Source organism: Nocardioides sp. AE5 (genome assembly GCF_031844485.1).
Classification (GTDB): Bacteria; Actinomycetota; Actinomycetes; order Propionibacteriales; family Nocardioidaceae; genus Nocardioides.
Window position 1 is genome coordinate 1 of sequence record NZ_JAUZVI010000016.1, and the last position, 53,779, is coordinate 53,779.

Below are 53,779 nucleotides of genomic sequence, written 5' to 3' on the forward strand. Positions count from 1 at the left end.
ACGACACCGCAACTCGTCTTCACGCTCCGCGGCGCCGCCGACCAAGGACGAGGAATAGCAGGCCGAGCCCGATCCCGACCAGGGCGACGATCGGTTGGGAGTGGTCGACCTCGGACCCGACGGAGGGCAACTGCGCTCCCGCGCCTCCGGTTGCGGAGCGCGGGGCCAGTGGGTTCGGGTCTACCGCATTGGGCTGCCTGGTGGGCTCCGGATCACGGTCGGGGTCGATCGGATCGGGATCTGCGGGTGCAGGAAGATCGGGAGCCCGATAGGTGAACCCATCGGCGACCCTCGCCGTGCCTCCCGTCGTGCTGAGCACGACATCCACCGCACCCGCTGCACCGGCCGGTGTGGTCACGGCACACGTGTCCACACCGCCGGCGCTGGTGCAGTCGATGCTCGTACCCGCATGGGAACCGAAACTGATCGACACACCGGGCACGGCCAGCTGCGCTAAACCATGTGGACCACCCGGTCCAGATGGTTTAGCCATCACGGATGCGCCGTCGGTCTCCGCCGTCACGAACCCGGTGCCGGTGATCACCACCCGGGTGCCTCCCGCCGTGGGTCCGTGACCGGGGTCGACACCGGTGATCATCGGTGCGGGCGGCGGCTCTGGGGCCGGGTCGACGTTGACGGCGAACTCAACGATGGAGCAGGCATCGGCGTCGTCGCAGACCGTGACCACCACGGCGCCCGAGGCGGGCTCGGGATGAGTGACGGTGAACGACTTCCCATCGAGCATCAAAGGCTCGGCTCCGTCACCGAAGTCCACGGTCGCGGACCAGGTGTTGACGCCCGGATCGGTGAACGAGCCCGAAACCGAGAGCGGTGCGCCGGCAGCAAGGACCTGGTCCGGGATCAGCGCCAGCACCGGCGCCACATTCACCACGGTGACCACGTGCGTCACGGTGTGCGTGAGCCCGTTGGCATCGGTGACCCGCAGACCCACAGGCAATATGCCATGAGCTGCCGCCGGTACGTCGACACTCGGCCCAGTGCCCTCATCGAAGACACCGTCACCATCGACATCCCACCCGAACACCAACGGACCAATCCCTGTGGACTCCGACGCCGACAGGGTCACCACCGTGCCCTCATCGGTCTCACCCGGCCCGGTGATCACTGCGGCCGGCGGATCCGGGTCGGGCTCAGCCTCGACCGTGACCGTGAACGACACCTCGCCGCACGCATCAGCATCATCACAGACCCGGACCACGACGAGCATCCCGTCAGCCGGCTCGTCGTAGGTGACGGTGAACGCCCTCGCATCGAGCGTCAATGGCTCAGGCCCCTCCCCGAAATCCACCGTCGCCGTCCACGTGTTCGCCCCCGGATCGGTGAAGGAACCCGACACCGACAACCCCACAACCGAGCCAGCGGGGACCAACTGATCCGCAATCGGCGCCACCACCGGCGCCACGTTCGCCACCGCCACCGCATGCGTGGCAATCGCCGTCGCGCCTCCGGCATCGGTCACCTGCAGGCCGACGGTCAGGTTGCCGTGCGCCGTCGCGATGAACTCAGCATCAGCGCCGGTGGCGTCGTCGTACTCGCCGTCGCCATCAAGATCCCACCCGTACGACAACGGAGCCACACCCGTCGACCCAGACGCCGACAACGTCACCGTCCCGCCCTCATCCACCTCGGCCGGACCAGTGATCACCGCCAGCGGCAGGTCGGGGTCCACCGTCGGCGCCGGTTGCACCACTCCATTTCCGGGTCGGGCAAGGACGATCCGGCCAGCTGAGGAGACGGCGCCGGAGACATCGATGCGGAAGCGTTGCGGGCCTGGCCGGTCTCCGGCGGCCACCTCGACCTCGACCGTCGCACTCGGGTCCTGTCCGGTGAGCGTCACGATTCCGGAGCCGGTGAGGCCCACCAACGCGGTGCCGTCGGTGGCCCACGGCGCGGTCACCTGCCACGGCACCTGCACGGATTCGCCGGGCAACAGGGAGGGCGCGTCGAGGACAACCGGGACCGACACCGAGCCGACGGTCGGCGCGGTGATCTCCAGGTCCGCCGCAGTCAGCAGCACCGGCTCGTCATCGACGATCCTCACCTCCACCACTCCGGTTCCGATACCCGCGCCGACCGGGTCGAGGAGTTCCACGATGAATGCCTCGTCCGGCTCCGCGACGGTGTCACCGTGGATCGAGACGGTGAAGGTCGCCTGGGTAGTGCCAGGCGCGAAGTACGCCGTCCCGGCACCGGCCACATAGTCGTCCGGCGCCGCCGCCGTGTCGTCCACGGTGCGCCACCCCACCGACGCCTCCGCAGCCGAGGGGCGGTCCAGACTGATGGTGAGCGTGACCTCCTGTGAACCCAGATCTCCTTCGACAAGCATGGGATCGGCGACCGAGACGGAGGCGAGTGGCAGTGGGTCGTCATCGGTGATCGTCACCGTCACCGCTTCGTCGGCCAGACCCAGCCAGGCCGAAGGCTCGCTGACCTGCACCGTGAAGGCCCGCTCCACACCGACCTGGGTGACCTCATTGTCGATGGTCGGCACCGCGATCACGGCGCTGGTCTGTCCTGCGGGGATGATGACCGTCCCGGTCCGGTCCTCGTGATCCACGCCGGACACCGCGGTGCCGTCCACCGTGGTGAACGCAATCTCGGCGTCGACACGAGCGGGGTGATTCAGCGTCACCTCGATGCTGGCCACACCGCCCTCGATCACGTCAGCATCACTGATGCTGGCTTCGATGCCGGTGCCACGGTGTTCGGCAATGCGCTCGAGCGGGTCACCGGCCAGGGCCAGGAGAAGGTTCTTCTCACCGTCGCTGCTGATCGTGCCGGTGACGCTGCTGACCGGCTGCCCGCCGGGCATCGGCACCACCGTCGGCACCTCGATCGAGGGTTCTGCGGGGAGGCCGGTCTGGCCGTGCTGATTGCGACCCCAGCCAAGCAGGCTGCCGTCGGCGCGGATGGCGAAGGAGACGCTGTGGGTGTGCGCGATCGCCACCACGGGCGGTCCGTCGGGAAGCGGGATCTGCTCCGGGACGGTCCGCAGGGAGCCGCTCGTCGACTGGTCGGGGCCGCACCCCAAGGAGCACTCGCTGTCGCGGCCGAAGCCCCACACCGTGCCATCAGCCTTCAACACCAGGGTGCTCTGCTGGTGGGCCGCGACCTGAAGGACCTGCCCTGGCCCCATCTGCTCGACCTGGCCGATCTGCCAGCCGGGGGTGTTCAGCGGCACGGTGCGGCCGACGTACCCGCTGACCCCGCAGGACAGGAGCTCGCCGTCCCGGGTGAGGAAGAACCCGGCGTTGTGGGTGGCCGCAACCTGGCGGATGTCTGTGCCCACCTCGGGGATCGGCACCGGGAGGTACGTCGCGGGGCCACTGCTGCCCGGGGCGCACGGGTTCGGCTGGATCCCGCCGAAGGCGAGCACGGAGCCACTGTCGAGCAGCGCCAGTGAGAGGTTGGTGCCAAGCACCACCTGCGTGGCACCGGTCAGCGGGGCCGCGCCCTCGGGACTCAGCAACAGCGTGGGATGAGGCCGATAGCCGTTGGCCGCACCGTCGCCGGAAGGGCCGGAGTTGCTGCCCCAGATGGCCACTTGGCCGCCGTCCAGGATCGCGCCGAACTTCCCGCCGCTGGTGCTCAAGGTGGCCAGGGTGCGCGCCCGCAGTTCGCTGCCCTCGCCGCCGCCGATCCCGAGCACGGGACCGGGCACAGCACGGTGGGTCCCGCCGGGACCGCTCTGCCCGTTGCCCAGATGGGCGGCCTGCCCCCAGGAGAGAACACGCCCGTCGCTGGTCAGGCCCGTTCCGGTGACGCCGTTGGTGGCGACCTGGGCGAAGGCTGGCAGCTGGGTGGTGGTCGGGACGATCTCGCCGGAGAGACCAGGCCCAGCGGAGTTGAACGGTGCGGTGCCCCAGGCGATCACCGGGCGGGAGCGGCTGAGCACCAGATAGGTGACCTCGCCGGTATCCCCCAGGCCCGCCTGGGCGGCGGCGCTCCCGTCGGGCAGGGACATCCGCGTCGGGAGAGCGGTCCCAGAGCCCCAGGTAAGGAACTGGCCCTCGGCCGTGGTGACCGCTCCCCGGTCGTGGCCGGCAACGAGCCCGGTCACGGCGAGGTCCTCGTCCAGCACCACCCGGTTCGGCGTACCCCGATCCGGGCTGGGTGTGCCGGCGCCAAGCTGACCGCCGTCGTTGCGGCCCCAGGCCCAGACGGCTCCGTCGGCGTCGAGGAGGAGGGAGAAGCCATCGCCGGCCGCGATCCGCACCGGCCGCGCTGGATCTGTGGCAGGGTTCGTCGCAGAATCCGCCCCCGGGGCTATCGTCACCGGGGCGCCGACATGGTCCGGCCCGTCCCCGAGCTGGCCGTGATCGTTGGCTCCGCAGCCGTGGAGGCTGCCGTCGGCCAGGGTGATCAGCAGGTGGCCGTGACCGGCGGCGATCGTGGTGGCCTCGTCGGACAGGCCCGGCACGAGCTCAGCGAACCCGGTGGCCGGCGTACCGCAGACGCCGGCGGTGACGTACACCTGCCCATCGGCGAGGAAGGCGGCGAAGGTGCCGCCAGCTGCGATCGCGGTGACCCCGGTCAAGGTGTCGTCAGGGCCACGGACCAGCGCCGGGATCCTGTTGGAGGCAGCCGGATCCCCGGTGCCGAGGGCGCCGGCCAGGTTGCGGCCCCAGGCCGCTGCGCTGCCATCTTCGAGCAGGGCCAGGCTGACCCGGTTGCTCGCCACGTCGACCACGGCCGGTCCGTCCACGCCGAGCTGGCCGGAGCCGGAGAGCCCGACGACCGCGGCCGGTATCTGCACGTGCTGGGCGGACGCAACGCCGAGCTGGTCCTGGTCAGCGCGTCCCCAGGCCCAAGCCGCCCCGGAGTCGGTGACGGCCAGACCCATCCTGTGCCCGGCGGCGATCCGACGTACGTCCCCGAGGCCCGTGATGTCCGCGGGCGTCTGGGCAAGGGTGGCGTTGCCGGCCGCGCGTCCGAGCGCATAGCTGTCGGCCTCGGGCAAGGTGCCCCATGAGCTGACCACACCGCTGAGAGCGTCCAGCGGGGTGTCGGCGGTGGCCGGGTTGCAGTCGTCGTCGATGCCATTGCCCAGCACTTCGGTCATCCCCGGGTGCACCAGCACATCGGAGTCGTTGCAGTCGACCGTGGCCGACCAGCCGTCCGCGTCGTCGTCGACCTCGGTAACGGTGAGCACCCAGTTGGTGGTCGCCTGCGCGCCGTTCGGCGCGGTGACGACCAGATCGAGGTAGTGCGAGCCCAGATCCGCCGCCGCCGGCTCGAACGTCCAGGAGTTGCCAGTGCCCGCGGGCTCTCCGTCGCGGAACCAGGCAGCGGTGCCGCCGGAGGTCGTGGCCGACAGGGTGATCGGCTGGCCTACCGACGTCGCGACGAACCGGTGCTCGGGTGTCTCCGCGGTGATCGTGGGTCGAGTGCCGCGGTCCGGTGTCACAGGCGCATAGGCGACCGCCACGCCCCCGTCGGCGGCGGTCACCCGGAGACCGACAACACCCGGCGTGGTGGGACCGGGCGTGAACGTCGGTGTCGCGCCGCTGGCGTCATCGAAGGTCCCATCGCCGTCGAGGTCCCAGTCGTACGTCGTGATCTCCCCGCCGGAGCCCGGCCGGGACGCGCCCGCGTCGAGCGTCAGCGGCTGCCCGACCGTCGCGGTATACGGACCGCCCGCGTCGGCAACCGGCAACACCTGCGGCACCGACGACTGCGCCTCCAACCCCGCGATCACCCCGTCCAGCCGCGCCGCATGCGCCCGCAACTCGTCCGCCATCTCCTGTTGCGCGACGGCCAGATCGGCCAGGACACCGCCGAGGAGTGCGTTCCGGCCGCGGCCGAGGGTCCCGTCGAGCAGGTCGTCGATCATGAGCTGACGCAACTCGTTCATCTCGGTGACGGTGAGGCCGAGGTTGAGCAGGGTACGCCGTTGCTCGGGCGTCCAGGTCCCGTTGCGCAACCGCTCACCCTCCTGGATGAGGGCGAGAAGGTTGTCGGTGTAGGCCGGCAGCGCAGCGAAGGTCGTCTCCACCTCTTGCACGGCGAGCTTCGTGGCCTCGTTGGCGGCGGCCAACGCGAGGGCGAGTTGACGCAGTTCGCGAGCGTGCACCAGTGCCCATTCCCCATCCGCAGCATGGGTGGCGCCCTGATAGCGCTCGAGCGCACGCAGGTACGCCGCCGCGAGCGCACCCTCGGTGGCCAAGGGTGCCGCGACGCCTTCCAGAGCGACGACCGGCTGATGGGTCGCAGTGGGCGCGACGGTCTCGATCGGTTCGAGCACGGTGGGTTGTCGGAAATCGTGGTCCGGTGGGTCCTCTGCGATCGCGGTGTAGTGCTTGGCCTGATTGACCATCAGGTTCCGGGCACCGCTGATCGGGGTCGGCGGCATGAACGACTTGATCATCTTGGAGAACCCGACGATCTCGTCGAGCAACGCCAGCCATGACATCGGCGCACCGATCACCGCCAGCGCTAACTGCTTGGGGTCCTTGTAGTTCTTGGCCTTGTCCCAAGCGCTCCAGGTGTCCACGGCCAGCAGCCATTTCGCCGACGAGAGTGCGGCCTGCACCTTGATGTTGCCGATGGACTCGTCGTACGGCGGAAGCACGGCCGGGAACTCGACGGTGATGGCACGTTCGTGGAGGCTGTCCAGGCCCGGGTGATAGGTGCCGTCCTGACAGTTGTCGAAGACCACGTCATAGACGCCTTCGTCGAGTTGTCCCTGCGGCCCGGTGATGGCGAGGAGCTCCTCGATGAAGGCGCCGGTGGAGCCGGAGCCGATGACGGTCGCCGGAGCAGTGCCGTCGGCCTGAACCAACTTGGCTCCCGACTGTGCGGACCCGGTGGCGATGACGTAGATGTCCGCAACCGGCCAGCCGAAGTCCGGGGTTCCGTCGGTGCCCAGGCAGTTGTTGGTGAACGTGATCGCTCCATGCGCCCGGACCGCGCCGTTGGCTCCCGTGGTGACCGTAGCTTCACCGTCGCCGAAGTAGAGCCAGTCGCCGGCTGCAGCGCGGGCCTGCGGCGCCAGGACGGTGAGCAGCGCCGCGGCGAGCGCGAGAGCGGCGGCTGTGGTCACTGCGGTCCGCACGGGACGCCGATGCGTGCGGGCAGCACGGGTTCGCATGGTGGGTCAGTTCCTTTCGTGGCGGCCCGCGTGGCGGCCTCGGTTGGTGCGGCCGGTGGTGAGCAGGGCGATGCCGATGCCGAGTACGACGAGCCCGAGGGCGAGGTGCCAGGGCTGGATGGTGGCGCCGACGACGGGCAACGTGGTGCCCGTCGCTCCGGCCTGCGGCGATTGACTCGGCAGAGCCGGGGTCGTCGGCTCCGCATCACGGTCGGGGTCGACCGGATCGGGATCGGTGGGCGCAGGCAGATCAGGCGCCCGATAGGTGAACCCATCGATGACCCTCGCCGCACCTCGCGTCGTGCTGAGCACGACATCCACCACACCTGCCGCACCGGCTGGTGTCGTCACCGCGCACGTATCCACCCCATCTGCCGTCGTGCAATCGATACTCGTGCCGGCGTTGGAACCGAAACTGATCGACAGCCCAGGGACCGCTAAACCATGTGGACCACCTGGTCCAGATGGTTTAGCCATCACGACCAGCGACCGGAGCAGGTCAGCCGTGGTCGGCTCCGGGACGAACCCGGTGCCGGTGATCAGCACCCGGGTACCACCTCTGGTGGGTCCCTGATCGGGGACGATACCGGTGATCGTCGGAGCCACCACCGGCGCCGGGACCGTGGCCAAGACCGTGACCTCGCCGCAGGCATCCGCGTCGTCGCACACCTGCACTCTCACCGGATAGATGCCCGGCTCGGTCCAGGTGTGCGCCAGCTCGAATGTCTTGCCGTCCAGGTCGAGTGGCTGGGCGCCGTTGCCGTAATCGACCGTGCCAGTCCAGGTGTTGGCCCCCGGATCGGTGAACGACCCAGCGCCAGTCCACTCCTCACCCGGCTCGACCGTCATCGGGTCAGGCACGGTCACCCGGGGTGCAACCGGGTTGACCGTCACCATCCGGGTCTCCGTGGCGGTAAGACCATTGGCGTCGGTGACCTCCAACCCGATGGTCTTGGTGCCATGCGCCGCGAACTCGACGTCGATCTGTTCGCCCGTGGCGTCATCGAAGACACCGTCACCATCCAGATCCCAGGCAAAGACGAGCGTCCCGGTTCCGGTGGACGGCGCGGCCGAATAGGCGCCGCTCGCTCCTTCATCGATCTCGCTCGGACCGGTCACCTGTGCCACCGGTGGCGGGGTCAACTCGATCGCCACGTGGAACGTGACCTCATCACACGCCTGAGCGTCGTCACACACCGTAACGGTCACCGGGCCAGCACCCGGGTCCGGATCCGTGATCGTGAACGACCTGCCATCCAAGTCCAGCGGCTCTGGCCCATCACCGAAGTCCACGCTCGCCGTCCAGACATTCGCGCCCGGGTCGGTGAACGATCCCGCCACCGACAACGGCACACCCGCAGTCAGCAGCTGATCCGGAATCGGCGCCAGCACTGGCACCACATTGCTCACGGTCACCGTGTGCGTGCTGGTCTGGGTCAGATCATTCGCATCGGTGACCTGCAAACCCACCGTGATGCTGCCATGTGCCAGCGCATCCACCTCGATGCTCGGACCGGTCCCGTCGTCGTACGCACCATCACCGTCGGTGTCCCAGGCGAAGGTCAACGGCCCGACACCGGTCGACTCCGACGCCGACAGCGTCACCGCCGTGCCCTCCTCCACCTCACTCGGACCCGTGATCACCGCGGTCGGTGGGTCCGGCGCCAGCTCGATCGACACGTGGAAAGTCACCGCGTCGCACGCGCCCGCGTCATCACAGACCCGCACGGTCACCGGACCAGCCCTCGGGTCGGGGTCGGCGACGGTGAAGGTCTTCCCGTCCAGAGCCAACGGTTCCGGGCCGTCCCCGAGGTCCACCGTCGCCGACCACGTGTTCACCCCCGGATCGGTGAAGGAACCCGCCACCGACAACCCGGCACTCGACCCAGTGGGGATCACCTGATCCGCGATCGGCGCCACCACCGGCGCCACATTTGCCACCGTCACCGTGTGGTTGGTGGTCGCAGTGCGGTCATTGCCGTCGGTCACCCGCAAACCCACGCTCAGCGAACCGTGGGCCAGAGCAACCACATCGACGCTGACACCACTTGCGTCGTAGTACGCACCATCGCCGTCGATGTCCCACGCGAACGACAACGGAGCGACACCCGTCGCCCCGGACGCCGACAACGTCACCGTCCCACCTTCGTCGATCGTGGCAGGTCCGTCCACCACCGCGACCGGGTCGGGGTCTTGGACCACCATCGGGTTCACCATCCCGATGCCCGGATCCGCGATCACCGGTCGTTGACCCGAGACACTCAGGTTGGCCGCCGCCACCCGGAAATGCTGCGGCGTCGCCTGACCCGTCACCGTCACCTGGACCGTGGCCGACGGCTCATCAGCGGTCAATGTCACCGACCCCGAACCAGTCACACCGACCGGGCTCGGATCACCGTCCTGCCACGGAGCCGACACCGACCACGGCACCACCACCGACTCACCCGCCACCAACTGCGGCGTCGAAACCGTGAACGGCACCGCCACCGTCTCCCCCACCGGCACCGCCAGCACCTGGTCACTCACCTCGACCAGCACCGGCTCATCATCGGCAATGGTCACCGTCACAGCGCCCTCGGCATCAAGGGTGATGCCTTCGGGGTCGAGCAGCTCAAACCGAAACTCCTCATCCGGCTCCAGCACCGTGTCACCGTGCACCTGCAGTTTCACCACCGCTTCGCGCTGACCCGGCTCGAACGTGACAACCCCCGTGCCACCCACGTAGTCACCCGGGGCCTGCGCACTCATATCCACCGTCTGCCAGAGCACCGACGTCTCCGCGGTCGTCGGACGGTCCAGGGACAGCACGAACTCGATCTCCGTCGACCCGACGTCACCCTCGACCACCGGAGCGCCCGGACCGGTCACCGAAACCACCGGGGCCGGGTCGTCGTCGGTGATCGACACCACGGCTGCGTGATCGCCGGGCATCATCCAGGCCGATACCTCCGTGATCTCCACGGAGAAATCACGGACCAGACCGGGCTGTGCGACCTCGTCATCAATCGTCGGCACCTCGATCACCGCCGACGTCTCCCCCGCCGGGATCGTCACTGTCCCGGTGGTGGCGACGTAGTCCGTGCCCGCCACGGCCGTGTCATCAACGGTCGCAAACGAGACCTCCGCATCCACTCCCGCCGGGTAGTTCAGCGAGACTTCCACCTGGGCCACCGAGCCCTCGGCGACCGTGACGTCCGCGACCGTCGCCTCGATCCCGACGCCGACGGTCTCGGCGAGGTGTTCAAGTGGGTCACCGGTCAGGGTCATGAAGTAGTCGTAGGAGAGTCCGCTGTAACCTCCGTCGACCCGATAGACCGGCGCATTGCCCGGCATCGAGATCAGGGTGGGTTCCGCGATGTGGGTGTTTCCACCACCCGCCTGCCCGAGGTTGCGCTCGGAGCCTCCCCAACCAAGGAGGGACCCGTCCTCGCGAATCACGAACCCCAGCCCGTCGGACCGCGACATGTGGAGGCTCACCACGCGAGGCCCGGCAGGCATCTCGATCTGGCTCGGGGACTGGTTCTCACGCCAGGTCCAGACGGAACCGTCTGTCTTCAACACCAACACCTGGTGCATGTTCGTCGAGATGTCGGCCACCTCTCCGGGCCCCATGCCAGGCACTTCCCGCAGCGGACGGCGATCATTGTTGGCATGGCCGGTCTCGCCCGCGCCACAGGCGAGGAGCGTTCCATCCCGCTTGAGCAACAGCGATGCAGAGGCGGTTACGGCGACCTTGCGATTGTCCGACCCGAACTCGGTGAACTCCGTGGCATACGCGTCAAAGTGACCGCCCCCTCGCAAGCACGGATTCCGCCCCCAGTTCATCACCCGGCCGTCCTCGAGCAGGGCCAGGTTGTGTCCCTGCCCGAGGGAGGCCTGCCGGGCGCCCGTCAACGGCTCGTCCACACCGGTGAGCACGGTGACCGGGTAGTAGCTCGACCGGTACGAGGGACTGCCGTCTCCGAAGTACATCGGACTGCCGATGCCCCAGACTGCTACTCGGCCATCCTGGGTGACCAAGCCGTTGAAGCCGTAGGTGATGTGATCGGCAAGGCGCTTCGCGCTCGCCTGGGTGCCGGGCTGGCCCCCCGGAGCCAGGACCGGGCCAGGAACACCCCGATAGACCGCGACGTCCTCCCCCTCACCTCGCTGCTCGCGGCGTCCCCAGGACCAGACCCTCCCATCCGGGGCGATCGCGATCGTCGCGTGATAGGCGTGGCGGACGTCCACGAACGGTTGGACCGGCAGGGGCGCTGGCGTGGGCAATTGTCCCTGGCCGTTCAACGCACCACCGCCGGCCTGGTAGCCCCAAGCAAACGTGGCACCACTGCGGGTGGTCACGACGTACCAGAAGTCGTCACCGGCCCCGAGCGCGAACTGGTTGACCAACATGCCCTCGGGCAGATCCACCTCGGTGACCGTGACGGCGTCGGCGTCCCAGCGGAGCAGTACGCCGTCGGCGCGGAGCACGGCGGCCTGGTCCGCGCCAGCCTCCACCTGGGTGATGATCGGCCCGTCGGGCAACTCGACCTCGATCGGGCCGGCGGTGTCGGCGCCGACCTGCCAGACCCGGTCCGCTTCGTCGAGGAGCACGGTGAACCCGTCACCGGCGGCGAGGGCCTGCGGCGTACCGGCATCCGGGCCGAACTCCACCGGCACCGGCTGGTCGATGTATGCCCCAGAACTGTTGAGCTGGCCGCGGTCGTTGGCGCCGCAGCCGTAGAGGTCGCCGTTGGCCAGACGTACGACGAGGTGCCCCTCGCCGGCGGCCAGCTCCACCACGGGCGCCGGCAGGCCGTCGACCCGCTGGGCGGTCAGCGTCGTCTCGGTGCCACAGGCACCGCCGGTCACCCAGAGGTCGCCGCCGGAGTTGAACGCGAGGAAGGCATCCGCCGAGGCCGCAGCAGTGACACCGGTCAGGTCACCTTCCGGTCCACGGACCAGGGTCGGGGTGCTCACTGCCCAATAGGTGCTTCCCGTGCCCAGCACACCGTCGTCGTTCGGTCCCCACGCGGCTGCGGAGCCGTCCTCCAACGCAGCCACGCTGATCCGATTGGAGTCGAAGTCGACCACCGCCGGGCCGTCGACGCCGAGCTGCCCCGTCCCGGAGGGATCACGGACGGCTGTTGCGGTCGAGCGCTGCGCATTGCTCCCGGTGCCGAGCTGCCCGCCGGTGCCCCAGCCCCAGGACCACAGGCCGCCGTTCTCAGTCAGCGCCAGGCCCATTCGGTCCCCGCCCTCGATCCGCAGCGTGGTCTCGTTGAGCCCGGACATGGCGAAGGGTTCCTCGGCCGGGAAGGTGGTGTTGACCTGGCGGCCCAGTCCGTAGCCGTCGAGACGATCCCCACTGCCCCACGAAACCGGCACGCCGGGCATGGATCCAAGCGGCAGGTCCGGCGTACCGGGATCGCAATCGTCGTCGATCCGGTTGCCGATGATCTCCAGCTGGCCGGGGTTGATCCTCGGGTTGTCGTCGTTGCAGTCCGCCGACACGGTCCAGCCGTCGCCATCCGCATCCGGCTCCAGGACGGCCAGATACCACGTCCGGCGCGCGGTCCGCCCGGTGTCGTCGGTGACCCGGAGTTCCAGGCTGTGTACGCCGACCTGGTCGATGTCGGGGGTGATCCGGAGCGTCGGGTCGGTCGAATAGGAGTCTTCGCCCAGGAACCAGGTCACCGAAGCACCCGCCGGTACGTCGGGGGTCAGGGTGAACTCCTCACCCACGGTGGCCACCGCCGTCAGGCTCTCCGGTACGCCGCCGACCGTCGGCACCTGGCCGCGGTCCACCGCCAGCGGGGCGTAGGAGACCGCGGTGTGGCCCTCGTCGTCGGTGACCCGCAGTCCCACCAGGCTCGGCGCGTCCGCGGCGACGGGGACCGAAGCGTTGGCCCCGGTGGCGTCGTCGAAGACGCCGTCGCCGTCGGTGTCCCAAGCGTAGGAGGCCAGGGTGCGATCGGTGCCCGGGGCCGAGCCGGAACCGTCCAGGCTCAGGGTGCCCCCTGCGGTCGCGGCGTACGGACCGCCGGCATCGGCACGGGGCAGATCGTCCGGGACAGCGGTCTGTGCCTCGAGCTCCGCCTGGACCGCGCGCAGCCTGGCCGCGAGCGCGGTCAGTTCGTCGGCCATCTCCCGCTGCTGGGCAGCGTGGTTGCCCAGGTGGCCCTGCGCCCGGTCCATCGACCAATAGTTGGTGGAGTGCTCCCAACCGACTGCGCGCATTTCACTGGCCAGGGCCACCATGTCGTCGCTGGTCATCCCGAGGTTGGCCATGGTCTGGCGTTCCTCCGGGGTCCATCCCACCCAGGCTTGATGGCCGAGGAAGGTCTGCAGGTCCGCCGCGATCCGGTCCCACTCCGGCAACTGGTCCAGGCTGCCCAGCAGCGCCTCCAACTGCGCGGCGGTCTGCAGGTTCACCGCGGCCAGCGTGGTCGCCAGATCCTCCAGTTCGCGCGCATGCACCAGCGTCCAGCCGGCATCGTTCGCGATCGTGGCACCCTGGTAGCGCTCCAGCGACCGCAGGAACGCCGCCGACAATGCGCCCTCGGATGCGGCCGTCGTCGCGATCGCCTGCACGTTGGCGAACGGTTCGAACTCCAGGTCCGCCAACGGGACTTCGAAACCAGGCACCACCGTGGAGTGCTGGTAGTCGTGATCCGGCGGGTCCTCGGCGATCGCGTTGTAGTGCTTGCCCTGGTTGACCGCCAGGTGCATCGCCAATTCGAAGAGGCTCAACGGGCCCTTAGCTGGCGTCAACGAACTCTTCATGCCCTCCCACCGCGCGATGATGTCGTCCACCAGCGGCACTCGCACCCCCGGCAGTTCGGCCTCCACATCGCCCCAGTTGACCGGCGGCTCCCCTTCTCTCATCCGGCTCAGCGCCGTCATGAACCGGTTCGTCAATCCCCAGATCGCAGCCGACTTGTAGGCCTTCGCCTTCAGGTTGCCGATCCAGGTGTTGTACGGCGGCAGAACTGCGGGGAATTCCACCGTGATCACCCCGGTGTGGATCGAGTCTTCGGTGGGCGTGAACTTCCCGTCCTGGCAGTTGTCGAAGACCACGTCGTACGTGCCCTCGCCCAGTTGCCCCTGCGGACCGGTGACAGCGATCAACTCGGCGATGAAGGCACCGCTCGACCCCGAGCCGATGATGGTGGCCGGGGATGTCCCGTCCGCCTGGACCAGGTCACCGAACGGCGTGGCAGAGCCGGACTCGACGATGTAGATGTCGGTCACCGAGAAGATGAAGTCGTTCGTGCCACCCGGCAGGCAGGTGATGATGTGGGAGAAGGCGCCGTCGGCGAAGATGCCGACATTGGCGCCCGCCTTGATCGACGGCTCCAGGTTCGACCCAAAACCAAGGAAGTCACCCAGGTATGCCTTCGCCGGCTGGCTGGTGATCGAGAGCAGGGCACCGGTCAGGGCCAGGACAGCGCAGGCCACCACGGCCATCCGGAGTCGCTTGAACGGGGTCGCTCGGTGGGCACGGGTGACGTGCACGGGTCGTTCCTTTCGCGGCGCCCGGACGACGGCACCGTGGGGGGCGGTGTTCTCCCGGGAAGTGTCGCGACGGCGGCTTGCAGGTCACTGACAGGCGACGGCCGGGCCGTTCAGTCTTGCCAGTCACCGCTGCCGAGCGCATCGCCCGCAGGTTGATCGCCGTGTCATCCGAAAGTTGACACTTGGGCCGACGAAATCGTCGGGGAGGCGTCAAGTGACGCCGACTCGGCGTCAGCCGTCGACCAGGCCCGACTCGTAGGCCAGGATCACCAATTGCACCCGGTCCCGCAGCCGGAGCTTGGCCAGGATCCGGGTCACGTAGGTCTTCACGGTCGCCTCACTGAGGTGCAGGTGCGCGGCGATCTCCGCATTCGACATCCCCCGAGCGATGGCCTTGAGCACGTCCATCTCCCGTTCGGTGATCTGGCTCAACGCAGCAGGGACGGCGTGCCTCCCCGCGGGACGGCGTACGAAGTGGTCGACCAGCCTCCCGACCACCGACGGGGCGAGCACCTGCCGGCCGGCGTACGCCGACCTGATCGCCTCCACCAGGTCCGTCGGCGGCGTGGTCTTGAGCAGGAACCCGCTGGCCCCGGCCTTCAGTGACTCGAAGACGTAGCCCTCGACGTCGAACATGGTCAGCATCAGCACCTTGACCGCAGGCAGCGCAGGGATCAGGGCGCGTACGCCGGCCAACCCGTCCGTGCCGGGCATCTCCACGTCCATCAACACCACATCGGCGCGCTCGGTCACCGCGACCTGCACCGCTTCGGCGCCGTCACTGGCCTCACCGACCACCTCCATGTCCGGCTCGGCGCCGATGATCGCGGCCAGGCCGGCGCGGATCAGGGCCTGGTCATCGGCCAGTACGACACGGATCACGGAGCCACTCCTGAGGTCGGGTTGTCGACGCCGGGCCGGCCTGGGCGGGGCACCTCGGTCACCATCGTGCCAGTGCGCTCGGCGACCGATGCCGCCCGGCTCGGCAGCCGCGCCGCCACCACGAAGCCCGCGTCGGTCGGACCGACCTCGCACGTGCCGCCGATCAGCCGCACCCGTTCAGCCAGGCCGGTCAGGCCGAGCCCGCCACCGGCCGGGCTGGTCGGCGCCTTCGCCGGAGTGCCGCCGTCGGTCACGCGCACGCAATGGTCACCCCCATCCAGATCGACGTTGATGACGATCACGCCACCGGTCGAGTGGCGCAACGCGTTGGTCAGCGCCTCCTGGACGATCCGGTACGTCGTACCCGCCAGTGCTGGCGTGGCCGGCAAGGCACCGAGCCGCACGGTGACGTCGCGGCCGCTGCCCCGGACCCCGCTGGCGAGGTCCTCGATCGCTTGGGCGAGTCCGTCCGGGTCCCCGAGTCCACGCGGGATGCCGAACTCGCTCGCATCGAGCACGCCGAAGAGTTCGCCGATCTCGACCAGCGCATCCTCGCCGGCCAGGATGATGGTGCTGATCGCCTCGCGCGCCTGCTCCGGATCCCGGTCATGCAACGCCATCGCGGCACCAGCCTGGAGCACCATCACCCCGACCGCATGCCCGGTGACGTCGTGGAGTTCCCGGGCGAGGCGAAGCCGTTCGTTGCGCACCGCAGTCGCCGCCACCGTGTCGAGCCGGTCGCGCAACACTTCGCCACGTCGCTCGGCCCTGCGCAGGATCCGTTCCCGCTCGTTCCAGACCTGCCCGGCATGGAAGGGAAGCACGAAGATGATACCGATGAAGGCGATCGCCGCCTGGCCGTGGGGCGCGGCAACCACCAGCGCGGCCACGGCAGGGATCGCCACCAGCGCGACGTCGACGTTGCCTGAGCCTCGGGTCCCCAGCGACCAGGCGAACACGATGTAGGCAACTGCGGCAGGGAACAAGGACTCGGGATCCGCGGGCGGATCGTAGAGGACCAGCAAGGTGGCGGCCGCCAGGAGCAGGCTCGCCACGCCCGGCCGGTGCAGGACCAGGAGGAGCGAGAGGATCCCAGCACCGAAGAGGGCACCCAGGACGGGAGAGCGTTCCCAGCCCGGATGGGTGAGCACCAGCACCGCCATCGTTGCGGCGGCCAGGGCAGCACGCGCCGCGGTCGCCCCCCGCCACGTCGGCCTCGCGATTTCGACCACCGGATCCGTGCCCTCCGTTTCGGCCCGGAGCAGTCCCAGAAGCTTGCGCAACTGGTCCACGGCCGCTGCCCCGCGGTCGTGGATCCGTTGCAGGTGCACTTGTGCCGCTGCGCCACTCCCGGAGAGGTCGCGGGCGTGGTGTGCGCTGGCGGCCATGTCGGTGACCGCGGTGTGCAGGGCATGCAGGGCCTGGTCCGCCAACCGCGCGCGTTCCTCAAGGACCTTGCGGAACGCCACTGCAGCCGGGTCCTCGGCCGCCAGGCGTCGTGCCTCCTGCACGGCCAGGTGCGCGTTCAGGGCGCTGCGGTGGGCGGCCCGCCCGAAGACCCACATCGAACCGAAGAGGGCGGTCGCCACGGCGAGGGTGCCGATGCCCGGCTCCCGCAGGGCACTGGTGATGATGCACACCAGGGCCAGGGCGGCACCGATCCAGACACCGGTGACCAGGCGCCCGGCCGCGAAGAGGGCGAAGGCGAACGGGAGGACGAGGTCGACGTTCCCCCAGGACACTCCGGCGGCCAGGGTGATTGCGCTGGCCGCGGCGACCAGCCCGATGGAGCGGAGCGGCCACCGTGGGATCCCGGCGATCCCCAATGCCACCAAAGGCACTGCCAGCAGGGCGGCAGGGGGTTCGGGGGCCAGGAAGTACGCCGTCCATGCGCCGCAGAGCACACCAACGACCGGCCATGTGCCGACCCGAGCCAGGTGCATGGCCCAAGAGTAGTGTGCATTTCGGCTTGCCGATCCCTGATCGTAGAGAGGCCCCGGCCAGCACCGGCGTTCCGCAAGTCCTCCAAGGTCGACAACCGCGCTCAACTTTCGTCGACACTTCGTCGCCCGCACGGATGATCTCGCCGCGGAGCCGATGACGTGGCCGAGGACCCCGTCCTAGCGTGCGGATGAATCGACTGCCTGCTGCCTGGAGACGACGTGCCCACCCTGACCCTTCCTCCCATCGCGCCGAACTGGTTGCCCCGCTTCCTGTTCGCCCTGGTCCTGGCCCTGACCGGAGTCGTCGTCATGCCCGTGGTGACTGCGACTGCCCCGTCCGCGAGTGCCGCCACCATTCCGGCGTACGTCGTGTTCAGCTCGAACCGGCACGACGACGCGAGCCTGGACCTGTACCGGATGAACATCGACGGGTCCGGGCTACGGGCGTTGACCCCACTGGGCGACAGCACGGCCGACACCGATCCGGCGATCTCCCCGGACGGCAACATCCTGTTCGCCCAACAGCAAGCCCTGGCCCTGCTCACTGCGGACGGGGAGCACGTGCGCACGTTGCGCTCCGGCGTCCAGGACTTCGCCGTCCCCATGGACGGTTCCGGCATCCTCCTCGCCTCGCGCATCTGGACCGGTTCCGAGGCCCGCGGCCGCATGGTCTTCTTTGAGGACCTGACCAAGCTCGGCGACGACAACTACGTCCCACACGAAGTCCACTCAGGGTCGGGAGGGGTCCACTCACCGACGTACGGGGCGGACGGGCGCATCCTGCACACCCACGACCCGGAGTTCTGGTTGTTCGAGACCACGGACAACGACATCACCGTCCTCAACGCTGACGCATCCGGCCGGACGAAGCTGACCAGCGGGGGCTCCAACGACACCAAGCCCGACTGGTACACGGGGACTCCCCCGCCTCCTGCGCGGCCCACCGCAACGTTGACCCAAGCCCCCTCAGGGGTGGTGACCGATACCCGCCCGGAGATCAAGTTCGCCGCCGACCAGGTCGGCACCTTCGAATGCCGTCTCTATTCGCGCTCGTCCGGGGCCACGATCCCTCCCTTCGAGCGTTGCAGCGATCCCTGGGCGAAGCAAGGTTCCTTCCGGCCGACGCCGGCACTCACCCACGGCGCCTGGGCCTTCCAGGTGCGGGTGGTCGCCGTCTCCGGGCAGGTGTCTCCCACCCTGAGCCGCAACTTCTCCGTCGACACCGGTGACGGGCCGGACCTGGTCGTGCCTGCTCGCCTCGACTTCGGGGAGACCGTCGCGACGAACACCACCCAGTCACGGGTGGTCGTCAAGAACGAGGGCCGCGGTTCGTACAGCGGGTTCCTCACCCTTGAGGGAACCCATGCCGCGGACTTCGCAGTGGTCAACAACTCCTGCGGAGGTGCCCTGATTCGGATCGAGGTCGCGGCATCGAGCAGCTGCACCGTCCACCTGGAGTTCACACCCTCGGCGCTCGGGGAACGGACCGCGACCCTGGTCCTGGAACCCAACTCGTCCACCATGGCCTACCACCGGATCCAACTGGTCGGTGTGGGCGTCGGCCCGCGACCGGCGGCGCCGAGCCTGACGAACCCGACCGCGCTGACCAACGACGCCACGCCGGAGTTCCCGTTCGTGCCTGGCGACGCCGAGACGACCGACTTCGAGTGCCGGGTCTCGTTGGAGGGGGAGACCCCACCTGCCTTCGGTGCGTGCAGTGGCCCGCGGGCACACACACCGGCGGTCGAGTTGCCGGACGGGACCCACCTCCTCGAGGTCCGCGGCGTATGGCCGGGCAGCCCTGCGGTGCATGGTCCCGCGGTCGAGCACACGTTCATCGTCGACACCGTCGCGCCGGTGGTGGAGATCGTCTCCGCGCCGACCGTCACCGATGACACCACCCCCCGGTTCGTGTTCACCGCGAACGAGAGGGTGACCTGGCAGTGCCGGGTCTTCGCGAGCGGTGCCACCCCGCCCGAGTTCACCCCGTGTGTCGGGATCGGCTCGAACCACAATGTCGTGGATCCCCTCCCCGAGGGCGACCACTCGTTCGAGGTCCGTGCCTACGACTACGCGGGCAACCTCAGCGAGGTCCAGCGGGCTGACTTCACGGTGGGCACGGTCTCGCTGCCCGACCTGCCGGTTGCGGTGATCACCGGACCCGACTCCCTGGACGAGGGAAGCACCCTGACCCTTTCCGCCACCACGTCCACCGGGACCGGCCCGCTCAGCTACACCTGGGACACCGACAACGACGGAACCCCCGACGCCACCGGACCCAGCATCACCATCCCCGCACCCCGACACGGCACCCTCGACATCACCCTGACCGTCACCGACACCGACAACAACACCGCCACCACCACCCACCACGTGACGGTCAACAACGTGGCCCCGACCCTGGCACCCATCGCCGACCAGGACCTCGCCCACGACACCGCCCTCACCCTCATCGGATCCTTCACTGACCCAGGCACCAACACCTGGACCGCCACCGTCGACTACGGCAACGGCCCCACCCCCCTCACCCTCAACGGCAAGGAATTCACCCTCACCCACGACCAACCCACCAACGGCACCACCGCCACCATCCGCATCTGCGACGACGCAGACGCCTGCGACCAGACCACCTTCACCATCACCGTCCAACCCGCACCACAACCAGAACCACCGGCATCCCCGTCGGTCAGCTCGCTGACGCCCGACTCCGGAGCGGCTGAGGGTGGCACCGAGGTGACGATCGTGGGCACCGGCCTGCTGCTCGCCAACGCGCTCGCCAACGCCCGGTCCATCAGCCCGATGGCCCTCGCACCGGGGCTCTCGGTCACCTTCGGTGGCCAACCGGCGACGAACGTGGACTGCACGACCAGTGGCGGGGTCGACACCTGCACCATGCTCACTCCCCCGGGCACGGCCGGCATCGTCGACGTGGTGGTCACCACGGCAGGAGGCACGGCCATGCTCACGGGCGCATTCACCTATGTGGCGCCCGTGGACCCGACCGATCCAACCGATCCCGTGGATCCGAGCGACCCAGCCGAGCCGGTCGACCCCGTGGACCCGGTTGACATCGCCACCCCGGGGGACACGACCGCTCCGGAGCGGGGCGCCCAGGTCCGGACTGCCGGCAACGCGACGTACCTGCCTCCCACCGGGGCGTCAGCCCAGGATTGGCACATCACCGGTGGCGCAGCACTGCTCCTCCTCGGCGCACTCCTGCTGGTGCGAACGCGTCGGCGGGCCTGAGCCCGGGGCAGAAACACCCGTTGGCACCGGAAAACTTGCACCTGATGCAAATTTTCCGGTGCCAACCGCAGGTATCAGGGAGTCGGCTTCACCATCCGGGGTGCTGACCCACCAGTTCCACCGAGCCGTCGCCGGCGGTGACCGTGCCGGCCACCCAGGCGCGGATCCCGAAGCCGGCGAGCACCTCGATCGCCTTGTCAGCGTCTGCGGGGTCGGTCAGCGACACCATGCCGACGCCACAGTTCAGGGTCTGTTCCAGGTCGGCCTGGGCGACGTCGCCGACCCGGCGTACGACGTCGAAGATCGGCTGCGGCGTCCACGTGCTGCGGTCGATGCTCGCGGAGAGCTCCTCGGGCATCACCCGGGCCAGGTTCGCAGCCAGGCCACCGCCGGTGATGTGCGACATCGCGTGGGTGGCGGTCTCGTCGGCCAGGGCCAGGCAGGCCTTGGCATAGATCCGGGTCGGTTCCAGGAGTTCCTCGCCCAGGGTGCGGCCGAGCTCATCGACGTGTCGGTCCAGCTCCCACTGAGCGCCACCTTGTCCGGCATCAGCGAGCAGCACGTGGCGGACCAGGGAATAGCCGTTGGAGTGCAGGCCGGAGGCTTCCATCGCGATCACGGCGTCGCCCGGTCGGACCAGACCCGGCCCGAGCAACTTCGACGCCTCGACCACACCGGTGGTGGAGCCGGCCACGTCGTACTCATCGGGACCGAGCAGGCCCGGGTGCTCGGCGGTCTCGCCACCGATCAGCGCGCAGCCGGCGGCCACGCAGGCCTCGGCGATGCCCTTGACGATCGCCGCGATCCGCTCCGGCACCACCCGGCCGGTGGCGATGTAGTCGGTCAGGAAGAGCGGCTCCGCCCCGCAGACGACGAGGTCGTCGACGAGCATGCCGACCAGGTCGAAGCCGATGGTGTCGTGCTTGTCCAGCGCCTGGGCGATGGCGACCTTGGTGCCCACGCCGTCCGCGGAGGAGGCGAGCAGGGGCCGCTCATAGGCCTTCAGCGCGCTGGCGTCGAAGAGACCGGCGAAGCCACCGATGCCGCCGATCATCTCGGGGCGACGGGCCTTCTCCACCCACCCCTTCATCAGCTCGACGGCCTTGTCACCGGCCTCGATCGAGACTCCGGCGGCGGCGTACGCGTTCTCGTGCGACTGGGTCAACGGGCTTCCTTGGCTCTGGAATGGTGTGGGAACTGCTCGGACGGTCAGGGTCGGTCCAGCGCATCGCTCGCGCCGGCACCGGTCAGCGAGGTGGCCAAGCCATCGGCCTCGATCTGCATCTGGGCGGGGTCGACCTCGAGCAGGTTCTTGCCGAGCAGCTCGGGCTCGGGCAACTCCACCGGATAGACCCCGTCGAAGCACGCCCGGCACAGGTTCTGCTTCGGCACCGAGGTCGCCTCGATGAGCTCCTCGAGGTCGATGTAGCCCAGCGAGTCCGCGTCGATCGAACGGCAGATCTCCTCGGTGCTCAGTCCGTTGGCGATCAGCTCCGCCCGGGTGGCGAAGTCGATGCCGTAGAAGCACGGCCACTTCACCGGCGGCGAGGAGATCCGCACGTGCACCTCACGGGCACCGGCCTCACGGAGCATCCGGATCAGGGCCCGCTGGGTGTTGCCGCGCACGATCGAGTCGTCCACCACCACCAGGCGCTTGCCCTCGATGATGTCGCGCAGCGGGTTCAGTTTCAGCCGGATGCCGAGTTGGCGGATCGTCTGGCTGGGCTGGATGAACGTGCGCCCGACATAGGAGTTCTTGACCAGGCCCACGCCGTACGGGATGCCCGACTCCTCGGCATACCCGATGGCTGACGGGGTGCCCGACTCCGGCACCGGGATGACCAGGTCGGCATCCGCCGGGAACGCCCTGGCCAGGCGACGACCGATCTCGACGCGCACACTGTGCACCCGCTCGCCGGTCATGATCGTGTCCGGGCGGGCCAGGTAGACGAACTCGAAGAGGCAATGCTTGGGCGCCGGCTCGGCGAAGGTCCGGGTGCGCAGGCCGTCCTCGTCGACGATCACCATCTCGCCCGGCTCGACCTCGCGGATGTACGACGCCCCCACGATGTCCAGCGCCGCGGTCTCGGAGGCCACCACCCAGCCACGCTCCAGCCGACCGATCACCAGCGGCCGGATGCCCTGGGGGTCGCGGGCGGCGTACAGCGTGTTCTCGTCCATCCAGACGAAGGAGAAGGCGCCCTTGACCTGCGGCAACAACTCCATCGCCCGCTCCTCGACAGTGCTGTCGGGGTGATTCGCGAGCAGCGCGGTGACGACACTGGTGTCGTTGGTGGACGACTCCGGCTTGCGCACCCGCAGGTCCAGTTCACCGTCCAGGGCGGCCAGGTCACCGACCATCCGCGCCAGGTCCGCGGTGTTGGTCAGGTTGCCGTTGTGAGCCAGCGCGATCGATCCCGCGGCGGTGGGGTGGAACGTCGGCTGGGCGTTGTGCCAGGTGCTGGCCCCGGTGGTCGAATAGCGGCAGTGCCCGATCGCCAAATGCCCCTTGAGCGACTCCAGCGTCGGCTCGTCGAAGACCTGCGAGACCAAGCCCATGTCCTTGTAGACGAGGATCTGGCGGCCGTTGCTCACCGCGATCCCGGCCGACTCCTGACCCCGGTGCTGGAGCGCGAAGATGCCGTAATAGGTGAGCTTCGCGACTTCCTCACCGGGTGCCCAGACACCGAAGACGCCGCAGGCGTCCTGCGGTCCCTGGTCCTGGGGGTCGAGGGCCATGGTCAGACGGCCGTCGCCGCCCTTGCGCGCGTTGCTGGGCTGGGGCACGCCACGATTCTAGGTGCCCTCCAGACGTCCTGCACATCGGCGCAGGATCAGGAGCCGGCCAGGCCGTCCAGCAGCAGCGCCTCGGCCACGCAGACCCGTTCGAACTCGGCCAGGTGCAGGCCCTCGTTGGCGCCGTGCGCGCGGGTGTCGGGGTCCTCCACACCGGTGACCAGCACGCTGGCGGCCGGGAACGCCTCGAGGAAGGCAGCGATGAACGGGATCGAGCCACCGACGCCCATGTCCACGGGCTCGGTGCCGTCCCAGGCCCGGGTGAACGCGTCGCGGGCCACGTCGTACGCCGGTCCGGTGGCGTCGATCTGGGTGGCCTCGCCGGTGTCGACCACGGTGAAGCCCAGTTGCGCACCCCACGGGATGTGCTTCTCGCAGTGCTCCCGGAGCCGCTGCACCGCATTGGCGGTGGTGTCGCCGGGGGCGATCCGCAGGCTCACCTTGGCCCGGGCCGCCGGGACCAGCGTGTTCGAGGCGCCCTCGACCTTGGGCGCGTCCAGTCCGGTGATGCTCAGCGCCGGCTTGGTCCACAGCCGCTCCACGGCCGAGCCGGTGCCGATCCACTCGATCCCCTCGACCGCGCCGGACTCGGCACGGAGCCGCTCTTCCGGATAGTCCACGTCGGCAGCCGGCCCGGAGTGCAGCCCGTCGATGACCACGTCGCCGGTCTCGTCGTGGAACGAGGAGATCAGCCGGCTGAGCGCGATCAGCGCATCGGGGACCAGTCCGCCCCACATGCCGGAGTGGACGGCGTGGGTCAGGGTGCGCACCTCGATGTCGGCGCGGACCAGTCCGCGCAGGCTGGTGGTCAGCGCCGGCACCCCGATGTCCCAGTTCCCGGAGTCGGCGATCACGATGACATCGGCCTCCAGCCGGTCCTTGAACTCGTTCAGGAAGGCGGGCAGCGAGTCGGATCCGACCTCCTCCTCCCCCTCGACGAAGACGACGACGTTGACACCCAGTTCGTCGCCGAGGATCCGGACTGCGGCCAGGTGAGCGGCGATGCCGGCCTTGTCGTCGGCGGCACCACGACCGTAGAGCCGGTCGCCGACCTCGGTCGGCTCGAAGGGCGGGGTGTCCCAGTCGGCGTGGTCGTTCTCGGGCTGGACGTCGTGGTGGGCATAGAGCAGCACCGTCTTGGTGGCACCGGCCACGTCCTTGCGGGCCACCACGGCCGGCGCGCCCCCGTCGGCGCTGAGGATCTCTGCGGCGAACCCTTCTGCGGCGAAGAGGTCGCGGGTCTTCTCGGCGCTGCGCTGCACCTCGCCCGCGCGCGCCGGGTCGGCGCTCACGGACTCGATGCGGACGAGGTCCTCGAGGTCCGCCCGGATCGCGGGCATGAGCTCGGAGAGACGGTTCCTGATGTCATCGATCGAAGTCATGCCAGCACACTATCCGCGGGCCGACCCCGGCCGGAGCCGGGCGGTACGTCGTGCCCGCGGCCAGGCCGGCTCGCTCAGGACCGGCTCACTCAGGACCCAGCCAGGTCCGCGGCCAGGCGCGGCGCGTTGATCACCTTGCCCAGGAACCGGTTCGACTCCTCCGGTGCCGCGATGGCCAGCCAAGCAATCACCCGGCCCGAGGCATCCTGCGGCGAACCGGCGAACCCGGTCGCGGTGATCGAGTCGGTGCCGCCGCGGGCCGCACCGGCCTCGGTGACCACGAAGCCGGGCTCGATGTTGAACGCCCGGATCCCGTCGGCGCGGTGCTCGGCATTGATCGCGCCGGCGATCCGGCCGAAGCCCGCCTTCGCCGCCGAATAGGAGAGGCTCCAGCCACCCTCGCCGGGGGCGGCCCGCGGGTCGGTCGTCGCCGAACCGGAGCAGAGGTTGACGATGATGCCGCCACCGGCCGCGATCATCGCCGGCAGCAGGGCCTGGGTGAGGCGGACCTGCTCCACCAGGTTGGCTTCCAGCGAGGCCCGCAGGTCCTCGGCCCCGAGTTCGAGGAACCGGGTCTGGGGCAGGTGCAGCAGCGCGTTGTTGACCAGGACGGCGGGGGCGCCCCAGGTGGCCAGGACCTCCGCGGCCGCGGCCGTCACCGAGTCGGGATCGGTCAGGTCCATCCGGACCGGCAGGGCCCGGACGCCGTACTCGCTGATCAGGCCGGCGGTGGTGGCCAGGCTGCCGGGCACCGCGATGGCCTCCTGGGGCTCGTGCAGCGAGCGCGGCGGGACGGTCCCCTCCCCCTCGGTGGCGGTCCGGGCGGTGAAGGCTACGTCGAAACCGGTCGCGGCCAGCACCTCGGCGGTGGAGCGGCCGATGCCGCGGCTGGCGCCAGTGACCAGGGCGAAGCCATGCCGGGAGGTCATCAGATGCGTTCGATGATGGCGCCGGTGGCCTGGGCGCCGCCAGCACAGATGGCCACCATCCCGACGGAGAGGTCGCGGCGTTCGAGTTCGTCGAGCAGAGCGGCGATCAGCCGGATCCCGGTCGACCCGACGGGGTGACCCAGGGCGATCGCGCCGCCGTTGACGTTGAGCTTCTCCTCGTCCACGCCGTGCACCCGGGCGAACGACATCGGCACGGCGGCGAAGGCCTCGTTGACCTCGAACAGGTCGATGTCACCGATGCGCATCCCGGTGCGGGCGAGCAGCCGCTCGGCGGCACGGACCGGTCCGTCCAGGAGGAAGTGCGGCTCGGCACCGACCAGGACCTGGGCCCGGATCCTGGCTCGCGGGGTGAGGCCGAGGGCGCGGGCCCGGTCCTCGTCGGCGAGCAGGGCGACGGTGGCGCCGTCGGAGATCTGCGAGGAGGTGCCGGCGGTGTGCAGGCCACCCTCCCGAATCGTCCTGAGCCCGGCGAGGGCCTCGGGGCTGGTGTCGCGGAGTCCTTCGTCCCGGGTCAACGCAGTGCCATCGGGCAGGGTCACCGGGAGGATCTGGCGGTCCAGCCGACCCTCGTCCCAGGCTGCTCGGGCACGCTGCTGGGAGCGGAGGCCGAAATCATCCAGGTCCTCGCGGGTCAGGCCTCGGCGTACGGCGATCCGGTCGGCCGCCTCGAACTGGGCCGGCAGGTCGACGGTCCAGTTCTCCGGCCGCGGCCTGCCGACCTCGCCGAGGTTGGAGAGCAGCGGCACTCGCGACATGACCTCCACACCGCAGGCCATCCCGATGTCATAGTGACCGGCCGCGATCTGGGCGGAGACCAGGTGGACGGCCTGCTGGGCCGAACCGCACTGGGAGTCCAGGGTGGTCGCGCCGGTCTCCTCGGGCAGGCCGGCGTGGAGCCAGGCGAAGCGGGTCACGTTGTTGGACTGCTCGCCGGCCTGGGTGACACAGCCGCCGATGATCTCGGTGACCTCCGCCGGGTCGACCCCGGTGCGGGCCACCATCGCCTGCTGGGCTCCGGCCAGAAGTTCCACGGCGTGGATCCCGGCGAGCGCTCCACCGCGCTTGCCGTACGGCGTACGTGCGGCATCGATGATCACGGGTGCGGCCACGGCGGGTCCTCCTCGAAGAGACGGTGCCTGCCGCACGCTAGGCGCTCACCGGAACGGCGTACTGTCTCCTCCCGGCCACCGGAACCGCCGCACTGCCGCGCCGTTGTGGTGGGTGCACGACCTGCCGGCGGCTCGCGAACCCACGTGGACGGAGCGTTGGTCCGGGCACGGGCGGGACTCAGAGGGTGGCGCGGACCTCGGCCAAGAACTCCGCGATCCGGCCGATCGCCTCCTCCAGCATGGTCACGTCCGGCAAGGTGACCAGGCGGAAGTGGTCCGGCGTGGGCCAGTTGAACCCGGTGCCGTGGGTGATGAGGATGTGCTTGGCCCGCAGCAACTCGATGACGAACTGCTGGTCGTCGGCGATCGGGTAGACCTCCGGGTCCAGGCGCGGGAAACAGTAGAGCGCCCCTTGTGGCTTGACCGAGGTGACCCCGGGGATCTCGTTGAGCAGCCGGTGCGCCAGCATGGACTGCTCGTAGAACCGCCCACCGGGCACGATCAGTTCCTCGATCGATTGATAGCCGCCCAGCGCGGTCTGGATCGCGTGCTGGGCCGGGACGTTGGCGCACATCCGCATGTTGGCGACCAGGGTGAGGCCCTCGAGGAAGTCCTCGGCCAGGTGCTTGGGACCCGACACCCGCAGCCAGCCGGCCCGATAGCCGCAGACCCGATAGGCCTTGGAGAGCCCGGAGAAGGTCAGGCACAGTACGTCGTCGCCGGTGTAGGCAGCCGTGTGGTGGTGCACCGCGTCATCGAAGAGGATCTTCTCGTAGATCTCGTCACTGAAGACGACCAGGTCGTGGCGCCGGGCGATGTCGACCAGCGCCTTGACGGTCTCCTCGCTGTAGACCGCCCCGGTGGGGTTGTTCGGATTGATGATGACCAAGCCGTGGGTGTTCTCGGTGATCTTCGACTCGATGTCGGCCAGGTCCGGCGCCCAGCCGTTCTCCTCGTCGCACAGGTAGTGCACCGGGGTGCCGCCCGAGAGCGAGACCGCGCCGGTCCACAGCGGGTAGTCGGGGGCCGGGACCAGGATCTCGTTGCCGTCGTCGACGAACGCCTGGAGCACCAGCGAGATCAGCTCGGAAACACCGTTGCCGATGAAGATGTCGTCGACGTGGGCATCCTGCAGCCCGCGGGACTGGTAGTACTGCGCCACCGCGGTGCGCGCGGAGAAGATGCCGCGCGAGTCGGAGTAGCCCTGGGCGTCGGGCAGGTGGTGCACCATGTCGGCCACGATCGCGGCAGGCGCCTCGAACCCGAACGGTGCCGGGTTGCCGATGTTGAGCTTGAGGATCCGGTGCCCCATCGCCTCGAGGCGCTGGGCCTCGACGAGGATCGGCCCGCGTACGTCGTACCGGACGTTCTTCAGCTTCTGGCTCTGCTTGATCATGCGCACGTCGCCCATCGTCTCAGGTGAGCGGCGCGACACGCGAACGCATATCCACGCTGCGCGCGTTTCATCGACCCTCCCGGGCGGAAGGATGGACCCCATGAAACGCTCGCTCGCCGCCCTTGCCGCCGCCTCGCTGTTCCTGCTCACCGCCTGCTCCGGTGACGTCGAGGCCGAGAAGCCGTCCGCCGAGGACGCCGTCCAGGTGCTCCACGACGCCGTGGACGCAACCCTGGGCGTGGACTCGATGGCCATCGAGTCGCAGGCCGACCTGTCGGTCGTGGGCCAGGAGTTCGGCTTCGGGGTCAGTGGCCAGATCGATTACGAGGACCTGGTCGGCGACGTCACCATGACCACCGAGCAGGGCGCAGCGACGGCTGGCGCACAGATCCTCGCCGACGGGACCACCACGTGGATCCGGCCCGAGGGGTCCATGGCCCCGCTGCCCGAGGGGAAGACCTGGGCCTCGACGGACGTCGAGACGCTGGCTGCAGACGGCTCGATGGAGCCCGCCGGACTGGTCGGCGTGGTGATCGCGCTGCGCGGTGCCAGCGAGGTCGAGGTCGGGGACAGCAAGGAGATCGACGGCGAGCCGGCGCGGCAGTACCGCACCACGATCGTCTACGCCGACGCCGTCGAGGCGGCCGGGGATGATCGCGAGGCGTTCAACTCCTCGATGAGCCTGACCGGGGTCGACGACGCCGACCTCGTCATCGAGGTGTGGATCGGCAACGACGGGGTGATCCGCGACTTCTCCCTGGAGATCGACTCGCACGGCAAGCCGGTGGGCGGCACCTATGACCTCGCCATCACGAAGGTCGGCAAGAAGGTCAACGCTCCGGACGCACCCCCGTCCGACGAAGTGCTGGACGGCCCCGAGGGCGCGGCCTGGATCGCCCAGATGATGGGCTGACCCCCTCAGGCAAGCGGGAGGTGTCCGGAGAGGTCGGTCCGCTCGCCACTGGCGAGCACCCGGCCCTCGGCCACCGCGTCCTCCCACGCCAGCGCCCCGGTGGCCAGGTCGAGCCACGTCTCGGCGTCGAGTTCAACGACGGCCGGCGGGGTGCCGCGCTTGTGCCGCACCCCGTCAATCACCTGCGCTGCGGCGTACGGCGGGACCCGTACCTCGACCGAGTTGCCCGGGGCCCGCTGGGCGAGCACGGCCAGGAAATGCTTGGTGAGCAGGCGCAGGTCGGCCGGGTCACGGCGGGCGAGTGCCTGGGAAACCTGGTCGGGGTCTGCCGGGAGGAGTCGTCGTGCCACCGCCCCAGTATCTCCCCGCTCACCCGGAGACGAACATCAGCTCCCGTTGGTTGTAGGCCTGGAACAGGAACCGCTGCCGGCCCGGCACTGCGGTGGTCGAGACAACGACCACGGAACCCTCGGTGGTCACCTCGTCGACGGCCAGGAAGTCACTGAACGGCCCACCGGTGGTGACGCCCCGGCCATTGCGGTAGAGCTCCTCCAGGTAGTCCGCGCCCGCGGTGGCTGCTGCCTCGTCGGCGAAGTGGTAGGCGACATGCACCTTTGCCTCGCCGTCCACCTCGGTCCACCCCATGCCGACCATGTCGAAGGAGGGCAGGGCGTCGAGGTCCACGCCGGTGGCCTGGAGTTGGTCGGGCGTCAGGCCGGTGCTGGCCGCATCCCCGGGTTCCCCGAGGTACGCCGAGACCACCTGCCGCTGGTCGAGTGCATCGGCCACCGCCGCGAGGGGCTCCCGATCAGCGAGCGTCTCGCCACCCGACAGCCAGTCCGCGACGAGGTCGGTCACCGTCGAGACCGCGATCCGGTCGCCGTCCTGCGCCATCCTGATCGGCTGGCCGATCGGGTTCAGCGGGCCCTGCTCGGCCAGGTCCGTGCTCAGGTCCTCGGCGTCACGGTCGCTGACGATGCCGTCGCCGACCTCGACCAGGTCCGGGCTCAACGTGTCGTCATCGAAGTCGCCGGCGACCACGGCGAACCGGCGCGGGGCGGTCTCCACCTCCACGAAGCGGTCCACGTCCAGGATCGACCAACCAGCCGCCTCGGCGAACTCGTCGGCGCTGGCACTCTGGACGTTGAACACGCCTGAAATCGGCACGAAGGGCACCGTGTCCTCCTCGGCGCCGGTGGTCAGCGCCATCAGCCAGGGTCCGGTCGCCTCACGCGTCCCCTCCGCCGGCCATTCCAGCCCCGCCATCTCGGTGGCGGCCCGGAGGTCGCCGGCGGCCACGGTGAGCACACCGTCGGTGGGGATCGCGCCCTCGGGGATCTCTGCCAGCGCCCCGCGCACGCTGAACTCTTCCGCGAAGCTCGCGGTCCCACCGCCACCCCCGCCGCCTGGGGAATCGCTCTCCTCGTCACCGCTGCACCCGGCGAGCAGGCCCAGGGCGAGCACCGCCGCGGCGGCTGCGGGCAGGACGGTTCGGTTCTTCAGCATGCGACTACCTCCAGCAGGGACACGTCCCCGACTCCTGCCCCGGCACGGAGCAGGTAAACCCGATGGGCTCAGGCGTCCATCGCCGCAGGCAGCGTCGCCGTCCAGGCGTCGCGGAGCTCGGCGACCGGCACCTCGAACTGGCCCTCCACCGCGAGCACGTCGCCGCCGGTGCGGCCCAGCGGGGTGAGCGGTACGCCGTGCTTCTCGGCCAGGGCGACCAGCGCATCCGCATCGGCGTCACGCACGGTGACCACGGCCCGGGCGGCCGACTCGGAGAACAGGTCGACGAACGCGTCCGCGCCGACGGCCACCGCGGCACCGATGCCGTTGCGCAGGGACGACTCGGCCAGCGCGATCGCCAGGCCCCCGTCGGAGAGGTCGTGGGCGCTGGTGAGCAGGCCGACGCCGTCGACCAGCAACTGGCTGAGCGCCTTCTCCGCGGCCAGGTCGACCGCCGGGGGACGTCCACCGAGGTGCCCGTGCACCACATGGGCCCACTCCGAGCCGGAGAGCTCCTCGCGGGTGCTGCCGAGCAGGAAGATCCGCTCGCCCTCGGCGACGAACCCGGTCGGGGTGCGCTGGGTGACGTCCTGGATCACGCCCAGCACGGCAACCACCGGCGTCGGCAGGATCGCGGTCTCACCGGTCTGGTTGTAGAGCGACACGTTGCCGCCGGTGACCGGGATGCCGAGCTCCGCGCAGGCGTCCTTGAGGCCGCGGCAGGCCTCGGCGAACTGCCACATCACGGCCGGGTCCTCCGGTGAGCCGAAGTTGAGGCAGTCCGAGATCGCCAGCGGCAGGGCACCGCCGGTGGAGACGTTGCGGTAGGACTCGACCAGCGCCAGCTGCGCCCCGGCGTACGGGTCCAGTTTGGCGAAGCGGCCGTTGCAGTCGGTCGACAGCGCTACCCCGAGGTTCGTCTCGTCGTCGATCCGGACCATGCCGGAGTCCGAGGGCTGCGCCAGGACGGTGTTGCCCTGGACATAGCGGTCGTACTGATCGGTGATCCAGGACTTGTCGCACAGGTTGGGCGAGGCGATCAGCCGGAGCAGGGTCTCGCGCAGCTCGTCGCCGGTGCCCGGGCGGGGCAGCGCCTCGGCGCCGTCGGCCTGGAGCGCGTCCTGCCAGTCCGGGCGTGCGAACGGGCGGTGGTACGTCGGGCCGTCGTGGGCCACCGAACGCGGAGGTACGTCGACCACGCGCTCGCCGTGCCAGTCGATCTCGAGCCGGTCGCCGTCGGTGACCTCGCCGATCACCACGGCCTCGACGTCCCACTTCGCGCAGATCGCCAGGAACGCCTCGACGTCGTCGGGCTCGACGACGGCCATCATCCGCTCCTGCGACTCGCTCATCAGGATCTCTTCGGGCGAGAGCGTGGAGTCGCGCAGCGGCACCCGCTCCAGGTGGACGGCCATGCCGCCGTCACCGGCGGAGGCGAGTTCGGAGGTGGCACACGAGAGGCCGGCACCACCGAGGTCCTGGATCCCGGCGACCAGGCCGGCGGCGAAGATCTCCAGGGTGCACTCGATGAGGAGCTTCTCCATGAACGGGTCGCCGACCTGGACCGCGGGCCGCTTGGCCGGGCCGTCCGCGTCGAACGTCTCGGAGGCGAGCACGGAGACGCCGCCGATGCCGTCGCCGCCGGTGCGGGCGCCGTACAGGATGACCTGGTTGCCGACGCCCGACGCCTTGGCCAGGTGCAGGTCCTCGTGGCGGAGGACGCCGACGCAGAGCGCGTTGACCAGCGGGTTGCCCAGGTAGGTCTCGTCGAAGACGGCCTCACCGCCGATGTTGGGCAGGCCGAGGCAGTTGCCGTAGCCGCCGACACCGGCCACGATCCCGGGCAGCACCCGCTGGGTGTCGTCCGCGTCGAGGGGGCCGAACCGGAGCGGGTCCATCACCGCAACCGGGCGAGCGCCCATGGCCAGGATGTCGCGGACGATGCCGCCGATCCCGGTCGCGGCACCCTGGTAGGGCTCGACGTAGGAGGGGTGGTTGTGGCTCTCCACCTTGAAGGTGACGGCGTATCCCTGGCCGATGTCGATCACGCCGGCGTTCTCGCCGATCCCGGCGAGCGTCTTGCCCAGCGGGGTTTCCTGGGAGAGCTCGGAGAACTGCTTGAGGTGGACCTTGGAGGACTTGTAGGAGCAGTGCTCGGACCACATCACCGAATACATCGCCAGCTCGGAACTGGTCGGCCGGCGGCCGAGGATCTCGCGGATCTTGGCGTATTCGTCGGCCTTCAGGCCGAGATCGGCCCACGGCTGGTCCCGGTCGGGGTCCTGGGCGGCGACGGCGACGGTGTCGAGGGTGGGGCGAGAGGTCTCAGGCACACCCCGATCCTATGCGCACTGGCCCGCCGGCGAGCCGACGGGCCAGTGCGCTCGTGCAGGCTGGATCACTTCATCAGATAGCAGGCTTCCGTGAACTCGTAGTCCTGGGCGGTCGGGCCGACGAAGGGCTCCACCGACTGGGTCAGGCCGGTGGCGGCGCTGGCGTCCGGGACGTTGAGCAGGGTGGACCGGATCGCATTCTCGTTGGCGTCACCGGCGTAGTGGCCGTCACCGTCGGGCAGCATGCCCTTGGAGTCGACGCCCTCCATCGCGTTGAGCGTCTCGACGACACCCGCCCGGTTCAGCTTGTCGTCGGCGATGGCCTGCTCCAGCAGGGCCTTGATCGCGTGCGAGCCGGCCCAGCCGACGGCGAACCAGTCGTTCGGCTCGATGTCGCCGACGTAGTCACGCATCTCCTGGTGGCCGGGGGTGTCGGCACTCCAGGCCGGGATCGAGCTGGCGTGCAGGTACATCGCCTGCAGCGCCGGTGCGAGGTCCGCGTTGCCGAGCAGCGCGCCACTCCACGACGGGATCGCACCGATGAACTTGCCCTGGTAGCCCTGGGCCGCGGTCATCCCGATGATCGTGCCGACCTCGACCGCGCTGGTGGCGATCACCACCACGTCGGGCTTGTCCTGGAGGATGCCGCTGATCACGCCGGTCTGCGCATCCGCACCACCCTGGCCGGTGGTGTAGTCGAAGACGTCGATGCCGCGCGCCTCGGCCGCGATCTTGGCGCCGTTGGCCGAGTCGTCGCCGTAGTCGCCGGGCCAGTGGACGACACCGACGCTCTCCGCACCCAGCGTGTCGACCGCGTAGTCGACCATGTTCATGCCCTCGGCGCAGTAGCTGGTGCCGATGTGCATCACGCCGTCCTCGAAGAGCCAGTTCGAGCCCAGCGAGGCGGGCAGCACCACGATGTCGCTGTCGCGGGCGTCCTCGAGGATCGCGTTGGTGTGCGCGGTGCCCATCGAGTGGGCGAGCATCAGGATGTCGCCCTCCATCTCCTGGTAGAGCTGGGCGTGGGTGGTCTCGTTGTAGGTGTTGTCCTTGACGTACTTGGTCACGTCGACGTCGTACCCGCCGATGCCGCCAGCCTCGTTGACCATCTTCCAGAACGCCTGCGCGCCCTGGACCATCGGCCCACCGATCGGCGAGAACGGACCGGTCATGTCGGTGATGATGCCGAGGTAGATGCAGCCGTTGTCCTCGTTGACCGCATCCGGACAGGGCTCGGAGGTGATGCCGGCAACGTTCTTGTCGCCCTCGTCCTCGCGACCACAACCGGTCAGGACCAACGACGTGGCGGCCGCGAAGGCGGCCAGGGTGCCCAGTCGGCGTAGGGGTGTCTTCATCTGGTTTCTCCTTGCTGGTGCGGCCTGCTCGGGCAGGACACTTCGGGCGAAATCAATGCGGAATCGGGGGTCAGTAAGAGAAGGGGAAGCTCTTCCAGTAGGTCCGGATCCGGTGCCACAGGCCGAACAGGCCCCGTGGTTCGAACAGGAGGAACGCGACAATCAATGCGCCGTACATCACCGCCTCGGTCTCGAAGACGTTCGGGTGCTCGACCGGGGAGGTCGAGATGAAGGTGGCGTAGTTGGTGAGCTCGCTGGAGATCCGGGGCAGGGCGGCGATGAGCATCGCGCCCATGATCGATCCCGAGATCGTCGCCGCACCCCCGATCAGCACCATCGCCACGAACTGGATGGAGAGGAGCAGCCCGAACTGCTCCGCGCCGAAGTGCCGGTTCGCCACGTAGAGCAGCGAGCCGCAGACCCCGGCATAGAAGGAGGAGACCGTGAAGGCGATCAGCTTGTAGCGCGACGGGTTGACCCCCATCACGCCGGCGGCCACGTCGCGGTCACGGACCGCTGCGAACGCACGGCCGACCTGGGAGCGGACCAGGTTGCGCGCGAGCAGGGCGAAGACCAGCAACAGGACCAGGAAGAGCCAGTAGAGCTTCTGCTCGCTGGTGTAACTGCTGTCGCGGGTCAGGTCGTCGCCGAGCAGGATCGGGCGAGCCGCCTCACGACCCACCCCGGGCCCACCGGTCAGGTCGGACCAGGCGTTGAAGATGTAGGTGCCGATGAAGACCAGGCCAAGGGTGACGATGGCCAGGTAGAGCCCCCGCAACCGGGTGGCCAGCGGCGCCACGATCACGCCGCAGAGGGCGGCGGCGAGGCCGCCGGCCAAGATCCAGGCCGGCATGAAGGTGACCCCGAAGCCCAGGGTCCGCCCCTCCGGGTCGCCCGCCACCGCGGAGGAGGCGTAGGCACCGACGCCGACGAAGAAGGCGTGTCCCAGGGAGATCTGCCCGGCATAGCCGGTGACCAGGTTGAGCCCGATCGCCCCGATCGCCAGCACCATGCCGGTGCCGAGGATCCGGAGCAGGTCGTCGGCGACCAGCATCGGCAACGCCGCCGCGACGGCGACCAGTGCCAGCACGCCGATCCACTTGGCGCGGGTGTTGAACAGCCCCATCTCGCGGCCATAGCCGGTGTAGAGCTCCGGTCGGCTCTGCAGGATCGTCCGAGTGCTCATACCCGCTCCACCTCCTTGGTGCCGAAGAGTCCGTAGGGCCTCACCATCAGCACCAGGAACATCACGATGAACGGGGTGACCGGGCCGAGGTTGTTGGTCAGCTCGGGCAGGAAGGCCACGTCGCCGCTGAACAGGTCCCGGTGGTACGTCGAGACCAGCGCCTGGGCGATCCCGATGATGAAGCCACCCAGCACTGCCCCGCCGAGCGAGTCCAGGCCACCGAGGATGATCACCGGCAGCGCGACCAGGGCCACGATCCACAAGGTGTTGCTGATCGGTTCACCGGTGGCCGCGAAGACGCCGGCCAGCGCGGCCAGGCCCCCGGCGAGTGCCCACGAGACCGCGAAGACGGTCCCTACGTTGACGCCTTGGGCCATCGCCGCTTCCTGGTCGAGGGAGGCGGCCCGCATGGCCAGGCCGATCGGGGTGAAGCGGAAGAAGAGGAAGAGGGCCAGCATCACCACGGCCGCGGTGGCCAGCGCGGCCACGTGGCGGTGCTGGATCACCACGCCACCCACGGTCCACGAGCCCAGCCCCCACGGGTCGCCGACATAGCGCGGGTTGACGCCCAGGAAGGCGCCGGCGACGGTGCGCACGACGATGTCGATGCCGATGGTGATGATGGCGATCACGAAGACGGCCTTGCCGACCATCGGCCGGATCGCCACCCGCTCCACGCCGAGCGCCAGCACCGCGATGCCCACCACGCCGACGGCCAGGGCGCCCCAGAAGCCGATCGAGGGCGAGAGCAGGCTGACCAGCACCGCCCCCGACAGCAGGAAGGCGGGTTGGGCGAAGCTGATCACGCCCATCGACTTGTAGATGATCACGAAGCCGAGCGCCACCAGCGCATAGATGGAGCCGGAGCCGAGCCCGACGACGACGGCGGTCAGGAACTCACTCATCACTTGTCCGCCCTTGCATAGAGTTCGTCGACGAGTTCGCCGAACATCCGGTCGATCGCGGCGCGCTTCACCTTCTGGGTCGCGGTCAGTTCGCCGTCCTCGTGGTCGAGTTCCTTGGGGAGCATGGCGAAGTCCTTGACCTGCTCCACCGGGTTGTGCCGGCTGTTGACGTCCTTGACGATGCCGGCGACGAGTTCGCGGACCTCCGGCTTCTCGGCCAGGTCGCGGTACGTCGTGTAGGCGAGGTGGCGCTGCTGGGCCCACTGCCCGACGGTGTCGAGTTCGATGCCGATCAGCGCGGTGAGATAGCGACGCCCGTCCCCGATCACGATCGCCTCCTTGATGAACGGGGAGGCCTTGAGCCCGTTCTCGATCTCGGACGGCGCGACGTTCTTGCCACCGGCGGTGATGATGATGTCCTTCATCCGGTCGGTGATCCGCAGGTGCGTGCCCTCCACCCATTCGCCGACGTCCCCGGTGTGCAGGAAGCCGTCCTTGCTCATCGCCCGCGCCGTCGCTTCCTCGTCACGCCAGTAGCCGGCGAAGACGCCCGGATGGCGGGTGAGGATCTCGCCCGTGGTCTCGTCCAGCTTCACCTCGGCCTGCACCGGGGCCTCCCCGACGGTGCCGAGCCGCACCCGGCCGGGCCGGTTCGCGGTGGCGATCGCGGTGTTCTCGGTCTGGCCGTAGACCTCGTGCATCGGCACCCCGATGCCCATGAAGAAGGCGAGCACCTCCGGCGCAATAGGCGCGGCACCGGAGCCGGCGTACCGGGTGTGGCGCAGCCCGAGCCGCTCCTTGAGCGCCCGGAAGAAGAAGACCCACCCCACGGCGTACGTGAGCCGGCTGCCGAGCGTGTGGGTGCCGCCGGTGCGGACCAGGGTCGCCCCGATCTTCTCCGCGCGGCCCAGCCAGAACGCCGACCACGCCCGCTTGAGCCGGGTCGCGCTCTGCATCCGGATCCGGGCGCCGGCCAGCATCTTCTCCCAGATCCGCGGTACGCCGAAGACCACCGTTGGCTGCACCTCGCGGATGTTCTGCGGGACGGTGTCGATCGACTCGGCGAAATTGACCTGGGTGCCGCCGGCGCAGCTGAACCAGGTGGTGAAGAACCGCTCGGCGACGTGGCACAGCGGCAGGTAGGAGAGCGTCAGGTCGTTCGGACCGGGCGGCTCGTCGAAGAACGCTCCCTGGCCATAGACCACGTCGATGGCGAACTCCACGTTGGCGTGGGTGAGCATGGCGCCCTTCGGCGGACCCGTGGTCCCCGAGGTGTAGACCAGCGTGATCACGTCGTCGGGTTGGGCCTGGGCCATCCGCTGCGCGACCATGCCCTCGTTGGCGACACGGTGCTCACGACCCATCTCCATCAGGGCGTCCCAGCCCATCAGGCGCTCCTCGTCATAGCGTCCGCGGACGCCGCGCGGCTCGACGTACACGATGTGGGCCAGGTCCGGGCAGTCGGCGAGCACCTCGATCGCCTTGTCCACCTGCTCCTGGTCCTCGGAGAGGACCAGCTTGCTGCCGCTGTGCGAGAGCAGGTAGGCGACCTCGGCCGAGGGGTTGGTCGGGTAGAGGCCGACCGTGATCCCGCCGATCGCGACGCAGGCCAGGTCCAGGACCAGCCACTCGGAGCGGTTCTCGCTCTGGATCGCGACCCGGTCGCCCGGCTCGACGCCGAGGGCGAGCAGCGCATGGGCCGCGTCCTGGATCGACTCCCAATAGTCATGCCAGGTGATCTCCCGCCAGATGCCCAGCCGCTTCTCGCGCATCGCGACACCCTTGGCATTGCTGGTGGCCCGGTCGCGGACCCGGGTGACCAGCGTGGTCAGTTCGCTCACGGGGCCACCTCCCCGAGCACGTCCTCGGCACTCAGGTCGCCGCCACCCAGGTAGGCCTCGATCACGGCCGGGTTGCCCTGCACCTCGGCCGGGGTGCCCAGCGCGATCGGGGTGCCGAAGTCGACCACCAGCACCCGGTCGGCGATGTCCATCACCAGCCCCATGTCGTGCTCCACCATGATCATCGGGATCTTGAGGTCCTCGCGGATGTCGAGGATGAACCGGGCCATGTCCTCGGTCTCCTCCTGGTTCATCCCGGCCACCGGCTCGTCGAGCAGCAGCAGCTTGGGCTCCATGGCCAGGGCCCGGCCCAGCTCGACCCGCTTCTGTACGCCGTAGGGCAACAGGCCGACCGGCATCTTGCGCCAGGCCTGGAGCTCGAGGAAGTCGATGATGTCCTCCACCATCGCCCGGTTGCGCAGCTCCTCGTTGCGGGCCCGGCCCAGCCAGAGGAAGGCCGACAGGGTGCCGTAGCGGGTGTGCTGGTGGCGCCCGAGCATCAGGTTGTCGATCACGGTCAGGTTGGCGAAGAGCTCGATGTTCTGGAACGTGCGGGCCATCCCCAGTTGGGCGATGGCCGGCGGCCGCTTGCCCAGGATCGGGGTGCCGTTGAGCGCGACGCTCCCCTGCTGTGGGCGATAGACCCCGGAGAGGACGTTGAAGATGCTGGTCTTGCCGGCGCCGTTGGGCCCGATGACGCAGAAGAGTTCGTCCTGCTCGACGGTGAAGCTGACCCCGCGGATCGCCTGCACCTTGCCGAAGGAGAGGTGTACGTCGTCGAAGACCAGCGCCGGGGCGTCGTACGTGCTCATGAGGCCCACCGCTTCCGCCGCTTGTAGTGCTTGACGTCGCGGAAGGAGGAGCGCCCCTCGCCACCGAGGCCGAGGTAGAACTCGCGGACGTCCTCGTCGGCGAGCAGTTCCTTCGCGGGGCGGTCCATCACCACCCGGCCGGTCTCCATCACATAGCCGTGGTCGGCGATGGAGAGTGCCATCGAGGCGTTCTGCTCGACGAGCAGGATCCCGGTGCCCTGGGCGTTGATCTCGACGATGATGTCGCGGATCTGCGCGACGATGAGCGGCGCCAGGCCCAGGCTCGGCTCGTCGAGGAGCAGGTAGCGCGGGGCCGACATCAGGGCCCGGCCGATGGCCAGCATCTGCTGCTCCCCGCCGGAGAGGTAGCCGGCGGTCTGGGCGCGGCGCTCGAGCAGTTTCGGGAAGAGTTCGTAGACCCGGGCCAGGTTGCCGGCGATGTCCTTGCGGTTGGCGTGTGCCCCGATCCGCAGGTTCTCCTCGACGGTCATCTCCTTGAAGATGCGCCGTCCTTCCAGGACGTGCTTGATGCCGAGGCCGGCCAGCGCCGAGGGCTTGTGCCGCCCGACGTCGGTGCCGTCCAGGGTGACCGCTCCCTTGCGGATCTCCCCGTCGTGCACGTCGAGCAGGCCCGACAGGCTGCGCAGCACGGTCGACTTCCCGGCACCGTTGGCGCCCAGCAGCGCAACGATCTTGCCGTCCGGGATGTCGAGGCTCACCCCGCGCAGCGCTAGCACCACGTCGTCATAGACGACTTCCAGATTCTGGATGGACAGCATCCGGTTCCCCAACCCTCTCCCCAGGACGTGACGCGCGTCACGTTGGGTGTGACTATTGAGGATTGCAAGATCACTGTCAACGGGATCGGGCGAAGTCGTAACCAAAAGGATGCAGAACACCATCCCGGACATGTCGGGCATGCCACGAGGAGGCCGTTGCGGCCAATGGGTTCCGCACCCCAAACCGGGGCGGGACGGGTCAGCTGGCGGGCGGTCCGACCAGCAGCGCGAGGCCGAAGAGGGCCACGACCGCGACCAGTGCCGCGGCCAGTCCGCGGGCCGGGTTGCGCACCAGGAGCCCGGTTGCCTTCTCGGCGACGGTGGCGGGCGCATCCGAGCGGAGGCGCCACCCAGCGGCGAACCAGCCCTTGCGCTCGGCGGCCAGGTCGAACCAGACGGTGAAGAACGGGGGCACCGCGGCGAGCAGGCCGATCACGGTACGCCGCAGCGGCCAGCGCTGGTCGATGCCGACCACGACCGTGGCCAGGCAGTAGGCGACGAAGACGAAGCCGTGCAGGGCACCGCCGATGCGGACCCCCATCTCGGTCGTCTCGGTGACGTACTTGAGGAACATCCCGCCCAGCAGCGCCGCCCAGGTGATCGCCTCGGCGACGGCGACGATGCGGAAGAGTCGCTGTGGGCTCACGAGAAGACCCGCTCGGCGAGGCCGGTGAAGAAGCCCAGCCCGTCGGTGCCGGGGCCGGTCAACTCCTCGATCGCGTGCTCGGGGTGCGGCATCAGGCCGACCACGTTGCCGGCCTCGTTGGTGACGCCGGCGATGTCGCGCAGCGATCCGTTGGGGTTGCCGCCCAGGTAGCGGGCCACCACCTGGCCCTCGCCCTCGAGCCGGTCCAGGGTGGCCTCGTCGGCGACGTACGACCCCTCACCGTTCTTGAGGACCACGGTGATCTCAGCGTCCGCGGCGTACGACGAGGTCCACGGCGTGCGGTTGTTCTCGATGCGCAGCGCCTGGTCCTTGCAGACGAACTTGCGGTGGTCGTTGCGGATCAGCGCACCGGGCAGCAGGTGGGACTCGCACAGGATCTGGAAGCCGTTGCAGATGCCGAGCACGGGCATCCCCTTGCCGGCCGCCTCGATGACGCTGGTCATCACCGGGGAGAAGCGGGAGATGGCGCCGCAGCGCAGGTAGTCGCCGTACGAGAAGCCCCCAGGCAGGACCACGGCGTCCACTCGCTTGAGGTCCTCCTCGCCGTGCCACAGGGCCACGGCCTCGTTGCCGCCGAGGCGGACCGCGCGCTGTGCGTCGACGTCGTCGAGCGAGCCGGGGAAGGTGACCACCCCGATCTTCATGCCCGGCCACCCTCGACGCGGACGGTGTAGTCCTCGATCACGGGGTTGGAGAGCAGCGTGCCGGCGATCTTCTCGATCTCGGCCAGCAGGTCCTCGGTGAGCTCGCCGTCGACCTGGAGCTCGAACCGCTTGCCCTGGCGGACGTCCGCGATGCCCTCGAAGCCCAGGCGGGGCAGGGCTCCGTGCACTGCCTTGCCCTGCGGGTCGAGGATTTCCGGCTTGAGCATGACGTCGACGACGACTCGGGCCACGAGAGGCTCCTTGGGGCGAGGCTGGGCAAGAAGATGGGTGGTGCTGCTGGCACCAGTCTAGGCGTGCGGGGCCCGACCAGGCCGGTCGGGCCCCGCACTCCCCGGGCAGGTGCCGGGTCAGATCAGGTCGCGTCCGGAGCGACGCGCCTCGGCCCACTCGGAGAAGAACGCCTTGCCGATCACGCCGAGCACGATGGCCACCACGAGCGGCCAGACCAGCACATAGGCAGTGAGCAGGATGGTGGAGAGTTCCATCAGTTCCCTCCCTTCGCGCTCAGGACCGGATCGTCGTCCGGGTCGGCCTCGTCGAAGTCACCGGTCCGCTGGCGGATCAGCGCGAAATCGAACTCGCTGCGGGAGTTCACGCTCATCGCGAAGCAGACGATGGTGCTCACGGCGTACGCGACCAGCGACCCGCTCAGGGTTGCGTAGTCATGCAGGAAGCCGATCACGAACGGCGCCGACGCGAGGGCGGCGACGCCGCCGACTCCCAGGGCGACCCGCCTGCCGAAGAAGCCGAAGGCCATCAGCCCGAGCACCACGCCGATGCCCACCACGTTGAGCAGGTCCACGATGATGCCGGTGACGCCGTCCATCGAGATCCACGCGAAGCGGATCGGGATGAAGGCGGCCAGGGCCAGGACCACCGACGTGGTGAAGGCCGCGTTGGTGACCTTGTCCCAGTAGAAGCTGGCGATCACCGGGAAGACGAGCGCGCCCCACAGGGCACCGACGAAGACCAGCAGGTCCAAGATGTCGAGTTGCAGCGAGGCCAGCGCGATCGCGGCCGCCGTGGCCAGGACCATGGTGATCCGGCCGATCAGCAGCATCGTGCGCGGGTTGGCGTTCTCCTTGCCGGCAATGTTCTGGCCATAGATGTCGGCCATCACGATCGAGGAGAGCGCGGCCAGGTCGGAGTCCGCCGTGGAGGAGAGCGCTCCGATGATCATCACGAAGAAGAGCACCAGCAGGATGATCGGCAGATAGCTCGACGCCATCTGCGGCACGATGTTGTTGGTGTCCCCGTCCAGCGGCTCGATGCCGAGGTAGAGCGCGAGCACGCCAAGCATGCCGACGCCGATCACCATCGCGCCGTAGCCGACGGTGGCGGTGATGAAGGTCGGCTTGATCAGGTCCTCACGGACCGCGAAGAGGCGCTGCGCGATCGTCTGGTTGCCGATCGCATAGGCCAGCACGGCCGCGATGTACGGCGCACCCTGCTGCAGGAACGCCTCGCTGGAGAAGAAGTTCGACTGGTGCGCAGTCAGGTTGCCGGCGCCAGTCTCGAACGCTGCCGGGAAGCCGGCGGCGAAGAAGATGAACGGCACGATGATCGCCACCGCACCGAGCATCGCGGCGACCTGGACGAAGTCGGTCAGCACCGAGGCGCGGAATCCGGACCACAACGAGTAGAGGAGCACGCCGAGGGCCACGATGAAGACGCCCTGGACGAAGTTGAACGGCGAGAGCAGTGCGATCAGCAGGCCACCGGCCAGGAAGTTCGACATCAGGCTGATCAGCGAGCCGACCACGTTGGACCCGGCGAGCAGCAACTGGCTCGAGGCACCGTGGCGGGCGTGCATCACTTCGGCCAGGGTGTGCGCCTTGGGCGCCACCGTGCGGATCCGCTTGCCGAAGGGATAGATGAACAGGATCATCAGCGCTCCCCACAGCCCGTAGTGGATCGGGCCGGAGATGCCGTAGGTGTATCCCGAGGTGGCCGAGGCGTACATCGAGGACGCCCAGATCCAGGTCGCGGTCATGCTTGCCGCGGAGATACCGAAGCCGATGTTGTTGCCGGCGGTCATGTAGCCGTCGGCGTTCTCCTGCTTCTTGCTGATCCGGAGGGAGATCCAGAAGGTCCCTCCATAGAAGACGATGAGCAGCAGCACCACCAACGGGATGCTGAACTGCTCCATGTCGGACGCGTTCAACGCGTCACCTCCCTGTGTGTCAGGAGTGGACGGATGGACTGGTCTCGGTCCAGTGGCCCTGCCTCTTCTTTGTTGTGTTATACAAGTTTCATGGGTCAACGCCCCGGACCATAACAGAGCGCGCGCCAAAGGGCCTCCCGGAGCGGGAAGCGCCCGCAGGGAGGGTGTCCGACCTCACAACCAGACCGGCGTACGACGACTCAGGCCTGGTCCGGCTCCGCATCGAGGACTGGCGTGCCGAGCACCCGGCAGGCTTGCAGCGCCAGGGCGAGGTCGAGGCGGTCCTCGGACAGCGGGCGACCGCGCTCCGCGGCGGCCTTCTCCAGCCGGTATTTCACGCTGTTGCGGTGGAGCATCAACTCCTCGGCCGCCTGCACATAACTGCCACTGAGCTGGAAGACCCGCACCGTCTCACGCAGCCGTGCCGCGGCCTCGGTGTCCACGGCCAGCTTGCCGAGCACGGAACGGACCCAGTCCCGCGTGGTGGCCAGGTCGCGGGCGAGCACGGCCACCACGGCCATGGCATCCTCGCCGTGGCCGACCACCCGGGAGAGTTGGGTCGCGCCCAGTTGCGGGACCACCCGGACCCGCCTCGCCTCGGCCAGGGTGCGCGCGAACCCCTCCACCCCGGACCGTCCCTCGCCCAGGGCCACCCGGACCGCCGAGTCGGGCGGCACCAGCGCCCGGATCCGGTCCAGGTCGGGCCGGGGGTACGGCAGGCGCACCCAGACCCACGCCGTGCTGCGGTCGATCGGCTTGAAGAAGGGCGGCCCGTCGCCCCCGAGGGCAGCCGCGACCTTGTCGGCGAACTCGCGCAACCCGTCGATCCAGTCCACCGCCTGGTGGGCACCCTCCACCCAGACCACCGCGGCAACGTGGCGGCCGTGGAGCCGGTATCCGCAGGTACGCCGGAACTGCTCGGGGTCGACCGGTTCGCCGTCGAGCACCCGCTGCACCAGGTGGGAGACCTGGTCGGCGTTGCGCATCAACTGCGCCTGCCGCTCGGCCTCGTGGACGTCGATCACCTCGCGGGTGATCCAGTCGACATAGCGGTGCAACCACCCTGCCATGTGGTGCAGCAGCCGCAGCTTCACCTCGGGCGCACAGTCGAGGCGCTCGATCTCCTCGAAGATCTCGGCGAGCAGGTCGTCGCTGCCGATGTGGTAGGCCCGGCGCAGCGGCGCCGAGGAGATCCCGGCCTGGGCCAGGCGTACGGCGTACTCCGTGGCTGCGGTCGCGACCTGGACGTGCTCGATCGGGATCTCGTTGACCAGCATGTGCACGATGGTGGAGATGTTCCCCTCCACCGAGGCGTGCAGCATGCCGACGAGCTCGGGGTCGTCGAGCACTTCGATCGCGTCCTCGATCGCCGCGTTCATGCTGCGGTTCAACTCGGCCGATCTGGCCTGCAACGCCTCGCCGACCCGCACCGCGAGCACCTGCACCTTCGCGGCACCGGGGTCACCGTCGGCGACCAGGCGCCGCTTCAGGAAGTCGGTCACGACGGCCGCGACCGCCCTCGCTCCAGTGCGCCCAGCGCCGACTGCGCCGCGTTCCAGCCACACATCCCGTGCGCACCGGCACCGGGAGGAGTCGCCGCGGAGCAGAGGTAGAGGCCCGGCGCCCCCAGCGCATAGGGGTTCGGCGTCGCCCGCGGCCGGAAGACCAGTTGCAGGGCGTCGTTCGCCCCGGTCACCACGTCACCGCCGACATAGTTGGCATTGTGCGCCGCCATCGCCACGGTGCCCCGCACGTGCCGGGCCAGCACCCGGTCACGGAATCCGGGCGCGAACCGCTCGATCTGCGCCTCGATGGCCTCGCACGGGTCGCCGGTCCAGCCGTGCGGCACATGGGCATAGGCATAGAGCGGCACCACGCCGTCGGCGCCGCGGGAAGGATCGGCCACGAACTGCTGGCCGACCAGGACGAAGGGCCGCTCCGGCATCCGGCCACGGTGCACCTCCCGCTCCGCGAGCGCGATCTCCTCCAGCGTGCCGCCGACATGCACGGTGCCGGCCAGCCGCGACTCCTCGTGGAGCCACGGCACACCGCCCTCGACGGCGAATTCGACCTTGGCCGCGCCGGGTCCGTGGCGATAGCGGCGCAGCGCCCGGGCCACCCGGGGCGGGATCCGGTCCCCCGCGATCCGGGCCGCCGCGGCCGGGGCCACGTCGAGCATGACCAGGTCCGCGTCGTCGAACTCGTCGAGCGAGGTGACCGTGACACCGGTGTGCACCTTGCCCCCGGCCTGCTCGAGCATCGAGACGACGGCGCGGGCGATCGCCTGCGATCCGCCCTGTGCCACCGGCCACCCATAGCGGTGCGCAGCCGTGCCCAGCGCGATCCCGATCGCCGAGGAGACCGGCGACCCGAAGGGGCGCATCGCGTGCGCGGCCACCCCCGCGAAGAGTGCCTTGCCCTCCGCGGTCGACCAACGCCGGGCCAGCAGGTTGGCCGGCATCGCGGAGAGCGCACCGAACCGGGCCAGCTTGAACGGGTGCGCCGGGAGATGGAGCATCGGGCGCAGGAAGTCCTCGGCGATGTCACCGAACCGCGGCTCCAACCAGCCGAAGACCTGCTGCCATCCCCGCCCGTCGACGCCGAGCCCCTGCGCAGTCCGGTCCACCGACTGCCACGCGGCCGCCCCGCCTCCCCCGTCCAGGGGATGCGCATACTGCACCTCGGGCCAGAGCCAGCGCAGGCCATGTTCGGCCAGGTCGAAGCGACGGGAGAACGGCGTGTCCACGGCCAGCGGGTGGAAGCCCGAGCACTCGTCGTGGAGCAGGCCCGGCAGCGTCAATTCGCTGCTGCGGGTGCCGCCGCCGACCTGGTCCGCGGCCTCGAGGACCTGCACCTCGACACCGGCAGCGGCGAGGGTGAGGGCGGCAGCGAGCCCGTTGGGCCCGCTGCCGACCACCACCGCCTTCGTCATGTAGTGACCTTCCCACCTCGCCGGGAGCCACGTCGAGCATTCATCTCGCCGACGCGCGGCTGGGGCACCGGGATGTTCACCTCGCCGGCCGGCACATAGCCCTCCATCCGCCAGGTCACCTCGTGCGGGATCGGTCCGTTCGGGATCCACGGCTGCTCGGCGACCGCGTCACGGACGTCGTACTGCCCGCGCTCCACGACGCCGAGCGCAGCGTCGACGACTCGGTATTGCACGGTGAAGGTGTTGATCGGCTGCGACTCGGTGAAGGCCATCACCATCTCGCCGGGCTCGAAGTGGCAGCGCTCCTGGACCGCCGCAATGGTCCGCTCGTCGAAGAGGTGCCCGTCCCCGAACTGCCAGCCAACCAGGACGGTGCAGACGACCTCGCCCTCGCGGAGGCGGTAGTTCTCCATCCGGTCCAGGTGGCGCTGCAGCAGGGAGAGGTGCATCCGGCCGTGGCTGTGCATGGACCGGAAGGCGACGCACTTCTGCAGGAAGATCTCCGCGACCTCGGGGCCATAGAGCTTGGCCAGTTGCTTGTGCTGGATGTCCATCTTCTTGACCAGCCCGGTGTCCAGCTTCTCCTCGCAGTCGTTCATCCGGAAGGCGATCGTGCCCGACGCCCAGTTGCCGGCGTACTGCCGCATCGAGATCAGGAACGAGACCCACTCCGGCTTGAGGTTGCCCAGGATCGGCCCGGTCAGGAAGAGGACCAGCGCCGCGGCCAGGATCCACCCGTTGGAGAAGTCGAGCACCGAATAGCCGTCCCCGGCGAAGAAGCCACCGAAGAGGAACGGGGTGACGAAGATGAAGAAGATGTTCCACTCCAGCGGCACCGCCAGCGGATAGGTCGAGTAGATGAAGAAGTGGAAGAACATCATCGCGCCGATCGCCAGCCAGGTGAGGGTCGCGTTCGTGGAGAAGAGCAGCACCAGGGGCAGCGCGAACTCGACCACGGTGCCGCCCAGGTGGGCCCATCCAGAGGCCACCTTGGTGGGCAGCAGGTCCTCGTTCTCGACGTCGCGATAGAGGGTCCGCTTGAATCGCTTCGAGGTCAGCCACGGGGTGTTCGACATCATCGCCTGCACCACCAGGGTGGTGTGCCGGCCCAGCTTGGAGACGGAGGCGCCGAGCCAGATGGTGACCATCGCGAGCTTGGCCACCAGGATCATGTCGACGTGGTTGGCGAGCACACCGAAGGCCAGCAGCACCACGGCGTACTGCTCCGGCCGGGCGGCCAGGAACGGGACGCGGTCACGGAGCCCAAGCAGGACCAGCAGGCCGACGTACGTCGCCAGCGCCCAGCCGGCCACCAGGCCCGCTTCGCTGTACGCCGCACCGCCACCGACGCCGGGCGCCACCAGCATGTAGACCAGCGTCGCCACGGCGGCCAGGTAGAGCACCACGTCGAAGGGCGTGCGCGTGTTGCCGCGGGTCAGCGGCACCTTGTCCGGCCACGGTGGCAGCCGCAGCGTGCCGGGCTTCGTCCAGTAGCGGTAGCCGCCCATCAGCGGACCGAACTTGAAGGCCAGCGGCCCCCACGAGGCGGCGTGCCCGGTGAACTCCCAGAGCACGATCCAGACCATCAGCTTCTGGTAGACGATCAGTTCGCCCCACCAGCCACCGAGGTCGGTCAGGCCGATCCCCGGCGTGGTCAGCCCGACCACCAGCCAGCCGCCGACCAGGAAGACGACCGTCTTGACCAGGTAGAGCATGTGCATCTGCTTGGGGCCGCCGAAGCCGTAATCGGCCCAGTGCACGGCCAGGATGCGCATCCGGTCGAGGACCGGCATCCTTTCGAACTCGGCCGGATCGATCGGTGGCATGTCTGCGGTCTTGAATCCCACGGGAGGCTCCTTCTCTTGGGTGGGTACGCCGGATCGGCGCAGCAGTGTCCGGCACGACGGCCGGGCGACCAGTCGCGTTGTCGGGGGTGGATGCGCGGGAGTCCCTCAGGCCGGTTGGCCGGTCAACTCCTTGCGCAGGGTGGGCTTGTCGATCTTGCCGACGGGGTTCTTCGGCAACGCCTCGACGATGTGCACCCGCTCGGGGACCTTTGTCCTGGTCAGGGTGCGGCGACAGTGTTCGATGAGGTCGTCCTCGGTCAGTGCCGAGTCCGGGTAGAGGCTGGCGAAGGCGACCGGGACCTCGCCGAGGAGTTCGTCGGGCCGGCCGATGACGGCGGCTTCCAGGACTCCCTCGGCGGAGGCGAGGACTGCCTCGATCTCCTTGGGGTAGATGTTCTCCCCGCCGCGGATCACCATGTCCTTGAGGCGGTCGACGATGCTGAGGTAGCCGTCCTCGTCGAGCACGCCGACGTCACCGGTGCGCAGCCAACCGTCGACGATGGTCTCGGCGGTCGCCTCGGGCCGGTTCAGGTAGCCGCGCATCACCGTGGGGCCACTGATCTGCACCTCGCCCCGTTCGCCGGCAGGCACCACCTGGCCGTCGGCGTCGACGATCCTGATCCGTTGCCCCGGGAGCGCCGGTCCCACGGTGCCGAGCTTCCGTACGCCGTCGACCGGGTTGCATGCCGAGGCGCAGGTGCCCTCGGTGAGGCCGTATCCCTCGACGATCTCGAAGCCGTAGCGCTCGCGGGAGCGGATCAGCAACTCACGCGAGACCGGCGCCGCCCCGCAGACCACGAACCGCAGCGAGGAGGTGTCGGGCTGGACGTCGGAGGGAAGCGAGGCGAGCAGCGCATAGATGGTCGGCACGGCCGAGAAGTACGTCGGTCGCAGCCGCTCGACCTGCTCGAAGAACCGGCTCGCGGAGAACTGGCCGGTGATGCTCACCTGTCCGCCCACGCGCGCCGGGGCGAGCACGCTGACCATCAGGGCATTGACGTGGAAGAGCGGCAGGATGAGCAGGCAGTGGTCGTCCTCGGTGAGCCCGAGGTGGGTGGCCATCGTCTCCGACATCGCCTCGACGTGGCGGTGTTCCTGCATCACGCCCTTGGGCTTGCCGGTCGAGCCGCTGGTGTAGATCAGCAGGGCCAGGTCGTCGTCGGCCAGGTCCACGGGGTCAGCGCCCTGCCCGGTGCGGGTGGTGCGCATGTCGTCGACCGCGATCGTCGCGACGCCGCCGTTCGGCGCACCCGGTCCCTCGTTGAGGACCAGCCGGGCCCCGGCGTCGCCGATCTGGTAGCCGGCCTCGGCCTCGGTGAAGACCGGGTTGACCGGCGTGACCGCGGCCCCGAGGCGCCAGGCGGCGAAGATCGCCACCACCAGTTCGACCCGGTTCGACAGCACGATGGCCACCACGTCGCCGCGTCCGATGCCGTGCTCGGCGAGTTGCTCGGCGAATGCCTCGACCCGGTCGGCGAACTGTCCGTGGGTCAGCTCGGTCCGGTCGTCACGGAGACCGGGGCGCTCAGCGCGGGATCGACCGGCTTCGCTCCAGGGCAGGTACGCGAACATCGAACTCCTCTTCGGCTCGCTGTGACTGGCGTCACGTGATGCGTGACACAGGACACTAGTGAGCACCCAGAGGCATTCCTACGGCTCCCCGGGACGAAGATGCCGCGCATCGTTGTGCATTTCGCACAACGATGCGCGGCATCGTACGCGGGTCAGGAGAGTTCGCGCTTGAGGATCTTCCCGGTGGAGGTCATCGGCAGGGCGTCGACGAACTCGACGATGCGCGGGTACTTGTACGCCGCGAACTGCTCCTTGCCCCAGGCCACGAGTTCGTCCTCGGTGACGGTGGCCCCGTCGTTGCGGATCACCACGGCCTTGATCTCCTCACCGTGGCTGTCGTGCGGGACGCCGATCACCGCGGCCAGACTGACGTCGGGGTGCGTCATCAGCACCTCCTCGATCTCGCGCGGATAGACGTTGTACCCGCCGCGCAGGATCATGTCCTTCGAGCGGTCGACGATGTAGTAGTAGCCGTCGGCGTCCTTGCGGGCCAGGTCGCCGGAGCGGAACCAGCCGTCGCGGATCGCTTCTTCCGTGGCCTCGGGGCGACCGTAGTAGCCCTTCATGATGTTGGGCCCCTTGATCGCGATCTCGCCGATCACGTCGTCGCCGGCGGGGCTGTCGCTCCAGTCGTCGTTGATCAGCTTCATCTCCACGCCCGGGATCGGCTTGCCGATCGAGCCGACGACCGGGTCCTCACCGCGCACCGAGAAGGAGGCGACCGGGGAGGTCTCGGAGAGGCCGTAGCCCTCCAGGATGGTGACGCCGAAGCGCTCCTTGAAGTTCTTGTGCACCTCGACCGGGAGCGCCGAGCCGCCCGCCGCCGCGATCCGCAGGTTGGCGGCCAGGGTGGCGACGTCGACGCCCTCGTCCAGGGCGCCGAGAAGGCCCCAGTACATCGTCGGTACGCCGGCGAAGAAGGTCACCTTCTCCTTCAGCATCAACCCGAGCGCGGCCTGGGCCTCGAACCTGGGCAGCATCACCACGGTGCCGCCGAAGGCGAAGGCGCTGTTCTGGATCACGGTCTGGCCGAACGAGTGGAAGAGCGGCAGCACGCACAGGTAGGTGTCGGGGTTGGCGGCGTCCGCGCCGAAGAGGTCCGCGCCGGCCAGGGCGTTGGAGAGCATGTTGGAGTGCATCAACTCAGCGCCCTTGGGCTGGCCGGTGGTGCCGGAGGTGTAGAGGATCACGGCGGTGTCGGAGTCGTCGGTGGCCACGGTGTCGAAGGCCGGCGACTGGCCGGCGACGGCGGCGCCGAAGGTCTCGGTGCCCTCGATCGGCGAGGCGGCTGCCGGGTCGGCGGTGATCACGAAGAAGGAGTCACACCCCTCGGCCTGCGCGAAGCCGGCGCTGCCCTCGGCCGCCATCGGAAGGTCCGGCGTACCTTCGAAGCAGAAGTAGGCCTTCGCGTCCGAGTCGTCGAGGTGGTAGGCCACCTCGCGCCCCTTGAGCAGCACGTTGAGCGGCACCACGACCGCCCCGGCCTTGAGGATGCCGAAGTAGATGATCGTGAAGTAGGGCAGGTTCGGGCAGCTCAGCGCGACCTTGTCGCCCGGCTGGATGCCACGCTCGACCAACAGGTTGGCGACCTGGTTGGCTGCCCCATTGACCTGGGCGTAGTTGAGGCGGGTCTCGCCGAGCACGACGGCGTCACGCTCGGGGAAGTCACGGGCGGAGTTCTCCAACAGGGATGCAAGGTTCATGGGTCGAACCTACCCCCCGGTAGGGGCCGATCACAGGGCACGCGCCCACTCGTTGGCGATCAACCGGTCGGCGTCAACCGGAAGACCCTGATCTCTCGGTCGGTGCGGGTGCGGTAGTTGGCGTACACGGGCGTCACCTCGACCATCAGCGCGTACGCCGCCTCGGCTCCTGGGTCCGGCTCAGCAGGCCGTCGGGATTGCCCCATCTGACGTCAGGGATCTGGGTCATGGACCCACTATCCCCTCGAACGGACCAGTTCCACACCCCGGTTCGCCAACTCGTCGGCACGTTCGTTGCCGGGGTCGCCCGAGTGCCCTTTCACCCAGACCCAGTGCACGGTGTGCCGGGAGACCTCGGCGTCCAGCGCCTGCCACAATTCGACGTTCTTGACCGGCTTCTTCGCTGCGGTCTTCCAGCCGTTCCGTTTCCAACCAGCGATCCACGACTTCATCCCGTTCATCACGTACGACGAATCCACGTGGAGAGTGACCGCGCACGGCTTGGTCAGCGCCTTGAGCCCCTCGATCACCGCGGTGAGCTCCATCTGGTTGTTGGTGGTCAACGGCTCTCCACCGAAGAGTTCCCGCTCGTGCTCGCCGAAGCGCATCCACGCACCCCAACCGCCGACACCCGGATTGCCCTTGCAGGCCCCGTCGGTCCACATCTCGACCTGAGGCATGTCCGGATGTGCGGTGGCCTGATCCATGCGGGAGAGGTTATCCGTCACACCGCCTGGGCGTCCGGTCGGGCACGGTCAAGCGGCGTCGATCTCGACGTCGGCCCAGATGATGTCGCAGCCGGGACCTATGAGGGCGTGTCCGGTTGCCTCGTCGAGGTGGTGGGTGCCGGTGTCGTCAACGAGGTAGTGCCGGTTGTGTGGGGTCCGCCAGACAAATGTGCCTGGCTTGAGTTGTCGGACCAAGAATCCGGCATGCGTTTTCACCCGATGGGCGTATCGGGACAGGGGCGCGGCGTTGTGGGTGCCAGTCTGCCCCGGCGGCGCCGGACCCGTGCCCGTGCTCGCATGCTGGTAGGGCGTGATGTGGTCGATGTCGATCCCGGTACGTCGGTCGGCGCGTGTGGAGTGGGGGAATGGTTCGACGGGATGGATCAGGTGGATCCGTTCGCGTAACCATGGGGGATGTTCGTAGGCGTTGATGCTGGTGTGGTCGTTGAGGTCGATCACCGGCTTGACCGTGACATGCGCGGCACCAGTGATCTCTTTGACCTGGTGGTAGAGGCGGGGGCCACCGCCGTCCTCGATCCGCGCCACACCTGCTCCGGCTCCGGTGAGGGCTGCTTGGTGGAGGTGGATGTAGACGACGGCTTGGGGGCGGAGTTTGGCCGGGTCGATGCTGCGCAGCACTTCCAGGAGGCGGGCGGGGAACCCCCGGACCCAGCCGGCACCCGGCTCTTCCAGCTCGCCCGGCTCGGGGTCGTCAGCAGGGTCAGGATGCGCAGGCTCGTCGGGCACGTCGGCTGGTGCCGCCTCGGCGTCGAGGAGCAGGGCCAACAACTCGGCGGGGCGGGCCAGCCACCCGAACGCTTCGGAGCGGCGTAGGTCCAGGTCCCGCGCCGGGGCACCGGCCGCAGCGTCCTGGGCGGCGAGGATGTCAGCGATCCTTCCGATCAGGGCGTCCACCCAGATCGCGTCGCCGTGTTCGACCCGGGCGATCACGTTCCGTAACCCCGCCTCATCCACCCGCCCCACCGACACATACCGGCGGGCACGTTCGGTGGCGATGCGCCGGGCGTGCTCCTCGGGGTTCGCCTCGATGATCTTCGCCTCCACCAGAGTGAACACCCGGCTGGGCTGCTCACCCGCGAGGGCCTCGGCGACGGCGGCATCCACATAGCCGGCTTCGGGCTGGGTGAGGTGGTGGGTCATCCGCGCCACCCGACGTGCCACCCAGATCTCACATTCCAACGCCTGCACGGTCTGCCAACAGCGCGGGAGACGGTGGATCAAGTCCAGCACATCGGCCATCACGGACCGGGTTGCCAACGGATGCGTACGACGGCACAACGCCAACTCCGCCAGGCACAGGTCCTGCACCGGCGGCGTACCGGCGCCGCCGACCTGGACCAGCCGCGGACCACCGGGCACCTCCGGCACCGGACGCGCGCCGTGGATCACCGCCCACTGGGCACAGGTCTCCAAGTCGTCCAGATCAACCCGACGACGCTTGAGCAGCGTGGACTCCGCGAAAGCCAACAAGGCCTCCGCATCCAGGTTCCACGTGCTCAACTCTGCCATGCCAACCACTCAACCAGAGGGGTCCGACA

Annotated in this window: 34 protein-coding genes; 2 read left to right on the top strand and 32 right to left on the bottom strand. The window is 69.2% G+C overall.

The window, feature by feature from the left end:
* Positions 1–19 precede the first annotated feature (19 nt).
* From Q9R27_RS17920 to Q9R27_RS17935, 4 genes are all read right to left on the bottom strand, one after another.
* On the bottom strand, positions 20–7,111 hold the full coding sequence (locus Q9R27_RS17920) for a PKD domain-containing protein (protein ID WP_311253778.1): 7,092 nt from the start codon (positions 7,109–7,111) through the stop codon (positions 20–22).
* A 6-nt stretch (positions 7,112–7,117) separates the two neighbouring features.
* Positions 7,118–14,608 carry a PKD domain-containing protein gene (locus Q9R27_RS17925; RefSeq protein ID WP_311253779.1) on the bottom strand — a complete coding sequence of 2,497 codons (7,491 nt, stop codon included), beginning with the start codon at positions 14,606–14,608 and terminating at the stop codon, positions 7,118–7,120.
* 231 nt (positions 14,609–14,839) lie between these two features.
* On the bottom strand, positions 14,840–15,490 hold the full coding sequence (locus Q9R27_RS17930; protein WP_311253780.1) for a response regulator transcription factor: 651 nt from the start codon (positions 15,488–15,490) through the stop codon (positions 14,840–14,842).
* Positions 15,487–17,433: a histidine kinase gene (locus Q9R27_RS17935; protein ID WP_311253781.1), complete on the bottom strand. Its 1,947-nt coding sequence runs from the start codon at positions 17,431–17,433 to the stop codon at positions 15,487–15,489. Before Q9R27_RS17935 ends, Q9R27_RS17930 begins: the two co-directional genes overlap by 4 nt.
* 219 nt (positions 17,434–17,652) lie before the next feature.
* On the opposite strand from Q9R27_RS17935, the gene Q9R27_RS17940 reads away from it, so the two are divergent.
* Complete coding sequence (locus tag Q9R27_RS17940) at positions 17,653–20,679, top strand: choice-of-anchor D domain-containing protein (protein WP_311253782.1); 3,027 nt, start codon at positions 17,653–17,655, stop codon at positions 20,677–20,679.
* Positions 20,680–20,767: 88 nt separating this feature from the next.
* On the opposite strand, the gene purM is transcribed toward Q9R27_RS17940, so the two are convergent.
* From purM to Q9R27_RS17970, 6 genes are all read right to left on the bottom strand, one after another.
* Positions 20,768–21,844 carry a phosphoribosylformylglycinamidine cyclo-ligase gene (purM, locus tag Q9R27_RS17945; protein ID WP_311253783.1) on the bottom strand — a complete coding sequence of 359 codons (1,077 nt, stop codon included), beginning with the start codon at positions 21,842–21,844 and terminating at the stop codon, positions 20,768–20,770.
* A gap of 44 nt (positions 21,845–21,888) precedes the next feature.
* Complete coding sequence (gene purF, locus Q9R27_RS17950) at positions 21,889–23,418, bottom strand: amidophosphoribosyltransferase (RefSeq protein WP_311253811.1); 1,530 nt, start codon at positions 23,416–23,418, stop codon at positions 21,889–21,891.
* 95 nt (positions 23,419–23,513) lie between these two features.
* The gene (locus Q9R27_RS17955; RefSeq protein WP_311253784.1) at positions 23,514–24,857 is read right to left on the bottom strand and encodes a dipeptidase; all 1,344 of its coding nucleotides are present in this window, start codon (positions 24,855–24,857) and stop codon (positions 23,514–23,516) included.
* 89 nt (positions 24,858–24,946) lie between these two features.
* A complete protein-coding gene (locus tag Q9R27_RS17960; RefSeq protein ID WP_311253785.1) occupies positions 24,947–25,786 on the bottom strand; it encodes an SDR family oxidoreductase in 840 nt (279 codons plus the stop codon).
* The gene (locus Q9R27_RS17965; RefSeq protein WP_311253786.1) at positions 25,786–26,916 is read right to left on the bottom strand and encodes a steroid 3-ketoacyl-CoA thiolase; all 1,131 of its coding nucleotides are present in this window, start codon (positions 26,914–26,916) and stop codon (positions 25,786–25,788) included. The genes Q9R27_RS17960 and Q9R27_RS17965 overlap by 1 nt, the downstream gene beginning before the upstream one ends.
* Before the next feature lie 178 nt (positions 26,917–27,094).
* The gene (locus Q9R27_RS17970) at positions 27,095–28,327 is read right to left on the bottom strand and encodes a pyridoxal phosphate-dependent aminotransferase (RefSeq protein WP_311253787.1); all 1,233 of its coding nucleotides are present in this window, start codon (positions 28,325–28,327) and stop codon (positions 27,095–27,097) included.
* 85 nt (positions 28,328–28,412) lie between these two features.
* On the opposite strand from Q9R27_RS17970, the gene Q9R27_RS17975 reads away from it, so the two are divergent.
* Complete coding sequence (locus Q9R27_RS17975; protein WP_311253788.1) at positions 28,413–29,225, top strand: hypothetical protein; 813 nt, start codon at positions 28,413–28,415, stop codon at positions 29,223–29,225.
* Between the two features lie 5 nt (positions 29,226–29,230).
* Here the strand turns inward: Q9R27_RS17975 and Q9R27_RS17980 are convergent, their stop codons facing one another.
* From Q9R27_RS17980 to Q9R27_RS18085, 22 genes are all read right to left on the bottom strand, one after another.
* Positions 29,231–29,575: a sterol carrier family protein gene (locus tag Q9R27_RS17980; RefSeq protein ID WP_311253789.1), complete on the bottom strand. Its 345-nt coding sequence runs from the start codon at positions 29,573–29,575 to the stop codon at positions 29,231–29,233.
* A 19-nt stretch (positions 29,576–29,594) separates the two neighbouring features.
* Positions 29,595–30,731: a hypothetical protein gene (locus Q9R27_RS17985; RefSeq protein WP_311253790.1), complete on the bottom strand. Its 1,137-nt coding sequence runs from the start codon at positions 30,729–30,731 to the stop codon at positions 29,595–29,597.
* 68 nt (positions 30,732–30,799) lie between these two features.
* Entirely contained in the window at positions 30,800–33,064 is a 2,265-nt protein-coding gene (purL, locus tag Q9R27_RS17990; RefSeq protein WP_311253791.1) for a phosphoribosylformylglycinamidine synthase subunit PurL, read from the bottom strand.
* A gap of 65 nt (positions 33,065–33,129) precedes the next feature.
* Positions 33,130–34,419: an ABC transporter substrate-binding protein gene (locus tag Q9R27_RS17995; RefSeq protein WP_311253792.1), complete on the bottom strand. Its 1,290-nt coding sequence runs from the start codon at positions 34,417–34,419 to the stop codon at positions 33,130–33,132.
* A 70-nt stretch (positions 34,420–34,489) separates the two neighbouring features.
* Positions 34,490–35,605: a branched-chain amino acid ABC transporter permease gene (locus tag Q9R27_RS18000; protein ID WP_311253793.1), complete on the bottom strand. Its 1,116-nt coding sequence runs from the start codon at positions 35,603–35,605 to the stop codon at positions 34,490–34,492.
* Positions 35,602–36,510 carry a branched-chain amino acid ABC transporter permease gene (locus tag Q9R27_RS18005; RefSeq protein ID WP_311253794.1) on the bottom strand — a complete coding sequence of 303 codons (909 nt, stop codon included), beginning with the start codon at positions 36,508–36,510 and terminating at the stop codon, positions 35,602–35,604. Before Q9R27_RS18005 ends, Q9R27_RS18000 begins: the two co-directional genes overlap by 4 nt.
* A complete protein-coding gene (locus tag Q9R27_RS18010) occupies positions 36,510–38,351 on the bottom strand; it encodes an AMP-binding protein (RefSeq protein WP_311253795.1) in 1,842 nt (613 codons plus the stop codon). The genes Q9R27_RS18005 and Q9R27_RS18010 overlap by 1 nt, the downstream gene beginning before the upstream one ends.
* A complete protein-coding gene (locus Q9R27_RS18015) occupies positions 38,348–39,163 on the bottom strand; it encodes an ABC transporter ATP-binding protein (protein WP_311253796.1) in 816 nt (271 codons plus the stop codon). Before Q9R27_RS18015 ends, Q9R27_RS18010 begins: the two co-directional genes overlap by 4 nt.
* The gene (locus Q9R27_RS18020; RefSeq protein ID WP_311253797.1) at positions 39,160–39,942 is read right to left on the bottom strand and encodes an ABC transporter ATP-binding protein; all 783 of its coding nucleotides are present in this window, start codon (positions 39,940–39,942) and stop codon (positions 39,160–39,162) included. Before Q9R27_RS18020 ends, Q9R27_RS18015 begins: the two co-directional genes overlap by 4 nt.
* Positions 39,943–40,141: 199 nt before the next feature.
* A complete protein-coding gene (locus tag Q9R27_RS18025) occupies positions 40,142–40,588 on the bottom strand; it encodes a DUF3817 domain-containing protein (protein ID WP_311253798.1) in 447 nt (148 codons plus the stop codon).
* Positions 40,585–41,253: a phosphoribosylformylglycinamidine synthase subunit PurQ gene (gene purQ / locus Q9R27_RS18030; RefSeq protein WP_311253799.1), complete on the bottom strand. Its 669-nt coding sequence runs from the start codon at positions 41,251–41,253 to the stop codon at positions 40,585–40,587. Before purQ ends, Q9R27_RS18025 begins: the two co-directional genes overlap by 4 nt.
* A complete protein-coding gene (gene purS / locus Q9R27_RS18035) occupies positions 41,250–41,504 on the bottom strand; it encodes a phosphoribosylformylglycinamidine synthase subunit PurS (RefSeq protein ID WP_311253800.1) in 255 nt (84 codons plus the stop codon). Before purS ends, purQ begins: the two co-directional genes overlap by 4 nt.
* Before the next feature lie 117 nt (positions 41,505–41,621).
* Positions 41,622–41,759: a putative transporter small subunit gene (locus Q9R27_RS18040; protein ID WP_311253801.1), complete on the bottom strand. Its 138-nt coding sequence runs from the start codon at positions 41,757–41,759 to the stop codon at positions 41,622–41,624.
* The gene (locus Q9R27_RS18045; protein ID WP_311253802.1) at positions 41,759–43,423 is read right to left on the bottom strand and encodes a sodium:solute symporter family transporter; all 1,665 of its coding nucleotides are present in this window, start codon (positions 43,421–43,423) and stop codon (positions 41,759–41,761) included. Before Q9R27_RS18045 ends, Q9R27_RS18040 begins: the two co-directional genes overlap by 1 nt.
* A gap of 215 nt (positions 43,424–43,638) precedes the next feature.
* Positions 43,639–44,940, bottom strand: coding sequence for a helix-turn-helix domain-containing protein (locus tag Q9R27_RS18050; protein ID WP_311253803.1), 1,302 nt, complete (start codon positions 44,938–44,940; stop codon positions 43,639–43,641).
* Positions 44,937–46,370, bottom strand: coding sequence for an NAD(P)/FAD-dependent oxidoreductase (locus tag Q9R27_RS18055; RefSeq protein ID WP_311253804.1), 1,434 nt, complete (start codon positions 46,368–46,370; stop codon positions 44,937–44,939). The genes Q9R27_RS18050 and Q9R27_RS18055 overlap by 4 nt, the downstream gene beginning before the upstream one ends.
* Positions 46,367–48,217, bottom strand: a complete 1,851-nt coding sequence (locus Q9R27_RS18060; RefSeq protein ID WP_311253805.1) for a DUF3556 domain-containing protein — start codon at positions 48,215–48,217, stop codon at positions 46,367–46,369. Before Q9R27_RS18060 ends, Q9R27_RS18055 begins: the two co-directional genes overlap by 4 nt.
* Before the next feature lie 105 nt (positions 48,218–48,322).
* Positions 48,323–49,789: an AMP-binding protein gene (locus tag Q9R27_RS18065; RefSeq protein ID WP_311253806.1), complete on the bottom strand. Its 1,467-nt coding sequence runs from the start codon at positions 49,787–49,789 to the stop codon at positions 48,323–48,325.
* 152 nt (positions 49,790–49,941) lie between these two features.
* Positions 49,942–51,492: a long-chain fatty acid--CoA ligase gene (locus tag Q9R27_RS18070; RefSeq protein ID WP_311253807.1), complete on the bottom strand. Its 1,551-nt coding sequence runs from the start codon at positions 51,490–51,492 to the stop codon at positions 49,942–49,944.
* 59 nt (positions 51,493–51,551) lie between these two features.
* Entirely contained in the window at positions 51,552–51,698 is a 147-nt protein-coding gene (locus Q9R27_RS18075; protein WP_311253808.1) for a hypothetical protein, read from the bottom strand.
* Positions 51,699–51,728: 30 nt separating this feature from the next.
* A complete protein-coding gene (gene rnhA / locus Q9R27_RS18080) occupies positions 51,729–52,199 on the bottom strand; it encodes a ribonuclease HI (RefSeq protein WP_311253809.1) in 471 nt (156 codons plus the stop codon).
* A gap of 48 nt (positions 52,200–52,247) precedes the next feature.
* Positions 52,248–53,750 carry a hypothetical protein gene (locus Q9R27_RS18085; protein WP_311253810.1) on the bottom strand — a complete coding sequence of 501 codons (1,503 nt, stop codon included), beginning with the start codon at positions 53,748–53,750 and terminating at the stop codon, positions 52,248–52,250.
* Positions 53,751–53,779: the final 29 nt, after the last annotated feature.

Excerpts from the sequence above, each read along its gene's own strand:
- Q9R27_RS18055 (WP_311253804.1), bottom strand. The coding sequence starts at position 46,370 with ATGACGAAGGCGGTGGTGGTCGGCAGCGGGCCCAACGGGCTCGCTGCC.
- Q9R27_RS18005 (WP_311253794.1), bottom strand. The coding sequence starts at position 36,510 with ATGAGTGAGTTCCTGACCGCCGTCGTCGTCGGGCTCGGCTCCGGCTCC.
- rnhA (WP_311253809.1), bottom strand. The coding sequence starts at position 52,199 with ATGGATCAGGCCACCGCACATCCGGACATGCCTCAGGTCGAGATGTGG.
- Q9R27_RS18040 (WP_311253801.1), bottom strand. The coding sequence starts at position 41,759 with ATGGAACTCTCCACCATCCTGCTCACTGCCTATGTGCTGGTCTGGCCG.
- purQ (WP_311253799.1), bottom strand. The coding sequence starts at position 41,253 with ATGAAGATCGGGGTGGTCACCTTCCCCGGCTCGCTCGACGACGTCGAC.
- Q9R27_RS18070 (WP_311253807.1), bottom strand. The coding sequence starts at position 51,492 with ATGAACCTTGCATCCCTGTTGGAGAACTCCGCCCGTGACTTCCCCGAG.
- Q9R27_RS18015 (WP_311253796.1), bottom strand. The coding sequence starts at position 39,163 with ATGAGCACGTACGACGCCCCGGCGCTGGTCTTCGACGACGTACACCTC.
- Q9R27_RS18020 (WP_311253797.1), bottom strand. The coding sequence starts at position 39,942 with ATGCTGTCCATCCAGAATCTGGAAGTCGTCTATGACGACGTGGTGCTA.
- purF (WP_311253811.1), bottom strand. The coding sequence starts at position 23,418 with ATGGCCCTCGACCCCCAGGACCAGGGACCGCAGGACGCCTGCGGCGTC.
- Q9R27_RS17970 (WP_311253787.1), bottom strand. The coding sequence starts at position 28,327 with ATGGGCGACGTGCGCATGATCAAGCAGAGCCAGAAGCTGAAGAACGTC.
- Q9R27_RS18045 (WP_311253802.1), bottom strand. The coding sequence starts at position 43,423 with ATGGAGCAGTTCAGCATCCCGTTGGTGGTGCTGCTGCTCATCGTCTTC.
- Q9R27_RS17960 (WP_311253785.1), bottom strand. The coding sequence starts at position 25,786 with ATGACCTCCCGGCATGGCTTCGCCCTGGTCACTGGCGCCAGCCGCGGC.
- Q9R27_RS17975 (WP_311253788.1), top strand. The coding sequence starts at position 28,413 with ATGAAACGCTCGCTCGCCGCCCTTGCCGCCGCCTCGCTGTTCCTGCTC.
- Q9R27_RS18065 (WP_311253806.1), bottom strand. The coding sequence starts at position 49,789 with ATGTTCGCGTACCTGCCCTGGAGCGAAGCCGGTCGATCCCGCGCTGAG.
- Q9R27_RS18085 (WP_311253810.1), bottom strand. The coding sequence starts at position 53,750 with ATGGCAGAGTTGAGCACGTGGAACCTGGATGCGGAGGCCTTGTTGGCT.
- Q9R27_RS17955 (WP_311253784.1), bottom strand. The coding sequence starts at position 24,857 with ATGACTTCGATCGATGACATCAGGAACCGTCTCTCCGAGCTCATGCCC.
- Q9R27_RS17995 (WP_311253792.1), bottom strand. The coding sequence starts at position 34,419 with ATGAAGACACCCCTACGCCGACTGGGCACCCTGGCCGCCTTCGCGGCC.
- Q9R27_RS17985 (WP_311253790.1), bottom strand. The coding sequence starts at position 30,731 with ATGCTGAAGAACCGAACCGTCCTGCCCGCAGCCGCCGCGGCGGTGCTC.
- Q9R27_RS18075 (WP_311253808.1), bottom strand. The coding sequence starts at position 51,698 with ATGGGGCAATCCCGACGGCCTGCTGAGCCGGACCCAGGAGCCGAGGCG.
- Q9R27_RS17920 (WP_311253778.1), bottom strand. The coding sequence starts at position 7,111 with ATGCGAACCCGTGCTGCCCGCACGCATCGGCGTCCCGTGCGGACCGCA.
- Q9R27_RS18000 (WP_311253793.1), bottom strand. The coding sequence starts at position 35,605 with ATGAGCACTCGGACGATCCTGCAGAGCCGACCGGAGCTCTACACCGGC.
- Q9R27_RS17935 (WP_311253781.1), bottom strand. The coding sequence starts at position 17,433 with ATGCACCTGGCTCGGGTCGGCACATGGCCGGTCGTTGGTGTGCTCTGC.